Raw genomic sequence first — 57671 nt, 5'->3', positions numbered from 1 at the left:
CCCCATTCACAATATTTCAATTTTTAATTTCAAATATAACATAGCTACAATAAAAAGGGGCAGAAAAAATAAAAATAATTTTAAAATCTTTCAAAATGAATAAATCACCACCAAAATTGTTGCTAACGGTTTTGTATATGGCTCGTAGCGTGTAAAAAGGTACAGGTTTTTAGGTTAGGCACAAGCCAAATTTGAAAATTTGGCGATTTCGCAAATAAGCACTAACTTTGGTTAAGCAACTACTTATCTATGAGCTATATACGTTGTTGTAAGTAGTTATTTATCCGATGTTCTGTCGTTTACAACTTCTTTCAAAACATTCATTCCGTTTATTGCGGAAGGGAAACCCGAATAAACAGTCATAAGCAACATTATTTCTTTGATTTCAGTTTCGGTAAGTCCAATGTTAAATCCTGCATTTATATGAAATTTTAGTTGTGATTCTGCTGTTCCTAAAGCGGTTAATGCAGAAATTGTTGCGATTTGTCTGTATTTGTTGTCTAAATTGTCTCTTGAAAAAATGTCCGCATATCCATATTCAAGTACGAATTGAACCAATTCAGGCGAAAATTCGTTATAGGCGATTTTAAGTTTTTCGACTTGTGTGCTGTCCAATTTAGATAATTCCAATTCTCCAGTTTTAAGTCTGTCTGCAATTGGTGTATTTGAAAAATCTCCAACAGTGTCTTTAATTCCTTGCTTTGCTCTCTCGTTCAAAACTTCTTTTAATGAATTCATTGCGTTTATACAACTTGGAAAACCAGAGTAAACTGACATTTGAAGAATTACTTCTTTTAATTCATTTATAGTACTTCCTGTGTTTAAGGCTCCATTTATATGAACTTTCAATTGTGGTTGCGCGTTTCCCATTGCTGTAAGAGCAGATACAACTGCAATTTCCTTTGATTTTAGGTCAAGTCCTTCTCTTATATAAATATCTCCAAAAGCATATTCAATAATAAAAGTTCCTAATTCGGGCGAAATATCTTTCAGACTTTCAATTACTTTTTCTCCTGCTTCTCCGTCAATTTCTTTCAGTTTTTCCCAACCTTTTTTAAATCTTTCAGTTTTTATAGTGTCCATTTTAGTTTGTTTTTCAATTTGTCCAAATCCTTTAGTTGCAATAAATAGGATGGTTAAAAATATTATATGTTTCATTTTGTTTTAATACAAAATTAGACGAAATGGACAAGGTAATTATAGGACTTTTTACGAGTAATCAGGTACTTTTAAATTCGGAAGGCGAAAGATTAGTCTTTTGTTTAAAAATACGTGAAAAATAAGAACTGTCTTTAAACCCTAAACCAAATGCGATTTCCTTTATTGACAAATTTGTGAAATACAAAAGTCGTTTTGCCTCGGTTATCTTTTTCTCCAAAATAATGTTCTTCGGATTTTGTCCATAACTATCTTTGCAGATTTCATTAAGTTTATCCACTGTTAAATGAAGGTGGTCAGCATAGTCTTTTACGGTAAGGTTTTTTGAAATTGTGTCAGCAACCAATTTTGAGAATTCTAATATGGTTGTTGGTTTTGTCTTTTTGTTGAACTCTAAATCACTTGCCATTCTGGTTAAGTGAAGAAGTAAATAATTGATTCCGGAAATAATCGATTTCTCTCCCAAATTGTCATTCAGTTTCGATTCCTCTATTAAATTTTCAAATAATGGTTTTAGAAGTAGGATGTTTTTTTGTTTCAGGTCAAAAAATGCAATATTCATTAACTCTAAAGGTAATTCCTTTGTAAAATGTTTAGCGAAAACTAAAATGTAACCTTTAGATTCTTTTGAATATGACCAATTATGAACCTGTTTGGGATGCATAAAAAAAAGTCGGTTCGGTTTGATTTCATATTCCTCAAAGTCGATAACATTTATTCCTGAACTTTTGGTAAACCAAACAAGTGAATAAAAATCGTGTCTGTGTGGCCAATCCACATTTGGGTTCTCTGTATTTTCAAATGTTCCAACATAAAAAGGTTGTTCCTTTGGGTTAGAAGTTATTATTTCTGATATGGAATATTCGGTTAGCAGGATGTTCGTTTTAATTGCTTACAACGTTTCGTGTATGAGTAGTGGCGTGGGACGTCACGGACAATTGTAAACAGGTACTTGCCAGAGGAAAATCCGCAGGATTTTCCAAGTAGGTAAGGACAAGCCATTGCTTATACACATTGTTGTAGTGCGTTTTTTATATTCATTCTGTTTATTGAGAAAGTATTTGTTTCTTCATTTAAAAAGTCAATTATTAAAATTCCTTTCTGTGCAATTTTCATTTTATTATAATCACCGCTTAAATCTGGCAATTCTGTTTTAATAACAATCTCATAAATTAATTCCAAGAGTTTTTCAGTATGCGATTCGTGCAATTTCTTTATTCGTTTTACAAATTCAGAATTTTCCATTTGAGTGAAATCCGTTAGAGTTAAGTCAAATTCACTTTTCAAAGCTTCATTGGTTTCCTCAATTCCACTTTTTGCACTATTTAAATTTATTCCGCTAATTTTCTCGATTAAACTTGTCAGCAATAAGTTTATTCTTTGAATTTCTCGTTTTATAAAATCGTTTTCGACTTCCATTTTTCTACGTAAAGTTCGTTTTTCAAATGCACTACAACGGTTTTGGCTAGGCTTTGTGCGGGTGAAAATCGCCAAGATTTTCAGACACGGACTAAGCCGAAGCTTTTTGTTTGGTTTTGTTTCTTTGTTTTTAACTAAGCCAAATCAACAAGATTTGGCGACTTAGTAAATATACACAAAACTTTGAAGTTAGCACAAAACCCGCATGAAGTTTAGCCGGTGTTAGCTAAAGTATTTTACGAACTTTAATTAGTGATAAAATTATCCTTTTTATCCCTACATTAAATTGTATATCTCCTTTTAAAGCTTGTTTTTTACTTCCAATTAATTCAGTGTTAAGAATTTGTCCTTCACCAAATTTTGGATGAAAAATTCTATCTCCAATTTTTAATTTTAGGATTTCTTGTCTTGTTAAAATTTCACTAACATTATCTGGAATTTGTAATTGTGATTCTTCTACATTAGATGAAATTTTATTGTGTCTGTTAGAATTTTCAATATTAGAAATCTTTTTTTCAAGTACAGATAAAGTGTTTAAAATTAATTCACTTTCAGCAGAAATCTGTTTGTTTTTATCTAGTTTAGCAGGTGATAAGCTTAGTAATGTAGTTAATGAATTAATCTCAGTACCTTGGCTTTCATAAGTGTTTTGAATTAATTCAGAAAGTGATTCTATTTCACATTCAACGTTATCAATTCTGAGGTTTTCATCATACTCAAAATCTCTAAACCCTTGAATATCAAAAATTCTTTTAGTTGCTTTATCCTTGATTAAGGTAACAGGTTTATTAAAAGCTTGCCTAATTCCTAACTCATATAGTACATTAGGATTTTGTGAACTTAAATCACATATAGCCATATCTGATTTTATTATTCTTTTTATTATATCAATAGCTATATAATTTGTATTAATAATTTCATCCGCTCTAGTTGGTTTAAAACCAGCAATTTCGCATGCAGGTTTAATTAAATGGTTATAAACTCTATCAAAATGACCTTTGTCGTAATTTTCATTATTACTAATAGGCATTATTATAAAACATTCTTTCATAATATTTTAGCTAACTCGTTATATACTCACCAAAGGTAATGTTATCATGATGCGTTATTTGGATAACATTACTTATTAGGTGTTTTTATCAGTTCTAAAAATAGATAAAAAAACTGTCTTTTGCTAAGTATTAAAATTAAAAGTGCTAAATAAAAAGCTTAAAAATCATGGAATCAAAACTAAGTGAAAATTTTATTGACATACAGAAGGCTTTCGCATTAAAGTTATATAATTAGGTAGAGAATAAACTATCTTTGCATATTATCAATCGCCTATGTCTGTTCGTGTTTTATTAATTACCCCTCCTTTTACACAGTTAAATACTGCATATCCTGCTACTGCATATATCAAAGGTTTTTTAGATTCTAATGATTTAAAAGTGAGTCAGTTAGATTTGAGTATTGAACTTTTTACGGCTGTTTTTACTACGGAATTTATAGATGCTATTTTTAAACAAGCAGAAATGCTTGAGAATTATGAGTTTCCTTTGGTGTGGAAACAAAAGGAAGATTACATTGCTAAAGTAGAAATGGTGATGAATTATTTAAGACAGCAAGAGGTAACGGCTGCATATCAAATCAATCATAAAGATTTTTTACCTCACGGTCATAGACGAGTTAAATTGGAAAAAGATTTGAGTGCTGAGTTTGGAAAACTAGGTGTTTTAGACAAAGCCAAACATATTGCTACCTTGTTTGTAGAAGAGCTGGGAGATTTTATTCATGCCAATGTAGATGAGTTTTTTTCCTTTACACGTTATGCGGAAAGTATTGCCAGAGCTGCTTCAAGTTTTGATACAATTTATGAGTTTTTACAGTACGAAACTACATTGATAGAAGATGAAATGTTGTATTTGTTAGATCAAGAATTACAAAACAAGAAGTACGATTTGATTTGTTTTACGGTACCATTTCCTGGAAATTTGTTTTCAGCTTTGCGATGTGCTCAATTTATCAAACAAGAATATCCACAAGTCCAAATAGCCATGGGTGGAGGATATTGCAATACTGAATTAAGACGTTTGTCTGATCCTAGAATTTTTGAATACGTAGATTTTATTTCTTTAGATGATGGTGAAGCTCCGTTGTTGAGAATTACAGAGTACATTGCAGGAAAAATAAATGCCAAAAATTTAGAAAGGACTTATATAGTACAAAGTGGAAAAGTTGTGTATGCAAACAAACTTCCAAACACTATTTTTCATCATAAAAACTTGCCCGCTCCAAGTTATGTAGGATTGCCGCATGATAAGTATTTGTCGTTTCTAGATGTGATGAATCCTATGCATAGAATGTGGTCTGATGGTAAGTGGAACAAACTAACCATATCTCACGGATGTTATTGGAAACAATGTTCTTTTTGTGATGTTACCTTAGATTATATTGGGAATTATGAGAACACAACAGCCGATGATTTGGTCAATAAAATAGTAAAAATAATTTCAGAAACTGGAGTGACTGGTTTTCATTTTGTTGATGAAGCTGCTCCTCCAAAAATGTTAAGAGCCTTGGCTAATAAACTTTTAGAAAGAAAAGTATACATTACTTGGTGGACCAACATTCGTTTTGAAAAAACATTTACAGTAGAATTGTGTGCCTTGTTATCCAAATCAGGTTGTATTGCTGTTACAGGTGGTTTAGAAGTGGCATCTGATAGATTGTTGGCTAAAATGAAAAAAGGGGTGGATATTGGACAAGTAGCCAGAGTAACCAAAGCTTTTTCTAACGAAGACATTATGGTGCATGCGTATTTAATGTACGGTTTTCCCACAGAAACAGCTCAAGAAACTATTGATTCCTTAGAGGTGGTTCGTCAGTTGTTCCAAAGTAACTGTATTCAATCTGCATTTTGGCATCAGTTTGCGTGTACAGCTCATAGTCCTGTAGGAAAAAATCCTGAGGAGTTTGAAATAAATATTATTGGTCCAGAGTTTAAAGGTTTTGCAGAGAATGATTTGTACCATGAAGATCCCAAAGGAGCAAAGCATCATTTGTATGGAGATGGATTGAATGTTGCATTAAACAATTATCTAAATCATAAGGGATTTGACATTCCACTACACAACTATTTTGATTTTAAAGTACCTAAAACAGTACATCCAAAAAACATGATAGCATCTTTTTTGGCAGGTAAAAATTAAGATAGGTAAGGGGCAAAACTTTTTAAAGTTTCTAAGTAACCTTTGTGAATCAAACGTTCTGTTTGTGAGGTGTGAATTCTGTCAAAAGAAGACAAGTCGGGGGTAATCAACACATCCGCTCTTTGGGTTTGAGCTTTTGCAGCGGCTTCTAGCGTAAAATGAAAACTATTCTGAAGAACTTCAATCATGTTTTGAGGTTTTCCGTATAAATGTTTTGCGTTTAAATCTACAGCTACAATATTGGTAGCGTTCATTGCTTCAAGTGCAGAAATGGGAACGTTTTCAGAAACAGCCCCATCCACCAACATAAGATCGTTTATAATGATTGGATTAAAAATTCCAGGAATACAAGAACTTGCCATTACAGCCTTTGATACACTTCCTTTTTGTATGATAACTTTTTCACCAGTAGAAATATCGGTGGCAAGTATCGCTAGTGGAATTCGGGCATCTTCAATGTTTACTTTTCCGATGTTTTGTTCCATAAATTCGGCTATTTTGGTGTTGCTAAGCAATCCGTATTTAGAAATTGATAAAGCAGTAATGTCTCGCCAACTAATTTCTAAGGCAATGTCTTTTACACGATCACAATTGTTGTCAAAAGCATACAAGCCAGCTACCATAGCACCAATACTCGTACCTGCAATCCACTGTATATCCAAACCAATTTCTTCAATAGCCTTTAAAACACCAACATGTGCTGCTCCTAAAACAGCTCCACCGCCTAAAGCCAAACCAATTTTGTCACCTTTTTTTAGTGTTTTCATGTTTCTAGTATAGGAATAGGTTAATGCTCAAAAAAACTAAACATGCAACCTCCGTAACGTTTGGATTGTGTGAAATTTGGAAGATTGCTCAAATCTGTTTGTTGCGAATGTTCTACTATTAAAGTTCCATTCTCGCTCAAAAGATTGTTTTCAAAAACCAAGGCGGGAATTTTACCAAATTGTTCGTCGGAAAAATCATAAGGAGGGTCTGCAAAAATCACATCGTAACTTCCTTGATGCTTACCTAAAAAAGAAAAAACATCTGCTTTGATGGTCTGAATGTCAAAATCCAATTCCTTAGCTGTTTGATTGATGTAATAAATACAACCACTGTGTTGTTCTACAGCTATAATATTTGTGGCACCTCTAGAAGCAAATTCATAACTAATGTTTCCGGTACCAGAAAACAAATCCAAAACACGAACTTCGTGAAAATGATACCAATTGTTGATAATGTTAAACAAACTTTCTTTAGCCATGTCAGTCGTAGGACGAACGGGCAAATTTTTAGGTGCGGTTAGTCTTCTTGACTTGTATTTTCCAGAAACGATTCTCATAGGTGTAGTTGTAATAAATTGTAATTCTCTTGCGGTAAACAAAGAATTTTGCTGCTTAGGTTCGTGTTTAGCTTGTTAAAGATACTTACATATCTCACATATTTATACAATAGCTGATAGGTTTCATCACTTTCTTTAATATTTCCAAACAGATGTATTTCAAACTCATTGGTGTTCATTTTTAATTGTTCTGCAACAAATAAAATATAGTACACAAAATCTTCTTTGGTTTCAAAACTAAAATGATTGAGTAATTGCAATTCATTATTTTCTAACACCAAAACTTGAAAATCTTCTTGGTATACGTTTACAAACATTGTTTTGGCACCAACAGAGTAGTTTTTTAAAATATTCTGTAAAAAAACAGTAGAAGAGTGTAGGTATGTAAATTCACCAAACGAATCAAAAATATAATTATTGATATTTACATAGGGAATATAGACATTGTTTACTTCTATTTTGTCAAGTTCATCATAACTTATAAAGTCGTTGTCAAACGTTTTTACGGTGTTTTTTAAATAGTCTTTTAGCAAACTTTCATCAAACAAAGGTCTAGGAACAGGTGTAAAAAGATCATTATGATGGATCAAAATAATCTCATCATAGGTTTGGTGCAACAGTTCTTGATTTTCAAAGATGGATTTTACCTTTTCCAAATAAAGTGCAGGGTTGGCAATTTTTTCTGCATATAAATGGTTTGTAAAATCTTGGTATTGCTGTAATGCTGTATTATAAGTACAAAAAGAAAATCCATCCGAACTAAGTTGGATGGATAATCTTTTGGGATTGTATGTAAGGTTTTCTCTATTCATTTTCAGCCATTGCATCATACAATGGAGGCCAGTTTCCACTAACACTCACTTCATCCAAAGAACCAATAGCAATGTATCCTCCAGGAATATCATCTCCTCCTAAAGCTTCTTTCTCTTGTTTGATCAAAGATTTACTCATTCCTTCTAAGACTTCAGCTTTGTCAATTTTAACTTCAAAAACAGAAGCTAAGAGTTTGTTAGCTCTTAAAATAGCAGAAGTTTCAATTTTAAATTGCTTATCAGTACCAGGAATGTTAAGCATATCTTTATAGTTACGTCCTTTAAAAACCTTGTCTTTAACCATTTCATAACCAATCGTATCGGTTACTTTCTTTTCTACTTCTACCATTAAAGGAGACCAAGTAGTACCTCTGTTTTCTTTAACAATTTCGATATGTGTACTTGTAATAGGGAATTTAGCCGAGTCTATAAACTTAACCAAACCTTCACCATCACTAGTAAATTTACCTAAAATAGTATTGTGTGCATCTTGTGCATCGGCAATTAATTTCAATTGCTTAATTACTTTTGTATAACGTACTTTTTTCTCTTCGTTAAATTTAATTGGTTCCATGATACCATTGTAAATTAAATAAGAAAAATAACCTGCTGCGACTAAAAGCACTAACGAAATAATTGGAGTTAATTTGATAGGTAAAAATTTGACAATAAGTATAGCTATCGCAACTGTTACCACTACACCTAAAAGGATAAATAAAATCATTGTTTTTGGATTAATTTTATAATGAACGAAGACAAATCTACAATTTTTTTTTATTCATAAAAATTTTTAAGACATTTTCAATCTTTATATTTGTGTAAACTTTTTACATGATAAAATCTGCTTCCGAATTTTACAAAAAATTACATCAAAAATTTCCATTTGAACCTACCCAAGTTCAAGAAGAATTATTAAGACAATTATCGGAGTTTTCTTTTGATACAGATGACGATGCTATCTTTATTTTAAAGGGATATGCGGGAACGGGAAAAACAACTTCCATGAGTACTTTTGTAAATCATTTGTGGGAAGTGGGCAAAAAAGCTGTGCTGTTGGCTCCTACAGGTAGGGCTGCAAAAGTAATTTCCAATTACTCAAAGAAAAAAGCATACACCATTCACAAAAAAATATACCATCCTAAAAAACAATCTAACGGAAACGTAGCTTTTGTAAAACAACCCAACAAACACATCAATACATTTTTTATTGTAGATGAATCTTCTATGATTGCAGACGGTTCTGGTGATGTTACTCTGTTTGATAAAAATTCTTTGTTAGATGATTTGATGGAATATGTGTACAATGGTTTGAATTGCAAACTGATTTTTATTGGAGATACTGCACAGTTACCCCCAGTAAAATCAGAATTGAGTCCTGCTTTGTCTGTAGATACTTTGGCCATTAATTATCAAAAAAATCCTTATTTGTTAGAATTGGATCAAGTAATGCGTCAACATGAAGGATCAGGAATCTTATCCAATGCAACAGAGTTGAGAGCACAATTGGAGCGTGATGGTTTTTATGATTTTCAGTTTGATGTCAACTTTCCAGATATTGTTCGTTTGCAAGATGGTTACGATATAGAAGAAGCCATTACAAACGCTTATGATAGAGCAGGGATAGAAGATACAGCCTTTATAGTTCGTTCTAACAAAAGAGCCAACCAATACAATCAACAAATAAGAACTAAGATTGGAGGACAAGAAAATGAAATTTCTGCAGGAGATTACGTAATGATTGTTAAGAACAACTACTTTTGGTTGAAAGATACCACAGAGGCAGATTTTATTGCGAATGGAGATATTGCCGAAGTTCAAGAAATTTACAACATTAAAGAGTTGTATGGCTTTAGATTTGCCGAAGTTCGATTGAGATTGATTGATTATGTAGATTTAAAGCCAATAGACACGGTATTGTTATTGGATACTGTAACTTCGGAAAGTCCATCGTTGACATATGAAGAGTCAAATAGATTGTACCAAGAAGTGTTGCAAGATTATGCAGATGAGAAATCTAAATACAAACAAATGTTGTCTGTAAAAAACAATCATTATTTCAATGCTTTGCAAATTAAATTTGCTTACGCTATGACGTGTCACAAATCTCAAGGGGGACAATGGAATACCATTTTTATAGAACAGCCATACATGCCAGAAGGGTTGAATAAAGATAGTATGCGTTGGTTGTATACTGCTATTACCAGAGCCAAAGAAAAGGTGTATTTGATTGGTTTTGGAAACGAATATTTTAACGAAAATTAAGCACAAAATAAACAATGAAAATAGACATAAATGCCGATTTAGGAGAAGGTTTTTTGTTTGATGAAGATATTTTAGAAAAAGTATCTTCTTGCAATATTGCTTGTGGTGGGCATACGGGAACAGAAAATTCTATGAGAGCTACCATTCGTTTGGCAAAAAAGTATGGAGTTACTATTGGAGCACATCCGTCGTACCCAAATCCTGAGTATTTTGGAAGAAAGGAAATGGAAATTTCACCAGAATTATTACGAAAATCTATCCGAGATCAAATTTTATTGTTGATTAAGATTGCTAGAGAAGAAGGAGCTGTGGTACGTTATGTAAAACCACATGGAGCTTTGTATAACAAGGCTGCTGTAGATGTAAACACAGCAAACATGTTGGTAGATATTGTAAAACAAATAGAGCCAAGTGTAGGTTTAATGGGATTGGCAGGTTCTGTTTTAGAGCCGATTGCTAAAAAAAATTACCTTATGTTTTTAAAAGAAAGTTTTGCAGATAGAAGGTATCATCAAGATGGAACGTTGGTGTCTAGAAATCACCCTTTGGCTGTTATTCATGATAAGGAAGTTGTTTGGAAACAGATTCAAGGAATTTTATTAAAAAATGAAATACTAAGCATAGAAGAACAACCGTTATCAATAAAAGTAGATAGTATTTGTTTTCATGGAGATACTCCTAAAGCTTTGGAGTTGCTTTCTTATGTGCACGAACAACTCAGCAACCAAAAAATAACTATTCAAAATGCAATATGAAGTACTTACTTACGGAGAATCTGCTTTTCTAATAAAGTTTGAGAATGAAATTTCGGTGGAAATTCATCTGCAAGTAAAGTCGTTGTATTTACAGTTAAAGAACATCCATTTAGTGGGAGTCATTTCTTTAATTCCCGCTTACAATTCACTAACTGTTATTTTTGATGATCAATTGATTGATGGCACATTTCTAAAACTTTTTCTAGAAAAAACAAAATTCAAAAAAGAGGGAGTAGAAATGGCTGAAAAAACAATTGAAATACCTGTTTGTTATGAAAAACCGTATGCGTTAGATTTACAAGAGGTTTCTGAAAAATTAAACCTAACTCCTTCAGAAATTATAGCCTTGCACACTTCCAAAACATATTTGGTATACATGTTGGGTTTTGCCCCTGGATTTATGTATTTAGGAGGTTTAGACACTCGTTTGTTTATTCCAAGAAAAGACACACCTCGGTTAAAAGTAGCTGCGGGTTCTGTGGGGTTGGCAGACCAACAAACAGGAGTTTACCCTTTGGAAACACCAGGAGGTTGGCAAATTATAGGAAAAACACCAATTCCATTGTTTTCTAAAAAAAAATCAGCATTGGTAAGTATGGGAGATAGGGTTAAATTTGTTTCCATTACAGCAGAAGAATATCTAAAAATGGAATGCACATGGCAATAGAAATCATTTCTTCGGGTTTAGCAACTACTTTGCAAGATGGCGGTAGGTTTGGGTATCAAGATCAAGGGATTCCTGTAAGTGGATTTATGGATGGAGATGCAGCTCATATAGCCAATTTGTTGTTAAACAATCCGCCAAATGCAGTGATGATTGAAATGACCATGGTTGGCATCAAATTTAAGGCAATCCAAGAGCTTGTGATTGCTATTACAGGAGCAGATATGCAACCCAAGTTGAATGGTGAAGCGTTGACGATGTACAAAGCTTTGACTATTCCCAAAGATGCAGTGGTGTCTTTTTCTGGGGCTAAAAATGGAGTATATTCTTATATTGCTGTTTTAGGAGGTTTTAATATTCAGGATGAATTTGGAAGCAAATCAACTTACACACCTGCCAAATTAGGTGGTTTTTACGGACGTAAATTAGAAAAAGGTGATGTGTTGCCTGTACCAAACAAGAAAATCACACAAAAACTAGCTAGAGTAAAGGCTATTGATTACAAACAAAACGCTCAGTTGTATTGCCTTAAAGGTCCTGAATGGGATTGGTTTTCTGAAGAGAGTAAAACAGCTTTTTTAGAAACCACTTTTAAAATTCATCAGCACAGCAATCGTATCGGAATTCGTTTGGAAGGAACACTCTTAAAAATGCCCAAGAGAGATGAGATTATTTCTTCTGGAATTGTAAAAGGTACCGTACAAATTACCAAAGGAGGTCAACCCATAGTGATGATGGCTGACGCTCCTACTACAGGAGGTTATTTGCGAATTGTAAATTTAACTCAGCACGCTTGCCATACTTTGGCACAAATTCCTCCAGGAGGAACCGTACAATTTGTATTAAAATAACCTAAAAAAAAATTAAGACATAGTTGCAGAAAAAGCAGGTGTCTGAAAACGGGAATGAATATTTAATAAATACAATTCCTCTTTTACTTCTAGTTTTTGGTTGGCACCAATCCACTCTTGCATCGCTTTATCAAATTCTTTTTCGGACAAATCAGAATTGTTAATTATGGCATCAAAAATTTGATTCAATCTTTTTCTTTGTTGGTGTAAAGTCAATGTATGTTGCATATTATTTTTTGTTTTTAAATTTGATACAAATATGTGATGATTGTGTGTTGTGTTTCTGCACAATTGATTATTTTTGATTTTTCTACTAAAAAAATCAACAAAATGGCAACCAATAAAAATGCAATCATTCGTTACCAAGCTTTAGACAAATGCTTTAGAAATACAGGGAAACGATATTGTATGAAAGATTTGATAGAAGTATGTAACCAAGCATTGTATGATTTTAATGGTGAAAGTGACGGAATTAAGCGCAGACAGGTGTATGATGATATCAGTTTTATGAAAAGTGATCAAGGTTACGGGGTAGAACTAGAAATTAGCAAAGTAGGTAGAATTGCGTATTATCGTTATGCTGATCCTACATTTTCTATTAACAATCAACCGATAAATGAAACCGAAGCCATGCAATTGAAAGAGGCTTTGTTAACGTTAAATCGTATCAAAGGAATGCCACAGTTTGGTTGGGTAGAGGAGTTGACACTGAAATTGGAAAAAGATTTTGACATGCACCAAACTCCTAGAGAAATTTTAGGTTTTGACAACAATCCTTATCTCAAAGGGTTGGAGCATTTGAATACGTTGTTCAATGCTGTTTTGTATCAAAAAGTGTTGCACATAGGGTATCAAACATTTAGAAAACAGGAAGTAGAAATTTTTTCAATGCACCCACAATATTTAAAACAATATAACAACCGTTGGTTTGTTTTGGGAACACATTCTAAATACCAGCCTGTTACTACTTTGGCAATTGATCGTATTGTGTCTATTGAAGAAGTAAATGAGGTTTATGAAGTAGCAGATATTGATTTTATAGAACGTTATGAAGATATTATTGGCGTTACCCGAGGTTTGGATGAAGAAGTAATAACTGTTACGCTACATGCAAATAAAGGTTTGGCTGCATATATGTTGACTCAGCCAATGCATGGAAGTCAAAAAAATGGAGAATTGAAAAAAGATGGGTTGACTTTCACTTTGGATGTTATTCCAAATTATGAATTGGAACAGCAAATATTATCCTTTGGAGAAGCATTAAAAGTACTTTCTCCACCAAATTTTGTAGCAAAAATAAGAAGTAGAATTCAAGCTAGCTTAGACAATTATGAAACCATATCCCTAATTAAGCACTAGGGATATGGTAAGTTATTATTTCTTGCTTTTCATCCAAGCAGCTTTTAAAGCATTATTTTGCTCATCAGACAAAAGAGCTTTTACTTTTGAGTTTTTTTCTTTAAGCTGAGGCTTTAAGGCAGTCCATAGTTCTTTTTTATCTTTAATCTCTTTGGCCTTTTCCTCTTTTACTAAAATAAATTCTCTGTAGATTTCAGAAACTTTAGTTGATTGTTCTTCGTTTAAGGTTAAACTTTCATTTGTTTGAGCCAGTTGTTTGTTGGTTTTTGCAACTTCATGTTTTACTTGATTGTCAATCCATTTTTGTGAGAATACACTTGTAGAAATCACAAGAGCGAATCCTAACAACATTTTTTTTAAATTCATTTTTAATATGTTTTTTAGTTAACAAAATCAAAATTAACAGAGAAGCATAAAAATTGTTGTCCTCAGTGTACATAAAATGTGTGTGACCGTGAATTATAAAAGATTCTTTTATAAGTATCAAAATTCATTTTTTGTCATAACGCTTTTATGATTTAGAAAATAAAACAGTAAAATGTGATGTTTATAAATTAAGACAACCACTTAAAAAAATCATCTTTATAAGCTCTACCAATAGGAATAATAGTAGCTGTTCCAAGATAAATCTGGTTACTGCTCACTTTTTCAATTTTAGAAGTATTGATCAAGTACGATTTGTGAACCCTAACAAAAGCACTGTTTTTTAAGGTTTGTTCCCAATAACGCAAAGGTTCTGTAGATAGTATTTTTTTGTTCTCTAATACAAACTCGGTATAATCAGTATCAGATTTTATGTGTAGAATATCAGTTATTTTTATTTTAATGTGTTCGTAACCTGATTTTATAAATAATTCAGCAGGTGTTTGAGCTACATTTTCGGAAGTATTAGTTTGTTTTACTTTTTGTACGGCTTGCACAAAGCGCTGAAAAGAAAAGGGTTTTAATAAGTAATCAACCACATTTAAATCGTAACCTTCTAAAGCATACTCAGAAAAAGCGGTGGTGAAAATTATTTGAGGTGGATTTTTAAGTGTTTTTAAAAAATCTATTCCAGACAACTTGGGCAAGTGAATGTCTAAAAAAATGACATCAATATCTTGCGTTGTTAAAAACTGAATAGCTTCTAAAGCATCTGTAAAAGCTGCTTGTAGGGTAAGAGTACCCATGTCTTGAATGTATTTTTTGAGAATACGTTGTGCTGGCAATTGATCTTCAATAACAATACAGTTCATAAGCGTATTAGGTTAACATCATTTTTAAATGTACTTGAAATATATGATTTTTAGAGTTTATTTGTAGAGAATGTGCATTTGGATATAACATTTCTAATCGTTTTTTTACGTTCTCTAAACCTATTCCTTTAGACAAATTTTGAGTGTTGGATTGCGACAAATAATTGTTGTTACATATAAATTCTAAAGTTCCATTTTCAGAAACTTTCAAATCAATGTCAATTTTTATGTTTTTTGTTTGACTAGAAGCACTGTGCTTAAAAGCATTTTCTACAAAAACCATAAAAATAAGAGGAGCAATGTTAAAGTGAGTTGCATTTATTGTCTGTGTGTAAGTTGCTTTTCCTCTTCCTTCAATTTGCAATTCGTTTAGCCTGATAAAATTTTCTAACTGTTCTATTTCTTTAGGCAAAGCTACATATTGTGCTTTGCATTCGTACAACATATAACGCAACATAGCAGAAAGTTCTAATATGAAATCAGGAGTTTGTGGAGACTCTTCTATTGCCAATGCATATAAATTATTCAGGTTGTTGAATAAAAAGTGGGGATTTATTTGTGTTTTTAAAAACTGTAATTCGCTTTCTTTGGCTAACAATTCTAGTTGATTTGCTCTTTTGCGTTCTGTAATGGCATCCCAAGCAAATTTAGCACCTAGTAAAATTAAAATGGTTGGCAATACATCTAACAAGTCATAAATTTGAGCCGCCAAATTACGGCCTCTTGTTGTAGGGAAATAAATACGTTCTAGAATTCCCTCTTCTATAAAAACCACCACGCTTAAAACCACGGCTGAGTAAATGGTAAAATGCCAATATTTGTTTTGATAAAAAAAGTTAGGCAATAAGAAAAAACCAATCACAAATGCTCCTAAGGATTGATTGGTGAAAAAAATAAACTCTTGAAAAGTTATATTTCTATCATGTCTTCCATAGGAATACAAAATAAAAACCAACGAACCCAACGTTATTTGAAAGAAGAATTCTTTTGTTTTTTGAATGTAGTCGGTCTTTGTATTCATCATAATAACAAATCTATAAAAATAACAGTTTTATGAAGTTAAAAATCTACAAACATCAAAATAGATGGGGCAAACGACAAAAACTAATACCGTATGTATAAGATTGTCGTTTGTATGATTAATTCCGTTGTTGATAGATTATATTTTTCAAATTGACTATTTCTTGTTTTTTTTGCTTTTAAATTAAGCAACAAAAAAATAAAAATGAAAGATATCATCGCTAAGATAAGTGTCGTTTTTTTACTAATTGCAGGAATAGAAACTGTACATGCACAACAAAAAAACTCGCACATAATTATAGGAGAAATAAAGGATGCTATTGCCCAAGCTGAAATTCCATATGCAACTGTTGTGGTGATAGACAAAAACTCAAAACAAGTTGTTTCTGGAACGACTACTAATGACAATGGTACATTTAGTTTAAAAACCAATGCTACAGATTTTGATGTAGAAATTCGTTTTATGGGTTATAAAACGAAGTCTTTTAGGGATTTAGATATTGTTAAAAGCCGTATCAATTTAGGAACTGTTTTTTTAGAAGAAGATAGTCAGTCTTTGGAAACAGTAGAGTTAAGAGCAGAAGTTTCTAAAACGGTATTTAAGTTAGATAGAAAAGTTTTTAACGTAGGAAAAGACATTGCGAGTACAGGGGTTAGTGCATTAGAAGTGTTGAACAATGTACCTTCTGTAAATGTAAATATAGAAGGGGAAGTAAGCTTAAGAGGTAGTTCTGGAGTACAAATTTTAATAGATGGAAAACCTTCTGTTTTAGCAGAATCTGGGAGCAATGCTTTAGGAACGATTACGGCTGATATGATAGAAAGTGTAGAAGTTATTACTAATCCATCTGCCAAATATGATGCAGAAGGTACTGCGGGAGTTTTAAACATTATTCTTAAAAAAGAGGAAAAAAGAGGTTTGAATGGTTCTGTTTCTTTGAACACAGGAAGTCCAGACAATCATAGTGTTGGAGTAAGTTTGAATCGTAGAACTGAAAAATTCAACTTGTTTACACAGTTAGGAGGAGGATACCGATCTATGCCTAGAGAAAATGAAAATATCAATACTAGTAAAGTAACCAATAAAACAGTAGAAAGTACAGGAAAGGAATATAGAAATGAAACGTTTTTCAATTTTATTTTAGGAACAGATTATCATATTGATGACTACAATGTGTTAACGCTTTCTGGTAATTTTTCTTATGAGTTAGAAGATCAACCCTCAAGAACAGATTACAGTTCTTTTGAAAACGATGTGTTGGATAGTGAATGGTATAGAACCGAAAAAACAGAAGCAACCAATCCTAAATGGCAATACGAATTGAATTATAAAAAAGAGTTTAAAAACAATAAAGAACATACTTTGTTGTTCAGTGCCTTAGGACGTTTTTTTGGAAAAGATTTGTCTTCGGAATTTACAAATACAGATACTTTTGGAACGAGTTCACAAGAAAATCAGCAAACAGAAACAGATTTTAAACAAGCAGATTATACGTTTAAATTAGATTATACCAATCCACTAACAGAACATGTTACTATAGAAACAGGAGCTCAGTATTTGATCAACGATGTAGGAAATGATTATGAGGTAAGAAATGACAATGGTTCAGAATTTGTTGCGGATCCTAATTTGACGAATAATTTTGAATACAACCAAAAAGTATTAGGTATTTACGGAACAGGTGCTTATGAAGGTGAACAATGGGGAGTAAAGTTAGGATTGAGAGTTGAAAATACAGGTTTGGCTACGTTGTTAACCAATACCAACCAATCTAACAATCAAAAATACACCAACTGGTTTCCGAGTATGCACACGTCTTATAAATTAACAGACGATGTTTCAGTACAAGCAGGTTATTCTAAGCGTATTTACAGACCTCGTTTGTGGGATTTGAATCCATTTTTTACCATTAGTGACAACTATAATATTAGAGCCGGAAATCCTAATTTATTGCCAGAATTTACCGATTCTTATGAGCTGACCGCAATTTATAGTATTGGAAAAGCCAACTTAAACACTTCAGTTTACCATCGTTTTACTACAGATGTAATGGAGCGTATTGCACTTTTTGATGATAATGTAACTACCACAACTCCTTTTAATGTAGGAAGTAGAAGAACTACAGGGATAGAAGTAAACGGAAAATACAGTCCTTTAAAATGGTTAACGTTTAATGGTGATTTTAATTGGAATTATTTCAATAGAAAAGGGGTGTATGATACTCAAGTTTTTGATTTTGATGGAGACAATTGGAGTTCTCGTTTGTCATCAAAAATAGGATTGCCTGCCGATGTTGATGTAGAAATTACGGGGAATTACCGTTCTCCTTATCAAACTGTACAAAGTGAAGTTTCAGGTTATGCATTTGCTGATTTTGGAGTTCGTAAGAAAATACTTAATGGAAAAGCAGTGGTTAATATTGCTGTAAGAGATGTCTTTGCTTCTAGAATTAGTGAAAGTGTTATAGATAACGATACCACTTATCAATATAGTTTTGGGCAGAGAGGACGTTTCTTTACATTAGGTTTTAGTTATGGCTTTGGTAAAGGAGAAGCCATGACCTATTCTGGAGGAAGAAGAAGATAATTTTGTAATAAAAAGAATAACTATATCAAACTCTGTTTAAAAATAAAAGAAGAATTATTTTTAAAATAACTTTAAATTTAAACCAAAATACAAATCATAATAAAATAGGTACAATGAAAAAGATAATTTTAAGTAACAAAGCTTTGGGTGTTAATTTTGCACTTTTGATATTTCGTGTCTCTTTAGGTATATCCATGTTTTGGGGTCATGGTTTAGGAAAATGGAACAAATTATTTTCAGGAGGAGAGATTAAATTTTTTGATCCTATAGGACTTGGAAGCACAGCTGCTTTAGGTTTGGCTGTTTTTGCAGAAGTAATTTGTTCGATATTATTAATCTTAGGATTGTTGACTCGTTTGGCATTAATTCCATTAATAGTGACCATGTCTGTAGCGCTATTTTTAGTACATATTTCAGACAGTTTTGGAACTCAAGAAAAGTCAATATTGTATTTAACAGGTTATGTAGTATTGTTTATTACGGGTTCTGGTAGATACTCTTTAGATGGATTGTTAAAAAGATAATAGCTACCCTTAATTATATGAAAATAAGCCGTCTAAAACTAAATTAGACGGCTTATTGTGTTTAAAACCAAGAATTATCTTAATTATTTTTTCTGTAAACTAGCATTAAAAGCTTGTTTTTGAGACATAGATAAAAGTCCTCTAATTTTTTCGTTAGCAACTTTTTGTTGTGGAAAAGTAGCTTTCCAAAACGCTTCTTTGTTAAAAGTCCCTTCTTTCTTCATTTGTGCATTTACTTTAGATTTTTCCAACATTAAGTCTTTATAAATAACTTGAATTTTAGTGGATTGATCTTCTGTTAATTTTAAGTCATCATTAGCCTTTACCAAAGTTGTGTTTAATTTATCTGTTAATTTTAAACCTTGATCTTCTGCCCATTTTTGAGAAAATACACTTGTAGAAATAAGTAGCGTGAATGCGATTATGATTTTTTTAATATTCATGTTTTGTTTTTTTGAATTGTACAATCAAATATATGTTCTTTTGAGAATACCTCAATATTGATGTCAATATGTGATTGTTCAAAGTCAAAAACAGTAATATAGTGTTGATTTGTATTTGGGAAAAAATTAAACCCCACCAATTAAGCGATAGGAATCTCTTAATAAACCATTTGTTTTCTTTGCAGAAAAACTTACTAGTTAGTTTTGGAGCTATTAAACCAATATAAAATGAAAAAAGTAATAGTTGCACTTTTGGTAATGGCACAGGCTACTTCCTTTGCACAAAACTCATCGTATTTTAAAAAATTACAAACAGAAAAAGTTAGTAGTGACGAGCGTCTAAAATGGACACTTATCGGACCTGGGAATTCTGGGTATAGTGAAGATTTGTTTATTCATCCTACCGATGCAAATGTGATGTTCTTAAACTATGACATGGGGAATGCTTATAGAACAGAAAACAAAAGCAAGTCTTGGGTAACTTTAAATGATTTTGATGGTAAAGGAAGTGATATTCGTCCAAACTGGATTGCATTTTCCGAACAAGATGAAGATTACGGTATTATGCTAGAAAAAAGTGCCGTTCAATTAACTACCGATAAAGGTATTACTTGGTCTGAAGTTCCAAATTTTCCAGGAAAGAAAAAGTTTTCAGTAGCTACCATAGATCCTAATGATAAAAAAACATGGTATGTAGGTGGTGGACAGTATTGGAAGGTGAAAAATGTACATCGCAGCTTAAAAGATCCTTACGGAACTAAAGTAAATTATACAGAATACGGATATGTTTTAAAAACGACTAATGGAGGTAAATCTTGGGAGGTAATTATGGATAATATTTCTAAAGACTTAGATGTGGGGAGAATTATTGTAGATCCTAGAAATTCTAAAAATCTATATGTATTGTCTAATGTAGGTTTGTACAAATCAACTAACGGAGGTGAATCTTGGAAAGAAATTAAAAACGGACTTCCATATAATGATGTAAGAGACTTAACATCGTACTACAATAAAAAATCAGGAGAATTCTTTTTGTACAGTGTATTACAAACCCATTACCAGGTTGATGGAAAAACAACTGTTGCCAATGGTGGGGTTTACATCAGTAAAGATGGTGGTGAGCATTGGACAAATATGTCAGGGAATTTAAGTGATAATTACAATCTTAAAGTTCTAACGCACAAATCTATCAATTGGTTGTATTTTAGAGCAATTGATTATTGGTTTGGAAAAAATTCTGGACAAATTAAAAAAATAGCTCCAGACTTTCCAGAAAAAACATTACCGGTATTTAATAGAATTTCTGTAAATCCTAAAAATCCAAATGAAGTATATATTTCTAACAATTTAAAACATGATTTTAGTTTTGGACCTGGAGAGTTGATGAGAACCTTAGATGGCGGAAAAACATGGACAGTAGCTTTAAGAGCAGGTAAATATTGGGGAGAAGAAACTGACAAAGCATTCTGGAAGTCTATGGAGAATTCTTTAGGAATCAACACAAAATTAGCACATTTGAATAGTGTAAATCATGAAGATGGAACCATAGGAGTTCGTTTGATGCATGCCAATGCTGATGGTGAAATGATTATTTGTTATGAACAACAACATTTAATATCTAAAGATCACGGAGATACTTGGACACAAATAGATGATGACGAAACTAGCCCAGGCAGTGGAAATTGGGTAGGACGTGGTGACAGTAATTTACCAGGTTTTGGGTTGAATTTAGATACTCAAGAAAAAGGTCAATATTTGTTTTATACAGAAGAACACGGAATCTGGAAAAGTACTCTAGATGGAGATAAGGTTTACAAAGGTGCTACAGCATTGAAACAAATAGAAGGACAATCTGTAGACCATAACACAAATTCGGTAAGTATTACTGCTTTAACAGTAGATCCTAACGATTCTAAAACCTACTATACGTTAACCAACAGGCAACGCAACGCAGGAACATTTAGAAAATCTACAGATGGAGGTAAAACTTGGAAAACCTTATCGAAGCCTATTAAAAACATGAAACCAAACAACTTATTGTATTTGTTTAGTATTGTGGTAGACAAAAATGCTCCAGATAATATTCTATTTTGTGTTCCTTCACAAACAGAAAGAGGTTGGCATCCATCTATGTGGGTAAAAAATAATAGAAAGTATCCAGACTTTGAGGCTCATGGAATTTATCAAAGTAAAGACGGGGGTAAAACTTGGGTAAACAATAATAACGGATTGCCTAACAAACCCAATGTAACTAAAATGGCTTACGATGAAAATTATAAAAATTTGTACGCAGCGTTAGCAACTTCAATCAATAATACTCCAGGTGGTTTGTACAAAAGTAGTAATAATGGAGATTCTTGGGAGCAAATGAAATTACCAAAAGGAGCTTCTAGTGTTAAGTATGTAGAGTTTGATAAAAAAGGAACTGTATACATTGCCACAGGTGATGGAAACACCAAACCAGGAGACGGTGGTGTGTTTAAAAGTAAGAACAAAGGAAAAACTTGGGAGAAAATTTTTGACATGCCAAACACCAATAGAGTAATTGTTTCTGATTTAGATACAGATTATATTGGAGTTGTGGTAGCACCTAACAAAAAAATAAAATACCTGAATGCTGGAATTTATATTTCTAGAGATGGTGGTAAAACTTGGAATAAATGTAATTATGGTTTAGGACAAGCAGATAAAATTGAAGCTTTTGATTTTGATCCTTTTGATAAAAATGTATATTGGTCAACAAGTCACGGAAGTGGTTTTGCCAAAGGAGTGTTTAAAGAGTAACTGTACTTCTAATCAATAAAAAAGCGATGTGGTTAAAAACACATCGCTTTTTTTATAAAATGTTTTTGATTCAATATTCTATAATGGATGTATTTCTAAACAACATTTAAAAGCTGAGCAATTACATAATCAATTTCATCTTGGGTGTTTAATTTAGAAAAAGAAAAACGTACCGAAGTATTTTGTTGTTCCTCGTCGTTTAAAAAACTTTGCAATACGTGAGAACCCTTGTTGGCACCACTTTGACAGGCGGAACCTCCAGAAACAGCAATTCCTTTCAAATCTAATTGAAACAACAACATAGGCAAATCTTTGGAAAACTGAACGCTAAGAACAGTATGTGTACTTTTGTTCAAATCTCCAGAAACTCCGTTGAATTTTACGGACGGAATTTTATTTTTTAATTCAGACATAAAATAATGTTTCAATTCCTTTAGGTAATGTAGGTCTTTTTCCAAGTTAGATAAACACACTGTCAATGCCTTTTCCATCCCCACAATGGCAGGAGTGTTTTCTGTTCCAGCTCGGGAACCTCGTTCTTGTTCTCCTCCTAAAATTTCAGGCTGAATTCCAGTTCCTTTCCTAAAGAAAGCAAAACCAATTCCTTTTGGCCCATGAAATTTATGTGCAGAAGCAGCTAAAAAATCAATATCTAAATCAACCAAATTGATGTCAAAATGACCAATAGATTGTACAGTATCGGTGTGAAAGAGAGCTTTGTATTTCTGTTTGAGAGCAATCACTTTGTCAAGATCTAAAATAGTTCCAATCTCATTGTTTACATGTAGTAAAGAAATAAGTGTTTTCTCTGTAGTACTGTTTTGTAGTAATTTTTCTAAATCATCATAATCAAGCGTTCCGTCTGGCAATGTTTTTACATAAGAAATAGTCGTATTCTTAGAAGCCAAAAAATCAATAGTGTGTAAAACCGCATGGTGTTCTAATTTAGAACTAATGATGTGTGTAACATTTAAATGATATACGGCATTTTTAAGAATCAAATTATCAGCTTCGGTTCCACCAGAGGTAAAGACTAGCTCAGAAGTGGTACAATGTAATTGTTTTGCAATACTTTTACGTGCATTTTCTATCAAGGCTCTAGAGCTTCTTCCAAAAGAATGGGTAGAGGATGGGTTTCCGTATGTAGTTTCTAAAGAAGAAACAAAAGAGGAAATTACCTCTGGCAGTAATGGGGTAGTGGCAGCATTGTCCAAATAAACTTTTTTCATAGTGACAAAAATAAGGTTATCTGTTTAAAAGAAAAGTAACTATTTACATTTTGTCAGTTTTAAAGTTATGGCATCATCCTTGACTTATTACTTTCTAGATAAATATACATGCTTGTTTTTCTGTACATTTACAGTCTTTAAACAAGTAATCAAACTTGCAGAATGTCACATTGACATCACATGAAACCTATGAGTAAATACACAAACATAAAAATAGACACTTTGTCTATGCAGGATATGATGGATGAAGATTCAGATTTAATTCCATTATTAACCCCAGAGGATGAAGAGGAAATGAACAAAGAATTGGTGCCAGCAACATTGCCAATTTTACCTTTAAGAAACACGGTTTTGTTTCCAGGAGTGGTTATTCCAATAACAGCAACTAGAGATAAGGCTATTGCTTTGATTAAGGAAGTGAACAAAGGAGATAAAATTTTAGGAATTGTAGCTCAAAAAGATCCAGCTAGTAAAAATCCAACTTTTGACGATATTTACCACACTGGAGTAGTTGCTCAAATTTTGAGAGTTTTAAAAATGCCTGATGGAAATACAACCGTTATTATTCAAGGTAAAAAACGCATGCAAATTAAGGAAGCGGTGCAACAGGAACCTTATTTGACTGCAACTGCTGTTGAGATTATAGATGATTTATTTGTACAAGATACAGATGAGTTTAAAGAAATAATAGAAACGGTAAAAGAAACAGCCTTGAATGTGATTCAAGAGAATCCAAATATTCCTACTGAAGGAACTTTTGCCATTAAAAACATACAAAGCAATTCGTTTCTGATCAATTTTATTTCTTCTAATATTGATTTGTCTGTAGAAGAAAAACAAGAATTGTTAGAAATAAACAATTTGCAAGACAGAGCTATTGCAACGTTGAAAAAATTGAATGTAGAATTGCAACGTTTGGAGTTGCGCAACGACATTCAAAACAAAACACGTGTTGATTTGGATCAGCAACAGCGTGAATATTACTTACATCAGCAGTTAAAAACTATTCAAGAAGAATTGGGAGGAAACTCTCATGAAGCAGAAGTTCAAGAGTTGATTACAAAATCATTGACTAAAAAATGGTCTAAAGACATCAAAGAAACTTTTGAAAAGGAAGTGGCTAGAATGAAACGTTTGAATCCGCAAATGCCAGAATACTCTATTCAACGTAATTATTTAGAGTTGATGTTGGAATTGCCTTGGGACACTTATTCAGAAGATAAATTTGATTTGAAACAAGCGCAAAAAGTTTTAGAACGTGATCATTTTGGATTGGAAAAAGTGAAAGATCGTATTATAGAACATTTGGCTGTGTTAAAGTTGAAAGGAGATATGAAATCACCAATCATCTGTTTGTACGGACCTCCGGGAGTAGGAAAAACATCTTTAGGAAAATCTGTTGCCGAAGCTTTGGGTAGAAAATACATCAGAATGGCTTTGGGAGGTTTGAGAGATGAATCTGAAATTAGAGGACACCGTAAAACTTATATTGGAGCTATGCCAGGTAGATTGATTCAGAACATTAAAAAAGCGGGAACAAGCAATCCTGTTTTTGTGTTGGATGAAATTGACAAAATGGCTTCTGGAATGCAAGGTGATCCTGCTTCTGCGATGTTAGAAGTATTAGATCCTGAGCAAAATTCAGCTTTCTACGATAACTTTTTAGAAGTTGGTTATGATTTGTCTAAAATAATGTTTATTGCAACTGCAAACAGTATTGGAGACATTCCGTGGGCATTGAGAGATCGTATGGAAATGATCAACGTGTCTGGTTATACCATTGAAGAAAAAATGGAAATAGCCAAAAGACATTTGTTGCCAAAACAATTAAAAGAACACGGACTGAAATCAAGTCACCTAAAAATAAACAAACAAGAATTAGAGTTTGTAGTGACTGGATATACAAGAGAGTCTGGAGTTCGTAATTTGGAAAAAGTAATAGCCAAATTGGTGCGTTATGCAGCCAAGTCTATTGCAATGGAAGAAGAGTATGAGGTGAATTTAACAACAGAAATCATTCAACAGGTTTTAGGGCCTGCAAGAATGGAACGAGACAAGTACGAAAATAACGATGTTGCTGGAGTAGTTACAGGGTTAGCTTGGACAAGTGTTGGAGGAGATATTTTGTTTATTGAATCTATTTTATCTAAAGGAAAAGGGCTTTCTATTACAGGAAATTTAGGTACGGTAATGAAAGAGTCAGCAACAATTGCTTTGGAATACATAAAAGCACATGCAGAAGAATTGGGTGTGAAACAAAAGGTATTGGATGAAAACAAAGTACACATTCACGTGCCAGAAGGTGCTACTCCTAAGGATGGACCAAGCGCTGGAATTACCATGTTGACATCACTGGTTTCTGTGTTTACCAAACGAAAAGTAAAAGCAAAATTAGCCATGACAGGAGAAATTACTTTGAGAGGAAAAGTACTGCCTGTAGGAGGAATAAAAGAAAAAATATTAGCAGCTAAAAGGGCAAATATCAAAGAGATTATTTTGTGTGAAGCCAATAGAAAAGACATCGAAGAAATTAAAGAATCTTATTTAAAAGGTTTGAAGTTTCATTATGTTACTGAAATGAATCAAGTGTTAGAAATAGCTTTGACCAAGCAAAAAGTTAAAAAATTAACTACGGTTGCAGAGGCTTAAGAGATATTCCATTACTTAGAATCTAAACAAAAAGACCAGCTTTAATCAGCTGGTCTTTTTTTTATAAAGTTGATGTGAATCAAAAAAGTGATTGACAGGTATATTTTAATCATATAGCAAACAATAAGTAATTTTACGTACTAAATTTGAGCTCATGTCTAATCCACCTTTTTACAAAAAGAAAAGAATTCTTATTCCATCTCTAATTATTGTATTATTTATAGGGATAAGAATTGCACTACCATATTTAGTTAAAGATTATATCAATAAAGTATTAGCAACCAGCGTTACAGGCTATACAGGTTTTGTACAAAATGTGGGTATTTCTCTTTACAGAGGAGCCTATCAATTAGATGGTTTTATTTTAAAAAGTAACAAAGCTAATTCTGATATTCCTTTTTTAGACTTGCCAAAAAATGATATTTCTATCCATTGGAAATCTTTATTGCATGGGAAAATTGTGGCCGAAGTGATTATGGATGGACCAAAAATTAATATTGTAAAAGAAGATCAAGAAAAACAACCTGCAACCAATGTTGAAGAAGAAGATTGGACCAAAACATTAACCAGTATTATTCCCATAGACATCAATAGATTAGAAATAACTAATGGAAAAATAACTTTTGCAGAGCTTACCTCAAAACCTAAAATTGATTTAAATATTGATAATATTAAACTACTAGCTACCAATTTAAGAAATGTAACTAGTAACAATGGCAAACTACCTTCTACATTAAATGTAACAGGTACTTCTATTGGTAACGGAAATTTAAACATAAACGGAGGTTTAGATTTGATAAAAGAAATTCCTGATATGGACATTTCGATGGAATTTACGGATATTGACATAACAGCGTTGAATGATTTTACCAAACAGTATGCACAGATTGATTTTGAAAAAGGAAATTTAAATTTATATAGTGAGATAGTAATTGCAGATAGTTACTTAAAAGGTTATTTTAAACCTTTAATTAAAAACACCCAGTTGATTGGAGAAGAGGATTCTTTTTTGCAATCTATTTGGGAAGGATTTGTCGGTTTTTTTCAATTTATTTTTAGAAATCAAAAGAATGAGGTTGTAGCTTCCAAAATACCTTTAGAAGGAGATTTAAGTAATGTAAATACTAATGTTTGGATAACAGTAAGAAACATTGTAACCAATGCATGGATCAAGGCTTTTAAAAATAAAGTAGATGATACAATTGATTACAAAGAGGTTATTAAAGAAAATAATAGTGAATTATAATAAAAAATAAAAAGAGTCTATTTTTTATTTTTACTACAAATCCACAAGGTTGTTAAAGCCAAACAAATCCAAAAAGCATCTATAAAAAAGAGCTGATATTGTTGGTGTTGAAATGAAGTCCAAATCCAATTTTCAGTGATGATTCCATTGACGATAGGAATGCACAAGCCAATATAACTTCCTAATCTTAACGTCCATTTGTTGATAAAATAGATATCTTTTTTCAAGATAAAAAACACGGTAAAAAGCAACCAACCTATAAAATAGAAACTGTAAATAAAAGTCTGACTCATTTGTGCAGAAAATACTTTAACGGCAATAAAAGACAAAGCAGTTATGGGGTACATGCTTAAACAAATAGCCAAATAAATTAAAACGACTTTTTGATTAAAACGTTTTCTTTTTTCGGGAACATTCTTTTTATCTCTAGCAACCAACCAAATCATTACTCCAGAAATAATTACAAAACAAGAAGTGATTCCTAATAAAAAACTAATAATTTTTAACAAATAACCACCATAATCTCCATAATGAATTCTGTAAAGTATATTTTTAACACTTTCTAAATACGATGTTGTTTCGCTAGGTTTTTTCTGAAAAACTATTTGTTGGTTAGAGGTTTTGTAGGTTATTTTCCCAAAACCATTAAACTTTATATTTCTATCTGAGTGGCCTTCAAGTGTCATATGTTCATTGGTATCTCCAAAATTTTGAATCAATATTTTGGTCGTGTTAAATTGAGGCCATTGCTTTTGCACTTTCTTTAGGTAACTATTGTAATCTACATTTTTTTCTGTTTTTTGTTGATGAAATTCATAGTTAGTAGGAGTATAGCCTAAATCCTTATACAACTCTTTTTGATTTCCATTGTAAATAACCATTACGTTAGGAGCTACCAATAGTAGTTTTATCATAAAAAAAGTACCCGTTACAGCATATACAAACTGAAAAGGCAATCCAATCATTCCCAAAGCAGTATGTGCATCAGTCCACATGGCTTTTAATTTTGCCATGGGTCTAAATACATAAAAGTTAGAAACAATTTTTTTCCAATGAATCAATACCCCTGTAATAATGGCAAATAAGAAAAAGAAAGCTGTAAAACCAGCTGTATAATAACCAATTGGGTATTTAATTTGTGCTAAAAAATGCAATCGATATAAAAATTCTCCTAAAGAATAAGAGCTTACATAGTTATGTTGACTAAAATTTTGAATATCTAAATAAAAGAAACTTCGTGTTTTAGCTTCTTGGCTGCCTAAAGTATCTTTGGTCGCAGAAATAGAAACATTTACTCTTCTTTCGTACCCAAGTTTTTCTATGGTAACATCACTCCCAAATAATTCTTTGTTTTTTTTAATGGTATCAATAGCTTGATTGATATCAAACGAAATATTTTCGGAAAATTTTGCGCTTTCATTTCTTTCCCAGTTGATGATATCGTCTCTAAAAAAGGAGAAAGAACCCGCAAAAAAAATGATAAATAAAACCACACTGATAACAATACCACTAACCGTATGTGTGTGAAATAAAATATTGTGTTTTCTGTTGTCCATAATTTTATTGAATAGGAAAGTAAAGTTTGCTGATGTAAATAATGCCAGAAAAAAAGAGAGAAATTAAAAGATAGAGTCCCCAAATTTTCCATCCGTTTTTAGCTAAAAAAGCCAAGACTAATAAAATAGCCCAAAGAATGAATCCTGTAAAAGTAGCTGTAATAATAACGTTTACATGATGAAAAAAATAGCACAAAGCCATATGAAAAGTAATGCTAACAAAATAGCCTCCTAGAATTCCAGCAGATATTTTAGAAAAACGTTGCCAATTAGAGGCATTTAAATATTTTGGATTTGCTGGCATATTAAATAGAAGTTAGTTGTTGAAACAATTCGATGAAGAAGAACAAAAAAATCAGAATACTAATGTTTTTATAGTTGATGATTTGTAATGGACTCAGTAAAACAACAAATCCTCCAAGAGTCATAAAACTTATCACTAGAAATAAAATTCCGACACAAATCCCTAAAGTATAGATTGATAAAAAAATGCTGATCATGAATAGTAAAAATCCTATTATTTTGGTTTGTTTTTTATGAGTTTGAATGTTTTTTTCAAACCCTAAACTATGAATTACTTTTATTCTTTCTGTGGTAGCGTAGAAAATGTAAAAAGTGAAAAATATGATGGTAAGTAATATCGTAATCATCTTAATTCTTAAAATTTGAAATACCCCTAAGCAACAAATCTAGCTTAGGGATATTCTTTTAGGGGTTTAAATTTATAATATTGAGTAGGTTACACAATGCCAATTAAATTGATAATCTTTGTGATTGTATTGACCAGGAACTTCTTCTTTATAAGTAGTTTCTACAATGTACTTTGTTTTCCAAGGCAAATTAAAGGTTACAAAACCATTTTCATCCGTAGTTAATGTTTTAGTCCACATATCTGCTACATATATTTTTACTTCATTTTTAGCCAAAGCTTTGTCTTTGAATAACACTTGTAGTTTGATGGTATTTTCTTTTTCTGAGACATCTTTTACTGTAATTCCATTGGTGTTTACAGCTGCTGTAGGGTTATTTTTGATACCAACTTGTACTTTTTCCACAGCGTGATAGTGTGTTTTAAAAATTCCAAAATCATATTTAGTGTAATCAATTACATCAATAGCGTTGTTGTCTAAAACTAGTGTATAAGTTCCGTTGTTTTTAGGAGTAAACTCGGCTAAATAGTAATTGTCTTTAGCGGTTGTTTTTAATTCAGCTTTAGTTCCGTTAGCATCTATGGCCCAAAGAGTGAATTTTTCTACACTTTTAAAAGCATTACTTTCAGTTTCTTCAATTTCTCCGTAGGTATATTCACCAAAGAAAACTTTTACTTCTTGAGATTGTCCAATTTTTCCATTAGGATTACTTTCTATCCACATATAATGTGCAAAACTGTTAGTACACGCAAACAGTACTATGCTTAATGTTAAAAATATATTTTTCATGTTTTTAGTATTTATGAATTCTATGATTAAAGAGACTAAGGACTGATTCTTATTAAAATTTATAAGCAACTGTGAACCTTGCATTTGTTCCAGGTTCAGTTTGCCAGTATAAATAATCTCCATATCCAGCTCCAGAATATAAATATTCATTCAGAATGTTATTTACATTTAGTCGAACACTAACTTTGTTGTTTTTCCAAGAAACCCCACCATCTAATCTAAAGTAATCTGGTAATATTGGGTCCTTTCCATCTGTTGCCCATGCCCATGAAGAACGATCTATTAAATATTGATACCCTAAAGACAGTCCAAAACCTTTTAATTTTGATGCTGTATTAAAATTATAATTCAACCAACCATTTGTAATATGCTTAGAATGTCCGGCAACTTTAGTACCTACAATTGTAGGGTCTGAATCTTTAGTAACTTCTACATTGGTGTTTGAGTAATTTAATACCATGTTTAATTCTGGAGTAATTTGTCCTTGCAAATCAAATTCTAATCCTTTAGATTGTACTTGACCTATTTGAACAGAGAAATTAGCATCTTCTGGATCGGTCACTAAAATGTTATCTTTTGTGATTTGAAATACAGTTAAAGACGTATTTAATTTTCCATCAAACCAAGTTTTTTTAAGACCTCCTTCAATATCTGTTGCAATTTCTGGATCAAACGTTTCATTGGTTTTACTAGCACCAGTTTGTGGTGTAAAAGCTTGGTCATACAACCCATAAACTGTAAAATTTGATAAAATATCAAAGCTAAGACCAACTCTTGGAGTAAATAGAGAACCTTTATCTTCTGTAGCATCTCGGATTATATCTGCATCTGTATATCTACCTGCTAAAGAAACTCTTAATCTATCTTTAAAGAAACCAATTTCATCTTGTAAATAATATCCTTTTGTAAGTGTTTTATATTTTACCAAACCATCTCTATTTTTTACACTTTTACTTCTGTCAAAATCAGGAAAAACAGCATTTCCATAAACAGGATTGTAGACGTTGAAAGGCGTTACATCAATGACTGCAGATTGACTCCAATCGTGCCAAGAATTTTTATTGTTGTAATCAAAACCGGCTAATATTTTATGACTTATTTTACCTGTATTAAAATTTCCATTTACAAATATTTGTGTAGCATTAATTTCTATGATAGCATCTGCACTACTTACATATCTTGTGATATCACCATTTTCTTTTACACTACCCCACACTGCCCAAGGAGACATTCCTTCTTGTTCGTAATTTAAATTTGAATACTGTGCTTGAAATTCCCAATTGTCATTAAACTTATGAGTAAAGTTTGTGAATACTTGTTTTTCTTTCATGTCTGTTTCTTGAAAATCTTCTTCAAGAGCTGAAAAATCTCTGTCTAAACTTGCAAATCCTGCCGATGCTGGCCCAAAAACATAGGCACCTCCATAAGGCATTTTTACTTTTTGATAAATATATTCTGCAGATAAAGAGGTCTTATCTGTAAATAAATATTTTAAGGTTGGAGCAAAAGAAGTTCTGTCTGTTGTTTCAAAATCACGATGAGAACCTTGAGTGCTTTTCATGAAATTTACTCTATATTGTAGTTTACCATCTACAAGTGTATTTCCATAATCTATAGCCCCTCTAAAAGTATTAAAACTACCTGCTGAAAAATTAACTTCTGCCACTCTGTTGCTACTAGGTTTTTTAGTTACTACATTAAAAAAACCTCCAGGTTCACCCGAAGCAAGCATATACGCAGCTGGTCCCTTTACAAACTCTACACGCTCAACAATACTCATATCTTCAGCTAGTGGTCCCCAAGAAGTGGTAAGGTTCATTCCGTTTCTCATAGGAGCAATTCTAAAACCACGCATATTTATGCGAGCAAAACTTCCCCAATGTTCAATCATTTGAGCACCACTTACATTACGGGTTATTCCATCCATCATTGTAAAAGAAGCCTGGTCGCTAATCAATTCCTTTTCTACAACTTGAATGTTCTGAGGTATTTTGATTAAAGGTGTTTTCAATCGTAAACTTTCTGAAGGATTTTTTGCCACATAAATATTTTTTTTGTGTCCTTCTAAAACTACTTCTTTTAATTTCTCTTGATTTTCTATCAAAACAAACTGAGGTACTTCGGTAATTTGATTGGCTATAACTTTTACTCTTATGTTTTTTGATTTATACCCTATAAACTTAGCTACAATGGTATATTCTCCTGGAATAATTTCATTAAAATTATAGTCTCCGGATGCATTGCTCAATGTTTTGTAGTTTGTATTGGAGATACTAATGTTGGCATAGGCCAATGAACCCCCATTTTTAGAACTTACTTTTCCTTGTATACCTCCTTTTTGTGCATAGATGCTAAAGGATGTAATTACTAGAAATGACAATAATACTATTTTTTTCATTTTAATTATTATTTAGATTTATTTAAAACAAGGCAAATGTATTCTCTATAGCTGATTCATCAAAATTTATTTAGACTTATTATCAATAATTAATAGTTTGTTTATAAAAATGTGTGTTTTATGAGAAAAAGAGAAAAACAAGAAGGATAAATAGGATTATTTTCAATGAATATTTAAACTATTTATTGTTTTTTAAGTCCAAAAAAAAGATTGGATTAACCTAAGACAGGTTATTTTTGTAACCTAGAGTAAATAAAAAAGCTATTGGATTTAAAAATTAATACGTACAATAAAATTTCTGCTGTTGTAGATATAAAAATAGAACCTTTTGACGTGAACAAGCGTTACACAAAACCTCACAGACATCGTAAATATCTGGAATTGGTTTATTTTACAGAAGGAGAAGGTTTTCATCACATGGATTTAATTAGTTATAAAATTCAGCCTCCTGTTGTGTTTATTGTCAAAAAAGAAGAAGTTCATCATTGGGAAATTAATACAATTCCGAAAGGATATGTAATCATTATCAAAGAGGATTTTTTAGAAAAAACATTAGACAAACACATCAATACACAATTATTGAAATTGGGAAAGAGTCAAAAAATAGATTTAGATTCTACAGATAATGTAATTGACAATCTTTTTGAAATGTTGTCTCAAGAAACCAAAAACAGTAAGACTTCTGTGGAATTGATTGAGGGAATGTTGAAAGCTTTGTTGTCTAAGATTATATCATACACACATCAGGAAAAAAAGTTAGAATCTACAGACAAAGTAACTCAGTTTGTAGCTTTGTTAAATGAAACATTGAAAAATAATGTTTCATTTTATGCCAATTGCCTTAATATTAGTTCTCAGAATTTAAATCAACTTTGTAAAAAGAAGCAAGATAAAACAGCATCACAAATTATTGCTACCCACATGGTGCAAGAGGCCAAAAGAATGTTGATGTATACAGACAAATCAGTTGGAGAAATAGCATATGAACTGAACTTTAAAGATGTATCTCATTTTGTGAAGTATTTTAAAAGACACACCCAAATGACTCCTTTGCAATTTAAAAATACTTTATAATAATATACCTTATCTTTTACAAATACACCACGTATTAGAGAGTTTGTAGTTGTAATATTGTACTATAAAATTAATAGAAATATGAATAAATTAAAACAAAGGAAAATGAATAGCATAAAAAATGTGTTGACTTTTTTTATGGTTGTAATGTTGTCAAATTTTGCTTCTGCTCAAATTACAGGAAAAATTCTTGACAAAACCAGTAAGGAAGGATTGGAGTATGCAACCGTAACTATATATAATAGTGAAACAGGAAAATTAACCACGGGAGTTGTAACCGAAGAAAATGGTGTGTTCTTATTAAAAGGAATAAAAGCTGGTACTTACAAAGTAGAAGCTACGTTTATGGGGTACAAAACTCAAACCATTCCTAATGTAACAGTTGTAAAAAACAATGCATTTGTAGACTTAGGAAACATCAATTTGGCTATTAGTGGAAATGAATTGGATGCAGTTATTTTAAAAGGTGAAGCAGCAACAGTAGTTCATAAAATAGATAGACAAGTGTTTGAAGCGAATAAGTTTCAAAATAGTCAAGGAGGAAGTGCTGTAGATGTAATTAAAAATTTACCATCGGTAACTGTAAATGGAGAAGGAGATATTAGTGTAAGAGGTAGCAGTAGTTTTGCTGTTTTGTTAAACGGAAAACCTACACAAGGAGATGCTGCTTCTATTTTGGCACAATTGCCAGCAAATGCTTTAGAAAAAGTAGAGTTGATTACAGCACCATCAGCAAAATATGATCCAGAAGGTTCTGCTGGAATTTTAAACATTATCACCAAAAAAGGAGCTATAAATGGAGACTATGCGCAAGTAAATGTACGTGGTGGATTTCCTGCAATTCAAGATTACAATACCAAAGAATATCCACATCGTTATGGAGTGGATGCGACCTACAATACTAGAACAGACAAATGGAATTTTTCTATGGGAGCTAGTTATCAACGTAATGATATTTCGGGTAGAAGAGAAGGTGGTTTGGATATTGTTAACGCTGCTAACAACACACATAGGTTTTTACCTTCGGATGGTGAACGTAGTTTTGACGATGTAAGTTACAATGGTAGATTTACCGTTGATTATACTCCAAATGATGCCGATGAGTTTTCTTTAGGTATGTATGCTGGTAAAAAGAAAAAAGACAGATTGGCGGATATTTATTATAACAATTATACAGTTAGTCCTATTGGTAGTGCAAACGTAGAAAATAAGTTTTCTTACTACAACCACAACTTAAGAACGCGTAAAGGAGATTTTGCGTTGGCAAGTTTTGATTACGCTCACAAATTTTCGGACGAATCTAAATTAAGTACTTCTTTCTTATATGAGTATACTTTTTTAGGTGGACCAACGGAAAACGATAATGTTAGTGGTACGGATTATGCGACTATTTATCAACAAGAACGTAATACTAATGACAACCCGTTGAATGGTGTGCGTTACAACTTGGATTACAAATGGAAACCTATGACTTTTGGTACGATTGAAACTGGATATCAGTTTAGACATTTAGACCATACAGGAGATTTTGATTACCAACGTAAAGATGTAACATTGGGAGATACTCAATTCAACCAAGTGCCAGAATTCTCTAGTAATATTGCATTGAAAAGAATTATTCATTCTGCTTATGCACAACTTTCAGGAAGTAAAGAAAAATGGGATTATGCAGCAGGGTTGCGTTCAGAGTCTATGAATAGAGAGTACAAAGAAAAATTGGTTTCTGATACTGAGCAAAATGTATACAAATACGATTATTTTAAGTTGTTTCCTTCTGCCTCTTTGCAGTACAAAGTAAATGACAAAACAAATATAAAAGCAGCTTATAGTAAAAGAGTTGAGCGTACTACTACGTTTAAAATGAATAGTTTTGCTGAGCGTGAGCATTCTGAAGTATACGAACAAGGAGATAATAAATTAAAACCTGAGTTTATTGATTTGGTAGAATTGGGTGTAAACAAAAGATTTAAAGGAGGGAATTCTGTGTACGCTACGGCATATTACAGACATACAAAAAATGTGATCAACCGTGTAAATACTTTGGCATATGATGACAATGACAACGATCCTAACAATGCCCCAAATCCTGTTGTAAATGATAGTATTTTAAATAGAGTTTACTCCAACGTTGGAAAGAGTGATGCAATTGGTTTGGAAATAGGAGCAACCATAAAACCAAGTAAAAATTGGACCAACTTTATTGGAGCAAATATTTACAATTATGCTATTGATGGAGCGTTGACATTCAACCACAGAAACGGAAAAGGAGAACAAGTTTATGGAATAGATAGTAAATCAACCATTTATTCTATTAATCTAAATTCTACTTATTCGTTCTGGGAAAATGCTTCTGTTCAGTTTGCTTTTAATTATATATCAGACAGAAATACAGCAATGGGTGAAGATTCTAGATTTTACTCACCAAATTTAACGTTTAAAAAGTCTTTTATGGATGATAATTTGACGGCAACTTTGCAATGGCAAAATATAGATATGGGCTTATTAAAATCTAATGAACAACGTATCACTACCTCTAGACCTAATGTATTTTACACCACAACCAATTATGTGTACGAGGTTGATATTGTTTCGCTGAATTTAACATACACATTTAACAAATTAAGAAACAAATCTAAATTTATTGAAAGTGAATTTGGTAAAAAAGAATTCTAATAGCATTGTTTAAGTTTCGTTAGTTTTTGTAAAAGCACTTGTTTTAAAACAAGTGCTTTTTTTATTACTTTTTCTAATTCTCAAAATCACAATCGGATTTTGTATGTTTCCATAAAAGCGTTGCGTTTTTCAATTCGTTTTGCAAATCATTTGTGTAGCCTATAAGTGCTCCTTCGCAATTGTATACAGAAGACTGATAGTTGACTGCAGGATTACAGTTTCCATTGTAAAACACTGTTTGATTGTTGTAAGTTGTCATCATATAATAATGATAGGTATTAGCATGTTCAACTTGTGTTTTTAACCAAGTTAAATCTTCAATAGGGTTTGATACTTCACATATTGTTATAATTTCTTTAGAATCATTTTTACAACTAGCCAAGATTCCTATAATAATAACAGCAACAATTTTATAATTTTTTTTCATATGGATGCGTTTCTATTTATAAGAGCACATTTTATAAAAAGGTTGCGTTGTAAAAAAGAACTTCAGTATTATTTTGGAGCTAAAATTCCGTTCTTAAATATTTTTAGAATCAAATTTCACTTTATTTGTGTCTTTGAGTGTCTAAAAAAGGAGATTATTTATGATTTTTAGCGAGTAGATTTAAAACATCGATAGCTTTGATAGCATCATTTTTATTCACAAAAATATGGTCATGATAGTATGCTGCTATCACGTTGCAGCTAATGTTGTACTTGGCCAATTCTGTTGAAAAAATGGCAGTCAACCCTACGGCATCAAGTGATGAATGAATCATGAGTGTAATCCAAGATGCAACGTAGTCATATTTTAAATGAAGATTGTCTGCTGTTTTTTTCTCAAGAACCAGTGTCGTTCCTTCTTCTTCTTTAAATTCGCAAAAAATTAGTTTTCGGTCTATTGTATGAAATTTTGTTACAGTTGTAAATACATACTCACCTTTTTTTAGATTGGGAGTCATTCCTTTTATCAATTCATCCAAGTTTGTTGTTCCAGACATATATCTTTTGATTTTTATTTGAGGAAAAGAAAGGTGTATAACGGTCTAATTTACTGTTTTAGATTGTATTTAAATGTTCATTTTTTGTAGGAATAAACGGAGGAAATGTTTGAAATAAAAAAACTGCCCTTTCAGGACAGTTCAGAAAATAATATTTGTTTTAGTTTGGGGAATTTTAGTGTTTGCTTACCAGATTTCCATTTGTTTTTAAGTATAGTGAATCTCCAGTATTTACATCAATTTCTGGCAATCCATCAAATTGATATTATTTATAAAAAAAGCTAGAATGGTACATTTTGTAACAAATAAATAACCGTTTTCATCTATTTAAAGATACAATCCTAAGTTCTTTAACAAGGTGCTTTTTAATATAATTTTTAGTGTGTTTTTATAGTGTTTTAGATGTGTAAAGTGTTGATATGTAGTGGTTTTTAAATTAAAATATTTTTGTAAAAATCTTTGGTGTTTTCTAAGTTGATTTTATTTAAAAAGGTAGAATAGCTTAAATAGGAAAACAAATAACGTTTGTCTTGAATCCAAGGTGGTAAAAACTTAGGTTTGGTAATCAATCCCATGTCAGATAATTGTTTCAGTGCAGGCAAATCTCTAATATCTAGTTTTCCACAAAACAACAAATCTAAATGCTCTAGTTTACCACTTGTCATGGCTACTCGTAAAAAACTATGCACGTCTATCAATCCTTCTAAATAAACAATGTCTTTGGTAAATGGTGCTTTTCCATTAACCAAACCACCTCTACAAACTCTTTTTGCATTCTGAAAAGATTGTTCTTTATTGTCTGTTTTGTCTAGAAAATAACGATAAATTTCAATGAAATCTGCTCCATCAATAGCCATTTGTATGGCCAAAACTCTGTCAGACAAACGTTGAATTCTATCTAAGTCTGAATTTCCAGTAATGAATTCGGCAAAAATAGCCAAACCTTCTTGTGTAATTGTGGTTCCAGCGTGTTCTACTCCTAATATTTTTAAGTGTTGTTGAGCTTCACCATTTAGAGCAGTAGCCACATGCACATGTGCTTCGTGGTGAATTAATTGATCAATGTCTTTGTCTGTAAATCTAGCATTAGGACGAATGGATATTTTACTTCTTCCTGCCAATACATTTGATGCCAAAGAGCTGTCAAATACAACAGCAGGAGCCAAATCACCAAAAATTTCTTTGACAGCAACCCCCATATGCTGTGCTAATTCTTGCGCAGTTACAGATGGAGTAGTAGGTGCCCCTAAATCCAAATGCTTGATGTTCTCAAAAAGTTGATCAAAATGAATGGCCAAATCATAGGTAGTACACATACCATTGTGAATGGTGTTGTGTGGCTTTCCAAATAAATCTGAAGAATGTTTGAAAAAATCAGAGGTTCCTCTACTGTTTAATAACAAAGCACTGCTTTCTAATTTGTTGGCTATTCTACGTGCCCATTTGTCAATAGGTGTGTCAGATTCTAATAGTTTACGTACCTCTTTAATTTGAGTTAAAACAGGCTCTGGGTTGTATGGATTGTAACTAACGACAGGTAATTTTTGTGCATTGTTTTTAAAAAATGTTTCCTTGATGGAATCGTCCCAAGTAATATTTTTTAAAATACTAATGCTATCAGATGCTTTGTGTAACGCATTGCTGATTTGTATGATTCTTTGACTTTCTTTTTGCATTGTTTTGATTGATAATGTCGCAAATGTAATTTATTTAAAGACACGTACTCTTGTTATTTTTTCTAGAAAGTTTGTATCTTTCTTTGTTCTAAAATCTATGAAAAATACATGAAAACCAAATTTCATATTTTTAAAGTAGTTGCCAATCATTTAAGTTTTACCAAAGCAGCTGAGGAGTTGTTCATTTCTCAGCCTGCAGTTTCTAAAACAATTAGAAGTTTAGAAGATTCTTACTATTGCACTTTTTTTTTGAGGAATAAAAATTCTATAGAACTGACAAGAGATGGTGCTATTTTTTTAACTTATGTAGATAGAATTTTAAGTATTCATGCAGAGTTAGATAATGAATTTTCAGATTTAAAAGAGAACTTACCTAAGGAGATTTGTTTTGGTGTAAGCACCACGTTAGTCAACAATATTATGCCTAAAATTATTGTGAAGTTTAGAACACAATATCCAGACGTAAATTTCAACATCAAAAGTGGGAATTCTGAAGGCATCGAAAATCTTATTCTGAACCAGCAATTGAATTATGGAATAACAGAGGGTAGAAATACTCATAAAAAATTACAATTTAAAAAATTCATAAAAGATGAAATTGTATTGGTTACCAATGTGAACAATTCAATTTTGAAAAGCGATACCATAGATAAAAAAACATTGCAAGAAATTCCCATGGTAGAAAGGGAATTGGGTTCAGGTACTAGAAAAATTATTTATCAATTTTTGAATGCTTATGGTATTGAAAAATTGAATACAGTGGTTACCTTAAATAGTGTAGAGGCCATAAAAAATTATCTAAATTACTCTAATGATTTTGCTTTGATCTCTATCAATGCAGTTCGTGAAGATTTGATAAATAATAGATTGAAAATTATAGAAATAGAAGATTTAACTATAGAAAGGTGGTTCTATTTTGTGTCTCGAACCGGATACCAATCCAAAGTAATGGAATATTTTGAGAAATTTTCTCAGAACAACCTTTAAATTGGACTTTATTTGTTTTTAGCTCTTGGATGAAATTGATGCACAATTTCTATCAATTTGGTTTTGTCTACATGTAAATAAATTTCTGTGGTAGTAATACTTTCATGTCCCAACAAGGCTTGTATAACGGTCAAATCAGCTCCTCCGTTTAACAGATGAGAAGCAAAGGAATGACGAAAAGTATGTGGGCTAATGGCTTTTTTTATGTTTGCTTTTTCTGCCAATTGTTTAATGATAGTAAAAATCATGACTCGGGTCAATTGGTTGCCTCGTCGGTTTAAAAACACAATGTCTTCTTTTCCTTTGTTAGGAGGAGTTAATCTTCTTTGTGTGGCAATATAATCACTAATAATACTCTCTGTATAAGGATTGATGGGCACCAAACGTTGCTTGTTTCCTTTTCCTGTAATTTTGATAAATCCTTCATCAAAATACAAATCGGATATTTTTAGGGTCACCAATTCTGAAACACGCAAACCACACCCGTAAAGCGTTTCTAAAATTGCTCTGTTTCTTTCTCCCTGAGGGTGAGACAAATCTATAGCATCTATAATTTGATTGATTTCGTCTTCGTTGAGAGTGTCTGGAAGTTTCAATCCTATTTTAGGAGACTCTATAACTTGCATAGGATTGTCTTCTCGATAATTTTCAATGTTTAAATAATCAAAAAAGGCAGACAGTCCAGAAATCAATCTTGCTTGAGATCTTGCTTTGTGTGTTTTGGAATAATCGTATAAAAAATTCTGAATGTCAGATGTAGAAACCGTCAAAGGATTTTTTTCGGATGTTTCTAAAAAAGAGGCCAATTGGTTGCAATCATTTTGATAGTTGACAATTGTATTTTGTGACAACCCTTTTTCTATCAAAAGATAGTTGGTAAAATCACTTATGTAGGTTTTCCATTTCATCAACAACAAAAATAGAAATAAATGAGATAGCAAGTAGTGTGTAGTTGGTTGATAAAACAAACTATTGCTTTGTGTCCTCTGTTTTTTTGCTAAATTTGGAGCATTACAATCCTCTTCAACTATGAAAATTTTAATTCTAAATGGTCCTAATTTAAATTTATTAGGAAAACGTGAGCCAGAAATTTATGGAACTCAGACTTTTGAACAGTATTTTGAAACGTTGAAAGAAAAGTTTCTGAATGTGGAGTTGACTTATTTTCAATCAAATAGTGAAGGTTCTCTGGTAGATAAAATTCACGAAGTTGGTTTTTCTTACGATGGAATTGTAATGAATGCTGGAGCTTATACGCATACTTCGGTTGCTATTGCAGATGCGATTAGTGGAGTTACCACACCTGTGGTAGAAGTTCATATTTCTAATGTGCACAAAAGAGAAGCTTTTAGACACAAATCTTTTTTATCACCTGTTTGTAAAGGAGTGATATTAGGTTTTGGCTTGAAAAGTTATGAGTTAGGAGTAGAGAGTTTTATTTCTGAATAGAAGATTTAAGAAATAAAACGAATAAACCTGCTACAAATACATAAATAGGAAGATTGAATACTTGAAATCCTGTAGCAGCAATCACTAAAAATATTCCTATAAAAACCAATCCTAGCATTGATAGTTTTTGTTTCCATTCTGCTTTTAAGAAAGGATAAGCTAAAAACAATGGGTTTGCCCATAGAATGTTAAAATTCAGTTTGGTTGTACTGTGTTCTGTTAAAAACCACAGAGAAAAAATAATCAATCCAGTAATACCATAAATAAAGGTCAAAGTATGAAACCAACGATTGATGTTTTTATTTTTTAAAATCAAAAACAGACTAATTGAAAGCAGTAAAAGCCCTAGAAATAAGGGGCTGATAAAGAAATTAGTTGTTGGAATTTTGAGTTGATAATCTGGTAAAATGTAGGTTTCTTTACGTACAACTTTTTTACCATTTAATGTACTTGTATGCATTGCGATATTTACAAAATCTGGCAAAAACATGTATTGTTTTAACGTCGCTTTTTTATCAATAACAGCTCCAAGCGCAAGGTCAATTCCAAATTTACCCCAAGTGTTTTTAGCCAAATAACGGTGAATCAAATCACGGTGACTTAGGTTTTTGGGAAAATTAGAATAATCAAAATCAATGTTTCCAACGCTTTTTTCAATGACTTCGTACATTTTATTGGCACAGTTGTCGTAGAAAAAATCGTAGTAATATTTTTTGTTTTCAGGCAAAGCATTCCATTCTAAAAAATCAAAAACCTTTTGATTTTCTTCTGGAGTTAAATTGATGATTTGCGATTTTACCCATCTATTTTCGTTGTAATAAGTGTAAGGAAAATATTTGTAATCGTAGCTAGAAACTTGGTAAAGCAACTCTCCACGACAAAATTTTAAGTAAAAATTTGGAGTGTTAAAATCAAAAGTTCCGTAATTATAGACTCTATCCAAATGGTTTTCTTTGTCTTTTACTCGCATGGCACTGTGTCCAAAATGAGAATACAATTCGTTCTGCCCAGGAGCACAGGTAAGAATGCTTATTTCTGCGTTTTTAGACAATTGTATGTTGGTTTGACTAAAAAAAGAAAGTGTAAAAAAGAAAAATAGAACAGAAATTGATTTCATTACCTCATTTCATTAAGTTGAACTCTAATTGAAAATACATTGGAATAATTGATTCCAGAACTTGCTCCAACATTGGTCAAAGCATAATCTATGTATACTTTTTTCAAACGGATTCCAATCCCTATACTAGGCTCAACAGAAGTAGATTCTGTGTTGTCAAAATCAATTTCTTTTTGAATATTTCCTACTCCAGCTCTAAAATAAGTACGGTCTTTATAAGCTAGTTCAAAACCTAAATTAGGACTAAAACTCATAAAGCTAGTAGAAACAATATCATTGGTTTCCGTAAATCTACCGATCAAATCCAAAGCAGATAATAAAGAATATTTTTCGTTAAATTGTTTAAAATATGAAAATCCCAATTGGAATTTAGGCAACGTGACTTCGTATTTTTCTGGCTCTTCTTGGTTTTGTCCATCTGCAGTTGTTTGTGCATTTGCAATGTCTTGAAAAATAGCATCGTCTACATTCCAAGCCGTAAATGTTGTGGTTACATCTCTTAACATTAATCCCATTTTTATATTCTGATATTGGTACTGTGCTCCAATATCAAAACCAAAACCATGCCCAGTAGCAAAATCTCCAATATTTCTTCGGATAATTTTTCCATTTACCCCCACGTTCAAATGTAGATTTGGAAACGATTTGGCAATGCTTAAAACGGCGGCAATATCTGCACTAGAAAAAGTGGTGATATTGTTGTAATTTATATTTCCGTTATTGTCAATCAAATTGGTGGTGTTTAGAATATTGTCTACTCCTAAGCGGATGACAGAAACACTCATTGCTATATCGTCTCGTTCAATAGGCAAAGCAGCTCCAAAATAATCGTAACTACCAATTCCTGAGTATAGTGAATTGTGCATGGCTGCAAATTCATAATCTTGTACGCTAATTACTCCCGCAGGATTCCAATATCCTGCTTCTACACCAGTAATAAAAGAACTTACAGATTTGCTCATACCCATAGCTCTTGCACCCACACCAATGTTCAGAAATTCATTAGAATAACTACTCACCAGTTGTGCTTGACAGGCAAAAGAACCTATAAGTAGATAAAGAAATATAAAATGTTTTTTCAACGTACTATTTTGTTTCAGAGTTTATAACCTATACACTACAAATATATTGTTTCAAATTAATAATAGATGTGAAATTTAATTTAACTTATTTATACAGCTACACAAAACTATCATTAGATTTGTCAAAAAGTATAATCTCTTATGAAAATTCTGAAATGGATTCCCAATTTGTTGACTTTGTTAAATTTATTATCAGGTTGTTTTGCGGTAGTATATGCAGTCAATAATCAAATTCAATTTGCTGTTTTGTTTGTGTTGTTGGGGATTTTCTTTGACTTTTTTGATGGTTTTGCAGCTAGAATTTTTAAAGTTCAAAGCGAAATAGGAAAACAATTAGACTCTTTGGCAGATATGGTAACAAGTGGAGTGGTTCCTGGAGTGGTCATGGTTCAAATGTTGTTGAAGTCAGGAAATCAAGAACCGATAAATTATTTAGAAGGTTTTGAAAATTTTCCGTTTTTAGCGATGTTGGGGTTTGCAATTACATTGGCATCGTGTTATCGTTTGGCAAATTTTAATATTGATGAAAATCAAAAAGAAAACTTTGTAGGCTTGCCAACACCTGCAAATACGTTATTAATTGTCTCTTTACCGCTAATGCACGCGTATCCTGAATACCATTATATTAGTTATATTGTAGACAATCAATATGTGTTGATATTGTTAACAATATTGAGTTGTTATATGCTAAATGCAAATATTGAGTTGTTTGCTTTGAAATTTAAAACCTTTGGGTTTGCAGAGAATAAATTGAAATACATATTTTTATCACTGTCCATCTTAATGATTTTAGTGTTAAAATTGGCAGCTATTCCAGCTATTATATTTACGTATTTGCTACTTTCTATGTTGAGTAGAAAAAAGTAAGATTTATTTTTTAAATCTATTTTCTTTCAAAACAAAACTTTCACCTAAATAGACACGACGTACCATTTCGTCGTCTGCTAATTCTTGTGGAGTTCCACTTTTTAGAATGCTTCCTTGATACATTAAATAAGTTTTGTCAGTAATAGCTAAAGTAGCCTGTACATCATGATCGGTGATTAAAATACCAATGTTTTTGTCTTTTAATGTGGCTACAATAGACTGAATGTCTTCAACAGCAATAGGATCTACACCCGCAAAAGGCTCATCTAATAAAATAAATTTAGGATCTGAAGCCAAACAACGTGCAATTTCTGTTCTACGTCTTTCTCCACCAGATAACAAATCACCTCTGTTGGTTCTTACATGTCCCAAACTAAACTCATCAATCAATTCTTCAAGTTTTTGCTTTTGTTGTTCTTTGGTTCTGTCTGTAAATTGCAATACTGATAATATATTTTCTTCCACGGTCAATTTTCTAAAAACCGAAGCTTCTTGAGCCAAATAACCAATTCCGTTTTGTGCACGTTTGTACATGGCAAAATTGGTGATTTCTTGATTGTCTAAATAGATTTTTCCTTCGTTGGGTTTTACCATTCCTACAATCATGTAAAAAGAAGTTGTTTTACCAGCACCGTTTGGTCCTAGCAATCCAATAATTTCACCTTGTTCTACTTGAAGAGAAATTCCTTTTACAACTTTTCTGCTTCCGTATATTTTTTGAATGTTATCAGCTCTTAAAATCATGAATTACAATTCTTGTTTTTTTTGTTTTTTGACAATTACTTTAGATACAACGATGCTGATTTCGTACAGAATTAAAATTGGAATAGCCACAATAATTTGACTAGCAACATCTGGTGGTGTAATTACAGCAGCAACTATCAAAACCAATACCAAAGAGTGTTTTCTGTATTTTTTTAAGAATTCTGGAGTAATCAATCCCAATTTGGTTAAGAAATAAACCACTAATGGCAACTCAAAAACAATAGAAACTCCTAAAAGAGTATTGGTAATCAATCCTATATAACTATCAAATTGAAAGTTGTTTACAATAACATCTGTAATTTGATAATTGTAAAAGAAATAGACAGACATAGGAGCAATAACGTAATAACTAAATAGCAAACCTATGATAAGCAACAATGTAGAAATAATAATAAATCCTCTACTTTTTTGTCTTTCTTTTGGAGTCAAACCAGGCATGATAAATTTCATCATTTCCCATATTATATAAGGAAAAGAGAGGATGGCACCTAAGATAAAACTAGACCAGACAGCATTCATTAATTGATTGGTAGGAGCCAAACTTTGCAGTTTTGAACTAAAACTAAGGTTGCAAAAACTACTGTCAATTCCAATTTTAGTAAAAGCTTCACAAAACCATTTGTAAGTACTAAATTCTGGATTTAAATGTGCTAATAAAAATTGATTGTAGACCTCTTTTTGATATACAAATAGTACAATAGTAAACACAAGAATACACACTGTAGACCTTACCAAATGCCACCTTAATTCTTCAAGATGATCTAAAAAAGACATCTCTTTGTTCTGTTCTCCCATCTCTAAAAAATTCCTTCTTTAATTAAGTCGTGTATGTGAATAATTCCTTTGTAATTTTTAGCATCATCTATGGCTATCAACTGAGAAATATTGTTGTTTTCCATAGTATACATAGCTTCAACAGCCATTGCATCTATATGAATTGTTTTGGGTGATTTAGACATGATATCTTTGGCGGTCAACGCAATAAAATCTTCGTTTACATTTAACATTCGTCTAATATCACCATCAGTAATAATCCCTACCAAAGTATTGTTTTCTAACACCGCAGTAGCTCCCAATCTTTTGTTAGATATTTCTAACAAAGTATCTTTCATATTGGTGAGTATTTCTACTTTTGGCATTTCGTTTTTGGAGACCAAATCACTTACACGTAGGTATAATTTTTTACCCAACGCACCTCCAGGATGGTATTTTGCAAAATCTTTACTAGTAAATTGGTTGAGTTCTAACAAAGTTACTGCAATGGCATCTCCCATAACCAATTGTGCAGTTGTACTAGTGGTAGGAGCTAAGTTGTTTGGACAAGCTTCTTTTTCTACATAGGTATTGAGTACATAAGTAGCCTGAGTACCTAAAAAAGAATCTTTATTACCTGTAATAGCAATGATCGGATTGTTGTTTCTTTTGATGAGTGGAATCAAAACTTTAATTTCTGGAGTATTTCCACTTTTAGAAATACAAATCACAACGTCATCTTCTTGTACAATTCCTAAATCTCCATGAATGGCATCTGCAGCATGCATAAAAATAGACGGTGTTCCTGTAGAGTTTAGAGTTGCAACTATTTTGGTAGCAATGGCTGCACTTTTCCCTATTCCAGTAATGATTACTCTTCCTTTGCTTTTAAGAATGCATTTTATAGCATTTTCAAAATTTGAATCAATTAAATTGGTTAAATTAGCAATAGCATTGCTTTCTAGCTCAATAGTTTTTCTAGCTATAGAAAGTATATCGTTATTCAAGGTTGTAATTTTTGTTAAAAAAAGTTATATCTTTAAGCTACAAATGTATTTAAAATTAGCATACGATTATTATGAATCAAGATAAAATTGATTTGTACTCCCCTTTAAAAAAGTATTTTGGATTCAATAAATTTAAGGGTTTACAAGAAGAAGTCATCAGAAGTATTGTAGAAGGAAATGACACATTTGTCATCATGCCTACTGGAGGAGGAAAGTCACTCTGTTATCAGCTGCCAGCATTGATGAAAAGCGGAACTGCTATTGTGGTTTCTCCGTTAATTGCTTTGATGAAAAATCAAGTGGATGCTATTCGTGGTATTTCTGACAATTCTGGAATAGCACACGTATTAAATTCATCACTTAACAAGTCTGAAATTGCAAGAGTTAAATCTGACATTACAGACGGAGTTACCAAACTATTGTACGTAGCTCCAGAGTCATTGACAAAAGATGAATATGTTGACTTTTTAAAAGAACAAGACATTTCCTTTTTTGCTATTGATGAAGCGCATTGTATTTCTGAGTGGGGACATGATTTTAGACCCGAATACAGGAACTTACGAAAAATTATTACTAGAATTGGAGATGTTCCTATTATAGGACTAACGGCAACCGCTACTCCAAAAGTTCAAGAAGATATTATAAAGACACTTGCGATGAACAACGCAAATACGTTCAAAGCTTCTTTCAACCGTCCTAATCTTTTTTACGAAGTAAAACCCAAAACCAAAAATGTAGCTTCAGACATCATTCGATTCATCAAACAAAGGTCTGGGAAATCAGGAGTTATTTATTGTTTGAGTAGAAAGAAGGTAGAAGAATTAGCGCAAACATTACAAGTAAATGGAATTTCAGCATTGCCTTATCATGCTGGTTTGGATGCAAAAAGCAGAGCAAGACATCAAGATATGTTTTTGATGGAAGATGTGGATGTGATTGTTGCAACCATTGCTTTTGGAATGGGAATTGACAAGCCCGATGTTCGTTTTGTAATTCATCATGACATTCCTAAGAGTTTGGAAAGTTATTACCAAGAAACGGGTAGAGCAGGAAGAGATGATGGAGAAGGATATTGTTTGGCTTTCTATGCTTATAAGGATATAGAGAAATTAGAAAAGTTTATGGCAAATAAGCCTGTTTCTGAACAGGAATTAGGTCATGCTTTGTTGCAAGAAGTTGTAGGGTATGCTGAAACGTCTATGAGTAGAAGACAGTATTTATTGCATTATTTTGGAGAAAGTTTTGATCCTGTGAATGGTTTGGGAGCAAAAATGGATGACAATACCAAAAACCCTAAAAAACAAACAGAAGCGAAAGAAAATGTAGTAAAGCTTCTGACTGTAGTTAGAGATTCTAAAGAAAAATACAAATCAAAAGACATTGTAGCTACTTTGTTAGGAAAAACAAATGCGATGTTGATTTCTCACAAAACACATGAGCGAGATTTTTTTGGAATAGGAAAAGATAAAGACAACCAATATTGGACAGCATTGATTCGTCAAACCTTGGTGGCTGGATATTTAAGAAAGGAAATTGAGCAATATGGAATTGTGAAAATTACAGACAAAGGTTTGTCTTTTATTGAAAAGCCAGAAACGTTCTTAATGACAGAAGATCATATATATGTAGACGAAGATGATAAAGCTGTGATTATTGCCAATGCTAAGAATAAAGCAAGTATTGCTATAGATGAGCAATTGATGGGGCTTTTAAAGTCTTTGCGTAAAAATGTTGGTAAGAAAAAAAGCATTCCCCCTTATGCTATTTTTCAAGATCCATCGTTGGAAGATATGACGTTAAAGTACCCTACAACAATAGAAGAGTTGTCAAACATTCATGGAGTAGGAGATGGAAAGGCGAAAAAATTTGGTAAAGAATTTATTGAGTTGATTGCCAAATATGTTGAGGAAAATAATATTGACAAGCCAGATGATTTGGTAGTGAAAACGACTGGAGAAAAATCAGGTTTGAAATTGTATATTATTCAAAATACAGATAGAAAATTACCTTTAGAAGATATTGCAAAAGCAAAGGGATTGGAAATGTCTGAATTGATCAAAGAAATTGAATCAATTGTGTATTCAGGAACAAAATTGAATATTGATTATTATTTGGAGGATATTTTGGATGAAGATCAACAAGAAGAAATTCATGATTATTTTATGGAAGCAGAAACAGACGATATCAAATCTGCTATTGATGAATTTGATGGTGATTATGATGATGAGGAACTTCGATTGATGCGAATTAAATTTATAAGTGACGTAGCCAACTAAAGACAAAACCCCCTTTGCAATTCAATTACAAAGGGGTTGTTTTTTATAAAAGGTTGTAGATTATTTGTCTGCAGCCAATTCTTTAGCTCTGTTTACACAAGCTACCGTACCTTCTTTAATTAAATTGTGTACATTATTGCTGTCAAAATTGTTCAAAGCAGCACGAGTAGTTCCTCCTTTAGAAGCCACACGGTTCATCCATTCTTCTAAAGAAATGTCGTTTTGTTTGTACAATTCCACAGCACCTTCAAAAGTTTGAGCGGTTAAAGTTTTAGCTTCTTCTCTAGAAAAGCCAAAGTTTTCTGCAGCTTCGGCCATCGCATTCATAAAGTAAAAAATATAAGCAGAACCACTACCTGAAATTCCAGTAGTATTGTCAATCATATCTTCACTTTGTACTTCAAAAGCTTTTCCTGTAGACTTTAAAATACTTCCAACTAAATCTAAATTTTCTTTAGCAACTTCTTTAGATCCAACATAAGTAGTCATTCCTAATTGAATAGAAGCTGGTAAGTTAGGCATACATCTAATTACCTTGTCAATATCTAATCCTTGTTGAATGGTTTCAATGGTCATTCCTGCCATTACAGAAACAAACAATTGATCTTTGTTTACAATAGATTTAATGTCTCCAAATACCAAAGGAGCTATTTGAGGTTTTACGGCTAAGAAAATAATATCTGCATTAGATAAAGCATCATAACTTGTAGAAGCTTTCATCTTGTTCATTCCATTGATTTCCGCAACTCTGTCTTCAGACTTGTCAATAATTTCAATGTTAGCAATTTTTGCATTGTAAATTCCTTCTGCGTAGGTGAAACCCATGTTTCCACCACCAATCACAACTATTTTTTTCATAATATTTTGTTTGGTTTAATAAGGTTATTGTGCGTTGTATTTCTCAATAGCGTCTTTAAGAATAGCAACGGCACGAATTAATTTTTCTTTTTTTAGCACATAAGCAATTCTTACTTGGCTAAGCGCAATATTTGGAGTGGAATAAAATCCACTTCCTGGAGCTAACATGACTGTTTCTCCGTTATTACTGTAACTTTCTAACAACCATTTAGAAAATGTATCGGCATTGTCTACAGGCAAATCTACCAAACAATAAAAAGCTCCTTTTGGTTTTACTACCTGAACACCTTCTATTTTAGACAATTCTTCAATTAAAATATTTCTACGTCCAATGTATTCTTCTCGAACTTCATCAAAATAACTTTGAGGAGTGTCTATGGCAGCTTCTGCAGCAATTTGTGCAATGGTAGGAGGACACAATCTAGATTGTGCCATTTTCATGACCGTACTAATCAACTCAGGATTACGAGATACTACACATCCGACTCTTGCTCCACACATACTATAACGTTTAGAGGTAGAGTCAATCATGATGGCATTCATATCCATTCCTTTTTCTTCCATAATAGAGTAGTGACCATCATCTGTATATACAAATTCACGATACACTTCATCAGCAATTAAGAACAAGTTGTATTTTACGACTAACTTCTTTAATTGTTTAATTTCTTCTTTGCTGTATAAAGTTCCAGTTGGATTTCCAGGATTGCAAATTAAAATAGCACGAGTTCTTGGAGTAATCAAAGCTTCAAACTCATCTATTTTAGGCAAAGCAAAACCATTGTCTATACTTGTATTAATAGGTACCACATGCACCCCAGCAGCTATAGAGAAACTGGTGTAATTGGCATAAAAAGGTTCTGGAATAATAATTTCATCCTGAGGATCAGTAATACTAGCAATGGTAAAATACAAAGCTTCTGAACCACCAGTGGTTACTAATATTTGTTCGTTGGTTAATTTAATATTGTGTTTTTGGTAATACCCTACTAACTTGTCTCTGTATTGTTCAGAACCATTAGAGGTAGAATATTCTAAAACTTCCATATCTATATTACGAACAGCATCTAAAGCAATTTTAGGTGTTTTAATATCAGGCTGACCAATGTTTAAATGAAAAATTTCAATACCTCGTTTCTTGGCGGCTTCTGCATAAGGAACCAATTTACGAATTGGAGACTCTGGAATAGCACGTCCTTTGTTAGAAACTCTAAGCATTGTGTTTTTATGTTTTAAAATTAGGGGAACAAAAGTACAAAAATCTAATCGTCTTAAAGAATAGTTGTACTTTACTTTGATATTGGGTAAAAAAAAACTGCTTATAAAATATAAGCAGTTGTAATTATGATAAGATAAAGTTTAGTCTTTTAAAACTTCTCCTTTAATTTTTACTACTTTAGGATGTTCACTTGCGTTAGATACGATAGTTACCGTTTTTGTAAATCTACCTACGCGGTTGGTGGCATATTTTACTTTTATTTCTCCTACTTCTCCAGGCATGATTGGTTTTTCAGGCTTGGTTGGTACAGTACATCCACAACTTCCCTTTACACTTTTAATGATTAAAGGGGCACTACCTGTGTTTTCAAATTTAAAAAAACGAACACCATCTGCATTGTGCTTGATGGTTCCGTAGTCAATAACTTCCGTTTCAAATTCCATTTTAGGTTTTAAGCTAGTGTCATTGTCTGTATTTGCATATTGAGCGAAACTTAAAGCTGGCATTAAAGCCATGCATAGTATAAAAATTAATTTTTTCATGTCGATTAAATTTTAAGTAAAATTATATTTTAATATTGAAACATTCAATAACTATACCGTATTTTTTTTTTCTCCTAAGGATATTTGTATTTTTGACCACCTGTTATTTAACAAAAAATAAAGAATGAGTATTCCAAATACATACAATGCTACTGCGGTAGAAGAAAAATGGTACGATTACTGGATGAAAAATAATTATTTTCATTCCACACCTAACGATAAAACACCTTATACCATTGTCATTCCACCACCAAACGTGACTGGAGTTTTACATATGGGACACATGTTGAACAATACCATTCAAGACGTATTGATTCGTAGAGCTCGTTTGAGAGGTTACAATGCTTGTTGGGTTCCTGGAACCGACCATGCTTCTATTGCTACCGAAGCAAAAGTAGTAGCGAAGTTAAAAGCAGAAGGAATTAACAAAGAAGATTTAACTCGTGATGAATTCTTAAAGCATGCTTGGGAATGGACAGACAAACATGGGGGAATTATTTTAGATCAGTTAAAGAAACTTGGAGCTTCTTGCGATTGGGAACGTACTAAGTTTACCATGGATGCTGATTTAAGTGAAGCAGTAACTAAGGTTTTTGTGGATTTATACAAAAAAGGAGATATCTATAGAGGGTACCGTATGGTGAACTGGGATCCTGAAGCAAAAACAACGTTGTCTGATGAAGAAGTGATTTTTGAAGAAAAACAAGGAAACTTTTACCATATCAATTATAAAATTGAAGGAACTGAGGAGGTGGTAACCATTGCAACTACTCGTCCAGAAACCTTGTTAGGAGATACTGCTATTTGTATCAATCCAAATGATGAAAGATATGCTCATTTAAAAGGAAAGAAAGCGATTGTGCCTATTGCGAATAGAGTAATTTCTATTATAGAAGATGAATATGTAGATATTGATTTTGGAACAGGTTGTTTAAAAATTACTCCTGCTCATGATCAAAATGATAAAGTGTTAGGAGAAAAGCACGGTTTAGAAGTTATTGATATTTTAAACGATGATGCTACCTTAAACGAAAATGGATTGCATTACAACGGAAAAGACCGTTTTGTGGTTCGTAAAGAAATTACCAAAGAGCTTGAGGAGATTGGAGCTTTGGTAAAGGTAGAACAGCACATGCATAAAGTAGGAACCTCAGAAAGAACAAAGGCAGTTATAGAGCCTAAAATTTCTGCTCAGTGGTTTTTACGCATGGAAGAAATAGTAAAGCCAGCTTTAGATGCGGTTTTAAAAGATGAAGAAATTAAGTTGTATCCTAAGCGATATAACAATACATATCGCCACTGGTTAGAAAATATTCGCGATTGGAATATTTCTCGTCAATTGTGGTGGGGACATCAAATTCCAGCTTTTTTCTACGGAGAAGGAGTAGAGGAGTTTGTAGTAGCAACTTCTATTGAAGAAGCATTGCCATTGGCTAAAGAAAAATCAGGAAATAATGCTTTAACGGTTGCTGACTTAAAGCAAGATGAAGATGCTTTAGACACATGGTTCTCTTCTTGGTTGTGGCCAATTTCTGTGTTCAACGGAATTAACGAGCCAGAGAATGAAGAAATTAATTATTATTACCCAACTAATGATTTGGTTACCGGTCCAGATATTATTTTCTTTTGGGTAGCTAGAATGGTATTTGCAGGATATGAATTTCGACAAGAAAAACCGTTTAGCAATGTTTATTTTACGGGAATTGTAAGAGATAAACAAAGACGTAAAATGTCTAAATCTTTAGGAAACTCTCCAGATCCTATTGAATTGATGCAACAATACGGAGCCGATGGTGTTCGTGTAGGATTGTTGTTATCTGCAGCAGCAGGAAACGACTTAATGTTTGATGAAGATTTATGTGCACAAGGACGTAACTTTTCTAACAAAATATGGAACTCATTTAAATTAATTAAAGGATGGGTAGTTTCTGAAACGGAAGCACAACCAGAAGCTTCTAAAATTGCGATTGAGTGGTACAAAGCGAAGTTCCAAAAAACATTGGCTGAAATTGATGCTAATTTTGAGGTCTACCGTTTGAGTGATTCTTTAATGAGTATTTACAAATTGGTTTGGGATGATTTTTCATCTTGGTTCCTAGAAATGGTGAAACCTGCTTTTGGATATCCAATGGATGCGGTTACTTTTAAAGAAATCATAGGATTGTTAGAAGATAATTTAAAGATTTTACATCCATTTATGCCTCACTTAACAGAAGAAGTTTGGCAATTGATAGCAGATAGAACTCCTGAAGATGCGTTGATTATTGCAGAATATCCAAAAGCAACTTCTTATAACCAAGAAATCATTGCCAATTTTGAAATGGCATCAGAAGTAATTTCTGGAATTAGAACCATTAGAAAAGATAAAAACATTTCTTTTAAAGAGACCATTGATTTATCTGTTTTAAACAATGATCATATTTCTAAAGATTTTGATGCAGTGATTGTTAAGATGTGTAACATCGCAGAGTTGTCTTATGTAGATGCTGCTGTTGATGGATCCTTAAGCTTCCGTGTAAAATCTAATGAATATTTTGTGCCAATGGCTGGGGCTATTGATGTAGAAGCTGAGATTGCGAAGTTAAACGAGGAGTTAAAATATACAGAAGGGTTCTTGAAATCAGTTCAAAAGAAATTGTCTAACGAACGTTTTGTGAGCAATGCTCCAGAACAAGTAATTGCGGCTGAACGTAAAAAAGAAGCAGATTCTTTGTCTAAAATAGAAACAATTAAAGCAAGTTTAAGTTCTTTGGTGTAGCCATTATTTAATTTATAATTATAAAAAAGTCGAAAGCACATGCTTTCGACTTTTTTATTTTAAATATCATTGTTAATTTCTACCCAATATCCATCTGGATCTTGAAAATAAAACTGTTGAATTCCATCATCACGAACGTAGTCTTTGTTGGGAGTTCCAAGCCAGTCTGTATAATTAATTTCTAAAGCTTTTAAATGATTTACAATGGCATTTATATCAGCTGTTGCCAAAGCAAAATGAACGGCTTTATTGGTTGTAACCTCTAAATGAGGTCTAGGGATTAAATGAAGTTGTTTTTCATCTCCTAAAGACAACCACCTGGTTTCAGAAGAAGAAGCGGTGTTTTTAATCTCTTTAAGTTTTAATACTTTTTGATAAAAATTTACAGACTTATTTACGTCTTTTACAGAAATGGCTACGTGATTGAATGAAAAGGTAAACATATTTTATCTTTTTATAGAGCCCAAATATCGACATTAATTTTCTAATTATAAATTAACGTTAAATATCTATTTAACTTTTTGAGATAGATTTAATTAAGGTATTTTTATAAAATGAAACATTTAAAAAAATACTTTCAGATAAACGTTATCATAATTGCTTTAATTATGGTTGGATCTTGTAGCTCAGAAAACAATACTGAACTACCTGTTGAAGAGGAAGATAAGAAAGAAATACTAGCAATTACAGATTTTAAAATTTCATCAGAGATTCATTCTTTTTCTGTTATAAATGCTAGTATACAATCTGCAGACTCTTTAGTTATTTGCTTGTTTACATCACCTGTAGATTATGCTAATTTAACCCCAACAGTTGAATATCTTGGTACTCGTATGGAGTATAGAATAAATAATGATGATTTTAAAGTATATGATGTTGAGGAAAATATAGATTTTAGTTACCCCAATATTGTAGATTTTAAAGTGTCTAATGTAGATAACTCATCGTCAAAAATTTATAGGATTATTGTTGATACAGAAAATCCTATTTTATTTACAAACGAGGAAATAACAATACCAGATTCACAAGTAAATACTAATTATTCTGGTATAGAAATAGGTACATGGAAAAATGTAGGAAATCATCCTATTAGAGTTACCATGAGAACAGAAAATTATATTGATATTATAACTCCTAATGAGAACATCAACAATATTTTTAGCACTACATTAACAAGTGAGACTAATGTAAATCCTAATGATATGGGTGCTATAAACATATTTACATCAAATGCTTCAGTTGTAGGTGCATATGGTACTACAGCATTGTTTGATTTGTATTTTAATGAAAATTTAGGATATATAGTTTACGATGATATTACAGGAGCTTATGTGAATGATATTGGTTACACAAAAGCAGCATTAAAAATAAAAGGGAATATAGTAGATTAAGTTTTTATTGATGAAATTAAGAAGGCTTATTAATACTATTGAGCTGTGTTGTTGTGAATTTTTTTCAATGAAAAAGCGTTCTTTAACTATCGCGTTTGTTTTTATCAATGAGAAACAAATTTTAACCCAATTATAGAACCTATCAAAGTAGCTATAAAAAAAACTCTCCAAAAAGTAGCAGGTTCTTTAAATATAAAAATTCCCATCAATACAGTTCCTACAGCTCCCACACCTGTCCAAACTGCATATGCCGTACCTATAGGCAAATTTTGCGTGGATTTTATAAGCAAAGACATGCTAATAATTAATGAAACTAAAAAGCCACCATACCACCAATAAACCTCATTGCCTGTAACTTCTTTTGCTTTTCCTAAGCAAGAGGCAAAAGCAACTTCAAACAAACCTGCAATAATTAAAAGAATCCAATTCATATGATATTGTTTTTCTGAACGATAAATAGTTTTTATAGAAGAGGATGTAGTATTAATTAGATTTGGTAAAAGCAACTTTTAGCCCAAAAAGGATCAATGCTATTCCAACAACAGTTTCTATTCTTTTTTGAAATTTTTGAAACTTGTCTAGGATTTTCGGATGAGAAAAGAAAGAAGCAACCCCATAAAACCAAACAAAATGTGTTACAGAAATTATTACACCATAGATAATTTGAACGGTTAGTGTGGTATCTACAGTAACGATCTGTGTAAAAATACTCAGAAAAAAAATAGTGGCTTTTGGGTTAAGAGCATTGGTGATAAACCCTATTTTAAACGCTTTTAATTTGCTAATATTTGTACTGGTTGTTTTTTGGTTGGTAAAACGTTTGGTGTTTGATTTAGAAAAAATGGTTTTGAAACCCATAAATATCAAATACGCAGCTCCAATGTATTTGATTAGGGTAAATACAAATATAGATTTTGCAATTAAAATTGCCAATCCAGCAATAGAATAAGCAACATGTATCCAGATCGAAAGACTGATCCCTAGTGCAGAATAAATTCCAGCAATTTTATTGTACAGAATGCTGTTTCTAGAGACCATAAAAAAATCAGGACCTGGACTAATGGCCATAAAAATAGAAATACTAATAATGGCTAAAAAATTTGTAGAACCTGTAAAAATTGATAATTCCATTTGATTAAATAATTGACATTTCTAGCTTGTTCATCTAAGCAAGTAATCTTTTTCAACTTCAAAAATAGATTTTTTAATGCTTGTTTTGACCCCTATAAAACAAGAGTAATCTTTTAAATTTCGGATTATTAATTAAGCTGCTTTATTTTTAGTTAAAA

At 32.1% G+C, this 57671-nt stretch carries 53 protein-coding genes (1 of these 53 running past the window's edge); 19 read left to right on the top strand and 34 right to left on the bottom strand.

Annotation, left to right across the window (positions count from 1 at the left end; all coding sequences use genetic code 11):
• From Q4548_RS13750 to Q4548_RS13730, 5 genes are all read right to left on the bottom strand, one after another.
• Positions 1–10 carry the start of a hypothetical protein gene (locus Q4548_RS13750; RefSeq protein WP_303455961.1) on the bottom strand. 440 nt of this gene lie to the left of the window's left edge, so the window shows 10 of its 450 coding nt (coding positions 1–10); it begins with the start codon at positions 8–10; the stop codon falls past the left edge of the window.
• Positions 11–276: 266 nt separating this feature from the next.
• The gene (locus tag Q4548_RS13745) at positions 277–1158 is read right to left on the bottom strand and encodes a carboxymuconolactone decarboxylase family protein (RefSeq protein ID WP_303455960.1); all 882 of its coding nucleotides are present in this window, start codon (positions 1156–1158) and stop codon (positions 277–279) included.
• A gap of 61 nt (positions 1159–1219) precedes the next feature.
• Positions 1220–1936, bottom strand: a complete 717-nt coding sequence (locus Q4548_RS13740) for an AraC family transcriptional regulator (protein WP_303455959.1) — start codon at positions 1934–1936, stop codon at positions 1220–1222.
• Between the two features lie 227 nt (positions 1937–2163).
• The gene (locus Q4548_RS13735) at positions 2164–2652 is read right to left on the bottom strand and encodes a hypothetical protein (protein WP_303455958.1); all 489 of its coding nucleotides are present in this window, start codon (positions 2650–2652) and stop codon (positions 2164–2166) included.
• Between the two features lie 151 nt (positions 2653–2803).
• Complete coding sequence (locus Q4548_RS13730; protein ID WP_303455957.1) at positions 2804–3628, bottom strand: hypothetical protein; 825 nt, start codon at positions 3626–3628, stop codon at positions 2804–2806.
• A 274-nt stretch (positions 3629–3902) separates the two neighbouring features.
• On the opposite strand from Q4548_RS13730, the gene Q4548_RS13725 reads away from it, so the two are divergent.
• Entirely contained in the window at positions 3903–5768 is a 1866-nt protein-coding gene (locus Q4548_RS13725; RefSeq protein ID WP_303455956.1) for a radical SAM protein, read from the top strand.
• Here the strand turns inward: Q4548_RS13725 and Q4548_RS13720 are convergent.
• From Q4548_RS13720 to Q4548_RS13705, 4 genes are read right to left on the bottom strand one after another with little or no spacing between them, the layout of a single operon-like run.
• On the bottom strand, positions 5765–6535 hold the full coding sequence (locus Q4548_RS13720) for a patatin-like phospholipase family protein (RefSeq protein ID WP_303455954.1): 771 nt from the start codon (positions 6533–6535) through the stop codon (positions 5765–5767). The two genes, Q4548_RS13725 and Q4548_RS13720, sit on opposite strands and share 4 nt — an antisense overlap.
• 20 nt (positions 6536–6555) lie before the next feature.
• Positions 6556–7092: a 16S rRNA (guanine(966)-N(2))-methyltransferase RsmD gene (gene rsmD / locus Q4548_RS13715; protein WP_303455953.1), complete on the bottom strand. Its 537-nt coding sequence runs from the start codon at positions 7090–7092 to the stop codon at positions 6556–6558.
• Positions 7089–7904, bottom strand: coding sequence for a DUF3822 family protein (locus tag Q4548_RS13710; RefSeq protein ID WP_303455952.1), 816 nt, complete (start codon positions 7902–7904; stop codon positions 7089–7091). Before Q4548_RS13710 ends, rsmD begins: the two co-directional genes overlap by 4 nt.
• Positions 7897–8628, bottom strand: coding sequence for a hypothetical protein (locus tag Q4548_RS13705; RefSeq protein ID WP_303455950.1), 732 nt, complete (start codon positions 8626–8628; stop codon positions 7897–7899). Before Q4548_RS13705 ends, Q4548_RS13710 begins: the two co-directional genes overlap by 8 nt.
• A 107-nt stretch (positions 8629–8735) precedes the next feature.
• Here Q4548_RS13705 and Q4548_RS13700 point away from each other — a divergent pair, with 107 nt between their 5' ends.
• The 4 genes from Q4548_RS13700 to Q4548_RS13685 are packed head-to-tail and all read left to right on the top strand — an operon-like array spanning position 8736 to position 12436.
• Positions 8736–10166 carry an ATP-dependent RecD-like DNA helicase gene (locus Q4548_RS13700; protein ID WP_303455948.1) on the top strand — a complete coding sequence of 477 codons (1431 nt, stop codon included), beginning with the start codon at positions 8736–8738 and terminating at the stop codon, positions 10164–10166.
• Positions 10167–10180: 14 nt separating this feature from the next.
• Entirely contained in the window at positions 10181–10921 is a 741-nt protein-coding gene (pxpA, locus tag Q4548_RS13695; RefSeq protein ID WP_303455946.1) for a 5-oxoprolinase subunit PxpA, read from the top strand.
• The gene (pxpB, locus tag Q4548_RS13690) at positions 10911–11588 is read left to right on the top strand and encodes a 5-oxoprolinase subunit PxpB (protein WP_303455945.1); all 678 of its coding nucleotides are present in this window, start codon (positions 10911–10913) and stop codon (positions 11586–11588) included. The genes pxpA and pxpB overlap by 11 nt, the downstream gene beginning before the upstream one ends.
• Positions 11579–12436, top strand: coding sequence for a biotin-dependent carboxyltransferase family protein (locus Q4548_RS13685; protein WP_303455944.1), 858 nt, complete (start codon positions 11579–11581; stop codon positions 12434–12436). The genes pxpB and Q4548_RS13685 overlap by 10 nt, the downstream gene beginning before the upstream one ends.
• 12 nt (positions 12437–12448) lie before the next feature.
• Here the strand turns inward: Q4548_RS13685 and Q4548_RS13680 are convergent, their stop codons facing one another.
• On the bottom strand, positions 12449–12664 hold the full coding sequence (locus tag Q4548_RS13680) for a hypothetical protein (RefSeq protein WP_303455943.1): 216 nt from the start codon (positions 12662–12664) through the stop codon (positions 12449–12451).
• A gap of 102 nt (positions 12665–12766) precedes the next feature.
• Between Q4548_RS13680 and Q4548_RS13675 the strand changes: the two genes are divergently transcribed.
• Positions 12767–13795, top strand: a complete 1029-nt coding sequence (locus tag Q4548_RS13675; protein WP_303455942.1) for a YafY family protein — start codon at positions 12767–12769, stop codon at positions 13793–13795.
• A 15-nt stretch (positions 13796–13810) separates the two neighbouring features.
• Here Q4548_RS13675 and Q4548_RS13670 read toward each other — a convergent pair whose 3' ends face one another.
• The 3 genes from Q4548_RS13670 to Q4548_RS13660 all read right to left on the bottom strand — a co-directional run bounded on the left by Q4548_RS13670 (position 13811) and on the right by Q4548_RS13660 (position 16054).
• Positions 13811–14161, bottom strand: a complete 351-nt coding sequence (locus Q4548_RS13670) for a hypothetical protein (protein WP_303455941.1) — start codon at positions 14159–14161, stop codon at positions 13811–13813.
• 188 nt (positions 14162–14349) lie between these two features.
• The gene (locus Q4548_RS13665; RefSeq protein WP_303455940.1) at positions 14350–15030 is read right to left on the bottom strand and encodes a LytTR family DNA-binding domain-containing protein; all 681 of its coding nucleotides are present in this window, start codon (positions 15028–15030) and stop codon (positions 14350–14352) included.
• 7 nt (positions 15031–15037) lie between these two features.
• Positions 15038–16054 carry a sensor histidine kinase gene (locus Q4548_RS13660; RefSeq protein ID WP_303455939.1) on the bottom strand — a complete coding sequence of 339 codons (1017 nt, stop codon included), beginning with the start codon at positions 16052–16054 and terminating at the stop codon, positions 15038–15040.
• Between the two features lie 201 nt (positions 16055–16255).
• Here Q4548_RS13660 and Q4548_RS13655 point away from each other — a divergent pair, with 201 nt between their 5' ends.
• Complete coding sequence (locus Q4548_RS13655; protein WP_303455937.1) at positions 16256–18637, top strand: TonB-dependent receptor domain-containing protein; 2382 nt, start codon at positions 16256–16258, stop codon at positions 18635–18637.
• Between the two features lie 113 nt (positions 18638–18750).
• Entirely contained in the window at positions 18751–19161 is a 411-nt protein-coding gene (locus tag Q4548_RS13650) for a DoxX family protein (protein WP_303455934.1), read from the top strand.
• 83 nt (positions 19162–19244) lie between these two features.
• Here the strand turns inward: Q4548_RS13650 and Q4548_RS13645 are convergent, their stop codons facing one another.
• The gene (locus tag Q4548_RS13645) at positions 19245–19604 is read right to left on the bottom strand and encodes a hypothetical protein (protein WP_303455932.1); all 360 of its coding nucleotides are present in this window, start codon (positions 19602–19604) and stop codon (positions 19245–19247) included.
• Between the two features lie 228 nt (positions 19605–19832).
• Here Q4548_RS13645 and Q4548_RS13640 point away from each other — a divergent pair, with 228 nt between their 5' ends.
• Entirely contained in the window at positions 19833–22388 is a 2556-nt protein-coding gene (locus Q4548_RS13640; RefSeq protein ID WP_303455930.1) for a VPS10 domain-containing protein, read from the top strand.
• A gap of 95 nt (positions 22389–22483) precedes the next feature.
• On the opposite strand, the gene Q4548_RS13635 is transcribed toward Q4548_RS13640, so the two are convergent.
• A complete protein-coding gene (locus tag Q4548_RS13635) occupies positions 22484–23617 on the bottom strand; it encodes a cysteine desulfurase family protein (protein ID WP_303455928.1) in 1134 nt (377 codons plus the stop codon).
• 189 nt (positions 23618–23806) lie between these two features.
• Here Q4548_RS13635 and lon point away from each other — a divergent pair, with 189 nt between their 5' ends.
• Positions 23807–26266 (top strand): endopeptidase La, encoded by a 2460-nt coding sequence (gene lon / locus Q4548_RS13630; RefSeq protein ID WP_303455926.1) that lies wholly within the window; start codon positions 23807–23809, stop codon positions 26264–26266.
• 154 nt (positions 26267–26420) lie between these two features.
• A complete protein-coding gene (locus Q4548_RS13625) occupies positions 26421–27512 on the top strand; it encodes a DUF748 domain-containing protein (RefSeq protein ID WP_303455925.1) in 1092 nt (363 codons plus the stop codon).
• A gap of 17 nt (positions 27513–27529) precedes the next feature.
• Here Q4548_RS13625 and Q4548_RS13620 read toward each other — a convergent pair whose 3' ends face one another.
• The 4 genes from Q4548_RS13620 to Q4548_RS13605 form a co-directional block, all read right to left on the bottom strand.
• Positions 27530–29068, bottom strand: a complete 1539-nt coding sequence (locus Q4548_RS13620) for a PepSY domain-containing protein (protein WP_303455924.1) — start codon at positions 29066–29068, stop codon at positions 27530–27532.
• Positions 29069–29072: 4 nt separating this feature from the next.
• Complete coding sequence (locus Q4548_RS13615) at positions 29073–29372, bottom strand: hypothetical protein (RefSeq protein WP_303455923.1); 300 nt, start codon at positions 29370–29372, stop codon at positions 29073–29075.
• A gap of 418 nt (positions 29373–29790) precedes the next feature.
• On the bottom strand, positions 29791–30507 hold the full coding sequence (locus tag Q4548_RS13610; RefSeq protein ID WP_303455922.1) for a DUF4198 domain-containing protein: 717 nt from the start codon (positions 30505–30507) through the stop codon (positions 29791–29793).
• A 52-nt stretch (positions 30508–30559) separates the two neighbouring features.
• The gene (locus Q4548_RS13605) at positions 30560–32905 is read right to left on the bottom strand and encodes a TonB-dependent receptor (RefSeq protein ID WP_303455921.1); all 2346 of its coding nucleotides are present in this window, start codon (positions 32903–32905) and stop codon (positions 30560–30562) included.
• Between the two features lie 264 nt (positions 32906–33169).
• Between Q4548_RS13605 and Q4548_RS13600 the strand changes: the two genes are divergently transcribed.
• On the top strand, positions 33170–33979 hold the full coding sequence (locus Q4548_RS13600; RefSeq protein WP_303455920.1) for a helix-turn-helix domain-containing protein: 810 nt from the start codon (positions 33170–33172) through the stop codon (positions 33977–33979).
• 105 nt (positions 33980–34084) lie between these two features.
• The gene (locus tag Q4548_RS13595) at positions 34085–36652 is read left to right on the top strand and encodes a TonB-dependent receptor domain-containing protein (protein WP_303455918.1); all 2568 of its coding nucleotides are present in this window, start codon (positions 34085–34087) and stop codon (positions 36650–36652) included.
• Positions 36653–36725: 73 nt separating this feature from the next.
• Here the strand turns inward: Q4548_RS13595 and Q4548_RS13590 are convergent, their stop codons facing one another.
• The 3 genes from Q4548_RS13590 to Q4548_RS13580 all read right to left on the bottom strand — a co-directional run bounded on the left by Q4548_RS13590 (position 36726) and on the right by Q4548_RS13580 (position 39311).
• Entirely contained in the window at positions 36726–37079 is a 354-nt protein-coding gene (locus Q4548_RS13590; RefSeq protein ID WP_303455917.1) for a hypothetical protein, read from the bottom strand.
• Between the two features lie 154 nt (positions 37080–37233).
• On the bottom strand, positions 37234–37635 hold the full coding sequence (locus Q4548_RS13585) for an ACT domain-containing protein (protein ID WP_303455916.1): 402 nt from the start codon (positions 37633–37635) through the stop codon (positions 37234–37236).
• A gap of 431 nt (positions 37636–38066) precedes the next feature.
• Positions 38067–39311: a flavohemoglobin expression-modulating QEGLA motif protein gene (locus Q4548_RS13580; protein ID WP_303455914.1), complete on the bottom strand. Its 1245-nt coding sequence runs from the start codon at positions 39309–39311 to the stop codon at positions 38067–38069.
• 108 nt (positions 39312–39419) lie between these two features.
• Here Q4548_RS13580 and Q4548_RS13575 point away from each other — a divergent pair, with 108 nt between their 5' ends.
• Positions 39420–40298 (top strand): LysR substrate-binding domain-containing protein, encoded by an 879-nt coding sequence (locus tag Q4548_RS13575; RefSeq protein WP_303455912.1) that lies wholly within the window; start codon positions 39420–39422, stop codon positions 40296–40298.
• An 8-nt stretch (positions 40299–40306) separates the two neighbouring features.
• On the opposite strand, the gene xerD is transcribed toward Q4548_RS13575, so the two are convergent.
• Entirely contained in the window at positions 40307–41206 is a 900-nt protein-coding gene (xerD, locus tag Q4548_RS13570) for a site-specific tyrosine recombinase XerD (protein ID WP_303455910.1), read from the bottom strand.
• 121 nt (positions 41207–41327) lie between these two features.
• Between xerD and aroQ the strand changes: the two genes are divergently transcribed.
• The gene (gene aroQ, locus Q4548_RS13565; RefSeq protein ID WP_303455908.1) at positions 41328–41747 is read left to right on the top strand and encodes a type II 3-dehydroquinate dehydratase; all 420 of its coding nucleotides are present in this window, start codon (positions 41328–41330) and stop codon (positions 41745–41747) included.
• On the opposite strand, the gene Q4548_RS13560 is transcribed toward aroQ, so the two are convergent.
• Complete coding sequence (locus Q4548_RS13560; RefSeq protein WP_303455906.1) at positions 41734–42864, bottom strand: DUF4105 domain-containing protein; 1131 nt, start codon at positions 42862–42864, stop codon at positions 41734–41736. The two genes, aroQ and Q4548_RS13560, sit on opposite strands and share 14 nt — an antisense overlap.
• Entirely contained in the window at positions 42864–43946 is a 1083-nt protein-coding gene (locus Q4548_RS13555; RefSeq protein ID WP_303455905.1) for a hypothetical protein, read from the bottom strand. The genes Q4548_RS13560 and Q4548_RS13555 overlap by 1 nt, the downstream gene beginning before the upstream one ends.
• Before the next feature lie 141 nt (positions 43947–44087).
• On the opposite strand from Q4548_RS13555, the gene Q4548_RS13550 reads away from it, so the two are divergent.
• Positions 44088–44813 (top strand): phosphatidylcholine/phosphatidylserine synthase, encoded by a 726-nt coding sequence (locus Q4548_RS13550; protein WP_303455903.1) that lies wholly within the window; start codon positions 44088–44090, stop codon positions 44811–44813.
• Between the two features lie 3 nt (positions 44814–44816).
• Here Q4548_RS13550 and lptB read toward each other — a convergent pair whose 3' ends face one another.
• The 3 genes from lptB to Q4548_RS13535 are packed head-to-tail and all read right to left on the bottom strand — an operon-like array spanning position 44817 to position 47338.
• Entirely contained in the window at positions 44817–45557 is a 741-nt protein-coding gene (gene lptB, locus Q4548_RS13545; protein ID WP_303455901.1) for an LPS export ABC transporter ATP-binding protein, read from the bottom strand.
• 3 nt (positions 45558–45560) lie between these two features.
• Positions 45561–46373, bottom strand: coding sequence for a twin-arginine translocase subunit TatC (gene tatC / locus Q4548_RS13540; RefSeq protein WP_303455899.1), 813 nt, complete (start codon positions 46371–46373; stop codon positions 45561–45563).
• 2 nt (positions 46374–46375) lie between these two features.
• On the bottom strand, positions 46376–47338 hold the full coding sequence (locus Q4548_RS13535) for an SIS domain-containing protein (RefSeq protein ID WP_303455897.1): 963 nt from the start codon (positions 47336–47338) through the stop codon (positions 46376–46378).
• A 71-nt stretch (positions 47339–47409) separates the two neighbouring features.
• Between Q4548_RS13535 and Q4548_RS13530 the strand changes: the two genes are divergently transcribed.
• The gene (locus Q4548_RS13530) at positions 47410–49614 is read left to right on the top strand and encodes an ATP-dependent DNA helicase RecQ (protein ID WP_303455895.1); all 2205 of its coding nucleotides are present in this window, start codon (positions 47410–47412) and stop codon (positions 49612–49614) included.
• Between the two features lie 60 nt (positions 49615–49674).
• Here Q4548_RS13530 and proC read toward each other — a convergent pair whose 3' ends face one another.
• The 3 genes from proC to Q4548_RS13515 all read right to left on the bottom strand — a co-directional run bounded on the left by proC (position 49675) and on the right by Q4548_RS13515 (position 52233).
• Positions 49675–50472 (bottom strand): pyrroline-5-carboxylate reductase, encoded by a 798-nt coding sequence (gene proC / locus Q4548_RS13525; protein WP_303455893.1) that lies wholly within the window; start codon positions 50470–50472, stop codon positions 49675–49677.
• Positions 50473–50496: 24 nt separating this feature from the next.
• The gene (locus Q4548_RS13520; protein WP_303455892.1) at positions 50497–51690 is read right to left on the bottom strand and encodes a pyridoxal phosphate-dependent aminotransferase; all 1194 of its coding nucleotides are present in this window, start codon (positions 51688–51690) and stop codon (positions 50497–50499) included.
• A gap of 141 nt (positions 51691–51831) precedes the next feature.
• Complete coding sequence (locus Q4548_RS13515) at positions 51832–52233, bottom strand: DUF1573 domain-containing protein (protein ID WP_303455891.1); 402 nt, start codon at positions 52231–52233, stop codon at positions 51832–51834.
• A gap of 124 nt (positions 52234–52357) precedes the next feature.
• Between Q4548_RS13515 and Q4548_RS13510 the strand changes: the two genes are divergently transcribed.
• Positions 52358–54991, top strand: coding sequence for a valine--tRNA ligase (locus Q4548_RS13510; RefSeq protein ID WP_303455890.1), 2634 nt, complete (start codon positions 52358–52360; stop codon positions 54989–54991).
• Positions 54992–55050: 59 nt separating this feature from the next.
• On the opposite strand, the gene Q4548_RS13505 is transcribed toward Q4548_RS13510, so the two are convergent.
• On the bottom strand, positions 55051–55434 hold the full coding sequence (locus Q4548_RS13505) for a VOC family protein (protein ID WP_303455888.1): 384 nt from the start codon (positions 55432–55434) through the stop codon (positions 55051–55053).
• A 111-nt stretch (positions 55435–55545) separates the two neighbouring features.
• Here Q4548_RS13505 and Q4548_RS13500 point away from each other — a divergent pair, with 111 nt between their 5' ends.
• Positions 55546–56382, top strand: coding sequence for a hypothetical protein (locus tag Q4548_RS13500; RefSeq protein ID WP_303455886.1), 837 nt, complete (start codon positions 55546–55548; stop codon positions 56380–56382).
• Positions 56383–56486: 104 nt separating this feature from the next.
• Here the strand turns inward: Q4548_RS13500 and Q4548_RS13495 are convergent, their stop codons facing one another.
• Complete coding sequence (locus Q4548_RS13495; protein WP_303455884.1) at positions 56487–56813, bottom strand: multidrug efflux SMR transporter; 327 nt, start codon at positions 56811–56813, stop codon at positions 56487–56489.
• Between the two features lie 52 nt (positions 56814–56865).
• Entirely contained in the window at positions 56866–57513 is a 648-nt protein-coding gene (locus Q4548_RS13490) for a LysE family translocator (protein WP_303455882.1), read from the bottom strand.
• Positions 57514–57671: the final 158 nt, after the last annotated feature.

Source organism: Wenyingzhuangia sp. 2_MG-2023, from assembly GCF_030548295.1.
Taxonomy (GTDB): domain Bacteria; phylum Bacteroidota; class Bacteroidia; order Flavobacteriales; family Flavobacteriaceae; genus Wenyingzhuangia.
Note: the sequence above shows the minus strand (reverse complement) of the source record. Positions and strands in the feature narration are given on the sequence as shown.

What these genes read in the sequence shown, in the direction of transcription:
- Q4548_RS13745 (WP_303455960.1), bottom strand. Translation starts at nt 1,158, where the DNA reads ATGAAACATATAATATTTTTAACCATCCTATTTATTGCAACTAAAGGA.
- Q4548_RS13730 (WP_303455957.1), bottom strand. Translation starts at nt 3,628, where the DNA reads ATGAAAGAATGTTTTATAATAATGCCTATTAGTAATAATGAAAATTAC.
- Q4548_RS13725 (WP_303455956.1), top strand. Translation starts at nt 3,903, where the DNA reads ATGTCTGTTCGTGTTTTATTAATTACCCCTCCTTTTACACAGTTAAAT.
- Q4548_RS13720 (WP_303455954.1), bottom strand. Translation starts at nt 6,535, where the DNA reads ATGAAAACACTAAAAAAAGGTGACAAAATTGGTTTGGCTTTAGGCGGT.
- rsmD (WP_303455953.1), bottom strand. Translation starts at nt 7,092, where the DNA reads ATGAGAATCGTTTCTGGAAAATACAAGTCAAGAAGACTAACCGCACCT.
- Q4548_RS13710 (WP_303455952.1), bottom strand. Translation starts at nt 7,904, where the DNA reads ATGAATAGAGAAAACCTTACATACAATCCCAAAAGATTATCCATCCAA.
- Q4548_RS13705 (WP_303455950.1), bottom strand. Translation starts at nt 8,628, where the DNA reads ATGATTTTATTTATCCTTTTAGGTGTAGTGGTAACAGTTGCGATAGCT.
- Q4548_RS13700 (WP_303455948.1), top strand. Translation starts at nt 8,736, where the DNA reads ATGATAAAATCTGCTTCCGAATTTTACAAAAAATTACATCAAAAATTT.
- pxpA (WP_303455946.1), top strand. Translation starts at nt 10,181, where the DNA reads ATGAAAATAGACATAAATGCCGATTTAGGAGAAGGTTTTTTGTTTGAT.
- pxpB (WP_303455945.1), top strand. Translation starts at nt 10,911, where the DNA reads ATGCAATATGAAGTACTTACTTACGGAGAATCTGCTTTTCTAATAAAG.
- Q4548_RS13685 (WP_303455944.1), top strand. Translation starts at nt 11,579, where the DNA reads ATGGCAATAGAAATCATTTCTTCGGGTTTAGCAACTACTTTGCAAGAT.
- Q4548_RS13680 (WP_303455943.1), bottom strand. Translation starts at nt 12,664, where the DNA reads ATGCAACATACATTGACTTTACACCAACAAAGAAAAAGATTGAATCAA.
- Q4548_RS13675 (WP_303455942.1), top strand. Translation starts at nt 12,767, where the DNA reads ATGGCAACCAATAAAAATGCAATCATTCGTTACCAAGCTTTAGACAAA.
- Q4548_RS13670 (WP_303455941.1), bottom strand. Translation starts at nt 14,161, where the DNA reads ATGAATTTAAAAAAAATGTTGTTAGGATTCGCTCTTGTGATTTCTACA.
- Q4548_RS13665 (WP_303455940.1), bottom strand. Translation starts at nt 15,030, where the DNA reads ATGAACTGTATTGTTATTGAAGATCAATTGCCAGCACAACGTATTCTC.
- Q4548_RS13660 (WP_303455939.1), bottom strand. Translation starts at nt 16,054, where the DNA reads ATGATGAATACAAAGACCGACTACATTCAAAAAACAAAAGAATTCTTC.
- Q4548_RS13655 (WP_303455937.1), top strand. Translation starts at nt 16,256, where the DNA reads ATGAAAGATATCATCGCTAAGATAAGTGTCGTTTTTTTACTAATTGCA.
- Q4548_RS13650 (WP_303455934.1), top strand. Translation starts at nt 18,751, where the DNA reads ATGAAAAAGATAATTTTAAGTAACAAAGCTTTGGGTGTTAATTTTGCA.
- Q4548_RS13645 (WP_303455932.1), bottom strand. Translation starts at nt 19,604, where the DNA reads ATGAATATTAAAAAAATCATAATCGCATTCACGCTACTTATTTCTACA.
- Q4548_RS13640 (WP_303455930.1), top strand. Translation starts at nt 19,833, where the DNA reads ATGAAAAAAGTAATAGTTGCACTTTTGGTAATGGCACAGGCTACTTCC.
- Q4548_RS13635 (WP_303455928.1), bottom strand. Translation starts at nt 23,617, where the DNA reads ATGAAAAAAGTTTATTTGGACAATGCTGCCACTACCCCATTACTGCCA.
- lon (WP_303455926.1), top strand. Translation starts at nt 23,807, where the DNA reads ATGAGTAAATACACAAACATAAAAATAGACACTTTGTCTATGCAGGAT.
- Q4548_RS13625 (WP_303455925.1), top strand. Translation starts at nt 26,421, where the DNA reads ATGTCTAATCCACCTTTTTACAAAAAGAAAAGAATTCTTATTCCATCT.
- Q4548_RS13620 (WP_303455924.1), bottom strand. Translation starts at nt 29,068, where the DNA reads ATGGACAACAGAAAACACAATATTTTATTTCACACACATACGGTTAGT.
- Q4548_RS13615 (WP_303455923.1), bottom strand. Translation starts at nt 29,372, where the DNA reads ATGCCAGCAAATCCAAAATATTTAAATGCCTCTAATTGGCAACGTTTT.
- Q4548_RS13610 (WP_303455922.1), bottom strand. Translation starts at nt 30,507, where the DNA reads ATGAAAAATATATTTTTAACATTAAGCATAGTACTGTTTGCGTGTACT.
- Q4548_RS13605 (WP_303455921.1), bottom strand. Translation starts at nt 32,905, where the DNA reads ATGAAAAAAATAGTATTATTGTCATTTCTAGTAATTACATCCTTTAGC.
- Q4548_RS13595 (WP_303455918.1), top strand. Translation starts at nt 34,085, where the DNA reads ATGAATAGCATAAAAAATGTGTTGACTTTTTTTATGGTTGTAATGTTG.
- Q4548_RS13590 (WP_303455917.1), bottom strand. Translation starts at nt 37,079, where the DNA reads ATGAAAAAAAATTATAAAATTGTTGCTGTTATTATTATAGGAATCTTG.
- Q4548_RS13585 (WP_303455916.1), bottom strand. Translation starts at nt 37,635, where the DNA reads ATGTCTGGAACAACAAACTTGGATGAATTGATAAAAGGAATGACTCCC.
- Q4548_RS13580 (WP_303455914.1), bottom strand. Translation starts at nt 39,311, where the DNA reads ATGCAAAAAGAAAGTCAAAGAATCATACAAATCAGCAATGCGTTACAC.
- Q4548_RS13575 (WP_303455912.1), top strand. Translation starts at nt 39,420, where the DNA reads ATGAAAACCAAATTTCATATTTTTAAAGTAGTTGCCAATCATTTAAGT.
- xerD (WP_303455910.1), bottom strand. Translation starts at nt 41,206, where the DNA reads ATGAAATGGAAAACCTACATAAGTGATTTTACCAACTATCTTTTGATA.
- aroQ (WP_303455908.1), top strand. Translation starts at nt 41,328, where the DNA reads ATGAAAATTTTAATTCTAAATGGTCCTAATTTAAATTTATTAGGAAAA.
- Q4548_RS13560 (WP_303455906.1), bottom strand. Translation starts at nt 42,864, where the DNA reads ATGAAATCAATTTCTGTTCTATTTTTCTTTTTTACACTTTCTTTTTTT.
- Q4548_RS13550 (WP_303455903.1), top strand. Translation starts at nt 44,088, where the DNA reads ATGAAAATTCTGAAATGGATTCCCAATTTGTTGACTTTGTTAAATTTA.
- lptB (WP_303455901.1), bottom strand. Translation starts at nt 45,557, where the DNA reads ATGATTTTAAGAGCTGATAACATTCAAAAAATATACGGAAGCAGAAAA.
- tatC (WP_303455899.1), bottom strand. Translation starts at nt 46,373, where the DNA reads ATGGGAGAACAGAACAAAGAGATGTCTTTTTTAGATCATCTTGAAGAA.
- Q4548_RS13530 (WP_303455895.1), top strand. Translation starts at nt 47,410, where the DNA reads ATGAATCAAGATAAAATTGATTTGTACTCCCCTTTAAAAAAGTATTTT.
- proC (WP_303455893.1), bottom strand. Translation starts at nt 50,472, where the DNA reads ATGAAAAAAATAGTTGTGATTGGTGGTGGAAACATGGGTTTCACCTAC.
- Q4548_RS13520 (WP_303455892.1), bottom strand. Translation starts at nt 51,690, where the DNA reads ATGCTTAGAGTTTCTAACAAAGGACGTGCTATTCCAGAGTCTCCAATT.
- Q4548_RS13515 (WP_303455891.1), bottom strand. Translation starts at nt 52,233, where the DNA reads ATGAAAAAATTAATTTTTATACTATGCATGGCTTTAATGCCAGCTTTA.
- Q4548_RS13510 (WP_303455890.1), top strand. Translation starts at nt 52,358, where the DNA reads ATGAGTATTCCAAATACATACAATGCTACTGCGGTAGAAGAAAAATGG.
- Q4548_RS13505 (WP_303455888.1), bottom strand. Translation starts at nt 55,434, where the DNA reads ATGTTTACCTTTTCATTCAATCACGTAGCCATTTCTGTAAAAGACGTA.
- Q4548_RS13500 (WP_303455886.1), top strand. Translation starts at nt 55,546, where the DNA reads ATGAAACATTTAAAAAAATACTTTCAGATAAACGTTATCATAATTGCT.
- Q4548_RS13495 (WP_303455884.1), bottom strand. Translation starts at nt 56,813, where the DNA reads ATGAATTGGATTCTTTTAATTATTGCAGGTTTGTTTGAAGTTGCTTTT.
- Q4548_RS13490 (WP_303455882.1), bottom strand. Translation starts at nt 57,513, where the DNA reads ATGGAATTATCAATTTTTACAGGTTCTACAAATTTTTTAGCCATTATT.